Raw genomic sequence first — 55,998 nt, 5'->3', positions numbered from 1 at the left:
CCGGCAGCTGGGCACCACCGGCGAGTCGAAGCGCACCGACACCGGCGGGCTGCTCCTGCTCGTCTCCCCGCCCGGCTACGGCAAGACGACGCTCATGGAGTACGTCGCCGACCGCCTCGGCCTGATGCTGGTCAAGGTCAGCGGCCCGGCGCTGGGCCACACCGTCACCTCCCTGGACCCGGCCGACGCCCCGGACGCCACCGCCCGCCGCGAGATCGAGAAGATCAACTTCGCGCTGGCGGCCGGCAACAACACGCTCCTGTACCTGGACGACATCCAGCACACCTCGCCCGAGCTGCTGCAGAAGTTCATTCCGCTGTGCGACGCGACGCGCCGCGTCGACGGGGTGTGGGACGGCGAGCCGCGCACCTACGACCTGCGCGGCAAGCGGTTCGCGGTCTGCATGGCCGGCAACCCCTACACCGAGTCCGGCGCCCGCTTCCGCATGCCGGACATGCTCGCCAACCGGGCCGACGTCTGGAACCTCGGCGACGTGCTCACCGGCAAGGAGGACGTCTTCGCGCTCAGCTTCGTCGAGAACGCGCTCACCGCCAACCCGGCCCTCGCCCCGCTCGCCGGGCGCGACCGCGCGGACCTGGAGCTGCTGGTGCGCCTGGCCGCCGCCGACCCCACGGCCCGCGCCGACCGCCTGGCCCAGCCCCTTCCCGCCGCCGAACTCGACCGCGTCCTCGCGGTCCTGCGCCACCTGCTCGCCGCACGCGACACGGTCCTCACGGTCAACACGGCCTACATCGCCTCCGCAGCCCGCTCCGAGGCGTCCCGCACCGAGCCGCCGTTCCACCTGCAGGGCTCCTACCGCGACATGAACCGCATCGCCCAGCGCCTGCGCCCGGTCATGAACGACTCCGAGCGTGACGCCGTGATCGCCGACCACTACACGGCCGAGGCTCAGACCCTCACCAGCGGCGCCGAGGCCAACCTGCTGAAACTCGCCGAGCTGCGCGGCACCCTCACCCCCGAACAGGGCGCCCGCTGGGCCGAGGTGAAGGCCGCCCACGTCCGCGCCCGCGCCCTCGGCGGCCCCGAGGACGACCCGCTGACCCGAGCGGTGGCCGCCCTCGCCCTGCTGGCCGACCGGGTCTCGGCGGTCGAGTCCGCCATCACCCGCGCGACGCGCTCGACCGACCAAGCCCGGGAGGACTGATGCTGTACTACCTGGCCCCCTTGTCGGCCGCCTTCACGCTCGTGGCCACCGGCACCTACGCCCTGATCCGACGCGACCGCCGCCTGAGCCACCCGTACCGGGACGGGGGCGGCACGGGGGTGAGTGAGGGCCTGCCGGGACGCTCCGGCGGGGAAGGAACCATGAGCGATCGCGGCGGGGACGACGGCGCCGGCCATGGGGCGGCCGGATACCGGCCAGGCGCCCGAGGGCCGCTCCGGGAGTGAGCGCGGCACCGCCGGCGGGGGCGCCGACGGGACCGGTCGTACTCGGCCGCGTCCGTGTGACCGGCAGCTTCACCCCAGCTCTCCGTCCTCCGTCCGCCGCTCGCCGTCCTCTGTCCTCCGTCCGCCGACGGACGGCCCGGGCGACGCGTCGATCGGGGTGCCGAGCACGGCTGTTCCCGATGTGCCGCCCACCCCCGCCGACCCGGAGCCAGGGGCGGTGAGCCGGCGGTGAGCGTGCGGTGAGCCGGGGCCTTCAGGGTGGGGCCATCGCCGGTTCCGCACGGGGGACCGGCCACCGAGCAGGGAGTCGACGATGGCTGCTTCGACGAACAGGACGGCACTGGTGACGGGCGGGTCCCGGGGCATCGGCCGGGCGGTGGCGCTGAAACTGGCCGCCGAGGGCGTGCTGGTCGCGGTCCACTACGGCGCCGACGACGAGGCGGCCAAGCAGACCGTGGGGCGGATCGAGGAGAACGGCGGGCGGGCGTTCGCCGTGCGGGCCCGGTTCGGCGAGGACGGCGCGGTGGACCGGCTGTTCGAGCAGCTGGAAGCCGGACTCGAGGGGCGCGGGCTGGACATCCTGGTCAACAACGCCGGCATCTCCTCCGGGCACTCGATCGCGCAGGTGACCGCCGAGGAGTGGGAGCGGCTGCTCGCGGTCAACGTCACCGCCCCCTTCTTCGTGATCCAGCGTGCCCTGCCGCTGCTGAACGACGGCGGCCGTGTCATCAACATGGGCTCCACGGCCAGCCGTTTCGCCGTCTCCACGCAGATCGGCTACACCGTCGCCAAGGCGGCACTGCAGGCCCTGGCGCCCTCGCTGGCCAACGAGCTGGGCCGGCGCGGAATCACCGTGAACACGGTCGCCCCGGGCGCCGTGCGCACCGACCTCACCGCCGGCTACACGTCGATCCCCGAGGTGGTCGCCGGCATCGAGTCGATCACCGCGCTGGGCCGCCTCGGCGAAGTCGACGACGTGGCCGACGTCGTCGCCTTCCTGGCGGGCCGGCAGGGACGCTGGATCACCGGGCAGACCATCGACGTGTCCGGGGGCACGTACCTGGGCCCGATCGCCTGACCCACGCGGGGTCCGATCGCCTGCCCCACGCGGATGTCCCCGGCCGGCCGGTGGCGCTCGTCCAGCGGCCCGGCCGCGACCGCCCCCGCGGACCCCCGCCCGCGGGGATAATCACGCGCATGCGCTTCGGAATCCTCGGCGGGACGCAGGTGTGGAGCGACGACGGGGCGGAGGTGTCACTGGGCGGACCCGCACGGCGCGCGCTGCTCACCCTGCTGCTCGTCAGGCCCGGTGAGGTCGTCCCGGCAGACCGGCTGGCCGACGGCATCGCGGCCGCCGGCGGCACCGGGACGGAGTCGGCGCCGTCCGCGCACGCCCTGCAGTCCCAGGTTTCGCGCCTGCGTTCGGCCCTGGGGCCGGTGGCGTCGATCGAGCGGGCCGGGGCCGGCTACCGCATCGTCGTGGACCCGGACGACGTGGACGCCGGCCGCTTCGAACGCCTGGCGCGGGAGGGCCGGAACGCGCTGCGGGAGGGCGACGCGCGGCGGGCGGTCACGGTGCTGCGAGCGGCGCTCGAGCTGTGGCGGGGGCCCGCCCTCGCGGACGTGGCCGACAGCGAACCGCCCCGCGCCGTCGTCGCGGGGCTCGAGGAGCTGCGGTTGAGCGCCCTGGAGGACCGGATCGAGGGCGAGCTGCGTCTCGGCGAACAGCGTGCGGTGGTACCCGAGTTGACCGAGCTGGTCGGCCGCCATCCGCTGCGGGAACGGCTCGCCGGGCTGCTGATGCGGGCCCTGTTCGCCGGTGGCGCGCAGGCCGAGGCGCTGGTGGTGTTCGAGCGGGTACGGCGGCACCTCGCCGAGGAGCTGGGCGCCGATCCCTCGGCCGAACTGGCCGCTCTGCACGGCGAGTTGCTGAGCGCCGACCGCTCGCCGTCGGCCGTCGCCCCGCCCGCACCGCTGACCTCCTTCGTCGGCCGCTCGGACGAGGTCGCCGAGGTCCGCGAACTGCTGCGCACCGCACGTCTGGTGACGCTGACGGGGCCCGGAGGCGTCGGCAAGACCCGGCTGTCCACGGAGGTCGCCGCGGCCGAGAACGACGACGTGTGCTTCGTCGAACTCGGCGCGCTGCGCGATCCCGCCGGACTGCCGCAGACCCTGCTCGGCGCCCTCGGCCTGCGCGAGAGCGGACTGCACATGGCGGCCGGCCACCAGAGCCCGCTGGATCGGCTGACCGCGGCCCTGTCGGACCGGATGCTGCTGCTCGTGCTGGACAACTGTGAGCACCTGGTCGAGGAGACCGCCGTGCTGTCGGCACGCCTGCTGACGACGTGTCCCCGCCTGAGGGTGCTGGCGACGAGCCGGGAACCGCTGGGCGTGATCGGCGAGCACCTCCACCCCGTACGGCCCCTCGACGACGACGCGGCCGCGGAGCTGTTCGCCGACCGGGCCAGAGCCGTGCACCGCGCCTTCGTCCCGGAGCCGGGGACGGTACGGCGGATCTGCGCCGCCCTCGACAACCTGCCGCTGGCCATCGAGTTGGCGGCGGCCCGGCTGCGCACCCTGAGCCTCGACGAGCTGGCGGCACGGCTGCACGACCGGCTGGCCGTGTCCGCGCGCGGCAGCCGCACGGCCGACGAACGGCACCGGACCCTGCGCTCGGTGGTCGAGTGGAGCTGGGACCTGCTGCCGGAGCCGGAGCAGCGCGCCGCGCGGCGCTTCTCCGTGTTCGCCGCGGGGGCGCGCCCCGAAGCCGCCGCCCGGGTCTGCGGCACCGACGAGGACACACTGGAGTCCCTGGCCGGCAAGTCCCTCCTGGAACGGGCGGACGGCCGCTACCGCATGCTCGCCACGATCCGTGCCTACGGCGCCGAACGCCTCGACGCCGCTGGCGAGACGGAGGCGGTGCGGCGCGTCCACGCCGAGGTGCTGCTGGAGCGGGTGCGCACCGCAGACCCGTGGCTGCGGCGGAGCGAGCAGCTGGAGTGGCTGACGGTACTCGCGGCGGAGCAGCCCGATCTGCTGGCGGCCGTGCGGTGGGCGGTGGGGGCGGCCGGGGCGCGGGTGGATGGGGCTGGGGTGTCCGGGGCCGGGGTGGATGGGGCTGGGGTGTCCGGGGCCGGGGTGGATGGGGCCGGGGTGTCCGGGGCGTCGGTGGACGGAGCGGGGGCGTCTGTGGCCGGGGTGGATGGGGCTGGGGTGTCCGGGGCGCGGGTGGACGGAGCGGGGACGTCCGCGGCCGGGGTGGCCCTGGAGCTGCTCGCGTCGGCGGCGTCGTACCTGTGGATCCGCGGCGCGTCCGGGGCGGCGGCGCCGCAGGCCGGCGCACTGCTGGACGCCCTGGGCGGCACCCCGCCGGGCGGGCTCGGTGAGGAGTACGCGATCTGTGCGCTGCTCGCGGCGTCCGGTCCGGCTGGGCGGGAGACCTGGCGCAGACACCGGGCGGCCGCGGCACAGTCCCTCACCGAGGCTTGGTCGGGTGCCCGGCCCGGCCGCTACCCGGCCGGCCTGCTCCTGTGGATGATGCACAACGCCGGCGACGGCGACGCGCCGGGCGCGTTCGCGCTGGTATCGGCCCAGCGGAAGCGGTCAGACCCCTGGGTCGGGGCGGCCGCGCAGTACGTGTCCGCGTTCGGCCACGCGGGCGAGGGCGACACGGACGCGGCCGAACAGGCGTTCCGTACGGCGGTCGGGGAGTTCCGCGCGCTGGGCGACCGGTGGGGTGCCGTACTGGCCCTGGACGCACTGGCCGGCCTCGCGTGCGGCCGCGGCGACCGTGAGCGGGCCGTAGCGCTCACGGACGAGGCGCTCGCTCTCGCCGAGCAGCTGGGCGCCCTGGAGGACTGCGCCGACCTGCTGGTCAACCGGGGCGACCACCGAGTGGACGCCGACCCGGCGGCGGCGCGTGCCGACTACACCCGGGCCGCCGACGTCGCCCGCCGCGCCGGCAGCCCCGCCGCCCTGGCGGCGGCCCGGCGCGGCCTGGCCGACATGGCCCTGCGCGAGCGCGATCCGGACACCGCCGAGGACCTCTACCTCCAGGCCCTGGAACAGCTCGACCCGCACTGGGTGAGGGGCCTCGGCAACCGGGTCCGCACGCTGGCCGGGCTCGCCCGGATCGCCGAGGCGCGCGGCGACCGGGCCGCGGCCCGGGCCCGCTACCGGGAAGCCGCCGAGTCGGCCGCCGTGACGGGCACCGAACTGCCCGACGCGCTGCGCCTGCTGGGCCTGCCCGAGGCGCTCGCCGAGGCGGTGAGCCGCCGGTGAGTGCCCGGTGAGCGGGTGGGCGCACGGTCGTCGCCCGCTCGGGGACGCCGCGCACTGCCCGTCCTCACTCTCCGGAACGGGCTCGCGCCCCGCCCCGGTGGGTGGCGCCTACGTCCTCGCGGGCGAACCGGCCGCCGGACGGGGCGACCACCGCATGACCTTCGCCCGCTGCCGGCAGCGGATGCGCGCGTACGCGACGGGCTGCCGGAAGACGGGCGACGGCGTGGCCCGCCTGATGGTCCCCGACAGCCGTGCCCCCGCCGCGTTCCTGGACCGCTACTACGGAACAGGCCTGTTCCGAACCCCGGCGTGACCCTGTGTCAGATGTGCGGGTCGGGTCAGGGTCTGCTCAGGGACGTTCCCGACGAGCGGGGCCGGTGCGACGGCGGAGACTCGTGAGCGCCGGCCGCCCGTGCCGGTCCGACCACCGCCCTGGGGGAGCACACCGTGAACCACCCTGTTCGTCATCGCCGTTGGTCCGCTCTGGCCGCCTCCGGCGCCCTGCTGGTGACCCTGGCCGCGGGGGTGGCGGTGCCCGCCTCGGCCGCCACCCGTGGTCCCGCCGCCGCTGCCGTCACAGCGCCGCTCCCGGCGCTCGACCCGGCCGCCCTCAGGGAGGCGATCGGCGGCCTGCCGGACGAGGACGTCACCGGCGCGCTGCTGCGGATCACGGGAAGCGGGGGGCACTGGTCGGGGGCATCGGGCGTGGGGAACCTGGAGACCGGCCAGGGCGTCCCCAGCGATGCGCACATCCGGATCGGCAGCATCTCCAAGGTCTTCACGGCCACCCTCGTCCTCCAACTCGCCGCCGAGCACCGGGTCGACCTGAACGCGCCCGTCCAGCGGTACCTGCCGGGCGTCCTGCCCGCCGACCTGCCGCCCGTCGAGGTCGGCCAACTGCTCGACCACACCAGCGGACTTCCGCGCGGCGCCGACGATCCGGAGTTCGGCGACGGCAGCCCCGAGTGGTTCGCCGCCCACCGCCTGAAGAGCTTCACACCGCAGCAGGTGATCGACACGATGGCGGGCCAACCCATGGAGTTCGCCCCTGGCACGGCCCAGCAGTACAACGGCATGAACTACTACGTGGCCGGCGTGCTGATCGAGAAGATCACCGGCCACTCCTTCGCCCACGAGCTGCGGTCCCGGATCACCCGGCCCCTCGGCCTGCACGACACCTACGTCCCCGACGCCGACGACCCGCGCCTGCCGGCCCCGCACTCGCACGGCTATCTGACGGTCAGGTCCGCGGACGGCTCCACGCACCCGGTGGACGTCACCGAGCAGAGCCCCTGGCCCTGGGCCGAGGGCGGCATGATCTCCACGCCCGCCGACCTGGACCGCTTCGTGACCGCGCTCTTCCGTGGCCGTCTCCTCCCGCCGGCCCGGCAGGCCGAGCTCTTCGCCGTGCCCGACGTCCCGAACTTCCACAGCAGCCAGTGCCGCACCGAGGCGGACGCCGGCCGGGCCTGCATGTCCATGGGCCTGATGCGGGTCAAGTCCTCCAACGGCGTGGTCGTCTGGGGCAAGACGGGCTCCCGCCCCGGCTACACGAGTGGTGTGTTCGCCACCCAAGACCTCTCCCGCAAGATCGTCTACTCCGTCAACCCCACCAATCTGAACGGCACCGAGATGCGCCTCATCCAGCGGATCGCGGCCGCCTCGTTCGGCCCGGTGGTCCCGGCCGGCGGCTGACCCGCGCCACGGCGCGGGGCAATCCGTACGAGGGCCGTCCCCCGTATAGACACAGAGGGACCGAAGAGGACCGAGCCCGGCGAGTGAACCACTGGAGTCGCCATGAACTCCGCCCGTGCCGCCCAGGCCACCCTGCGGGGACTGGGAGCGTGCTGTGCCGCAGGCATCACGGTGCTGCACGTTCTCCTCGTCCCGGCACATCTCGAGGAGAAGTTCTACGTCGGCGTCCTGTTCGCCGTGAGCAGCGCCGTCATGCTCGCCGTGGCGGTGGCCCTGGTCACCGTGAAGCGTCCCCTGGCCGCGTGGCTGACCGGGGCGCTCGTCAGTCTCGGCATGGTCGTCGGCTTCCTGCTGTCGCGCACCGTCGGACTGCCCGGCGGCTACTACGAGTTCGGCTGGGAAGCGCCCTACGGCCCCCTCTCGCTGCTCGCGGAGGGAGCCTTCGTCCTCGCCTTCCTCACCTGGCTGGAAGGCAGGGCCGAGGCCGGCACGGCCCCCGAACCGCCGTACCGGGCACACCACGAACACCTGGCACGGGACGGGGGCACGCCCAAACGCGGGTGAGGGCAGAGCGCCGTGAGACGGCGGTTCCCCGTCCGGCCTCGCGGCGGGTGCCGACTCCGGCACGAGGTCGGCACCCGCAGGGAGCGCCGGGCGCCGGGCGACCCGGCGCGGGGCCGGGCCCATCCGTTCTCGCGAGGTGCATCCGGCCTCGCGCCCTCTCGGTCTCGCGGCTCCCGGGCGTCACGGCTCCCGGACCTCGCGCCCTCCCGCGGACGCGCTCGACCATCATCAGCGGCGGATGACCATTCGGCTCCGGCGGCTCGGCAGCCCGGCGCCCGGCGGCCCTGTGACCTGGCGGCCCACCGGCTCGCCGGGACGGTGTTTCGCACGCCCGGCCGCCCCCGTTCGCGGTCTAGGCTCGACCCGTGGGGCAGCCCGAACAGCGCGCCGAGGGTGCGGGACCGTTCACCACCCGGCTCACCTGGCACCTTCCCGACGGCGGTACCGCGGTCTGGGAGTCACGGCTCGCGCGCCGGCGCGGAGCGCTCGCCGTCCGTCCGCCCGGAGCGGGAACCGGGACCGGTCGGCACAGCCGTGCGGACGCCGTGGCCCTCGGCCGGCTGCGCAGACTCAACGCCGTCGCCGCGGTCGCCTTCGTCATCGGCGGCGCCCTCTTCGCGGCCGGCGCGGCCGTCGCCCAGTTCGGTTCCGGCGACGCCGTCGCGTGCGCCACGATCTACTTCACCGGCGGCCTGTTCTTCAACACCGGCGGCTACGTCTCGCTGCTCCAGACGATCAACGCGCCTCGGCACGATCCCGTGGGTGGAGACCGCCTGGTCACCCGCCCCTGGCGGTGGTGGAGCTACGAACCGATGCGGCTGGACTGGCTGAGCACGGTCGTCCTCTTCGCGGGCACACTCGTCTTCGGCGTGAACCTGCTGGACTCCTTCCTGCGGGGCCTGAGCGTCCAGCAGATCAACCGCCTGATCTGGACGCCCGACGTGATCGGCTGCGTGCTCTTCCTGGTTTCCGGGCACCTCGGGCTGGCCGAGATCTGCCACGGCCGGCCGTGCGTCCGATCGCGCAGCCTCGGCTGGTGGATCGTCGCCGTGAACCAGCTCGGCTCCGTCCTGTTCATGGTCTCGGCGCTCGCCGCCTTCACCCGCCCCGCCACCGGCAGCCCGGTCAACGCCGGCATCGCCAACTGGGGCACCCTCACCGGCGCCCTGTGTTTCTCGCTGGGCGGCATCCTCCAGCTCTACGAGCATCCCTAGCGCGGCCGCGGGCGAGGTGGATCGGGCCCCCACAGGCAAGCGCGGGCTGCGGCCCGCGGCTCGACTCGCCTGCGTCAGCCTTCGATCGGGCGACGCCCTCGTGGAGGGTTTGTGAATCGGCGCTGTGGCGCTCCTGTGTGGCTATGGTGATCGCTGGCATCGAAGGGGAGACGGGGAGCACATGACCGGGGAGAACACCACGCCGACGGGTCGGCCGGACGGGTCGCACCAGCAGCCGCGCTGGGCCTGGTGGGTCGTGGGGATCGTGATTCCGATCGTGGGGATCCTCGTGACGGTGCTGGTGAGCGGGTCCGGTTCCTCCGGCGACACCCGTGACAAGAGCGCCGAGCCGGCGCCCACGCGGTCCACCGCCGCGACGGGGTCCGGTGCTCCCGAGCAGCCGACCGAAACCGCAGGTGCCGTGCGCGCGGTGTTCGGGCCGAAGACCGTGGCGGCCGACACGACCAACCGCGGGTCCTTCGTCGACCTGGACACCGAGGAACCGACCGTCACGGGGTCGGACATCGCCGGCGCGGACGTCACCTTCGGGGCGCCGACCGGGTCCGTGGAGCTGTCCGTGCCGGGATCCGCCGAGAACCTGGCCCCGCTGCCGGCTTCGGGTGCCGCTCCGACTGCCACGCAGTGCGCCGAGAGTGTCCGGACCAACGGCACCTACACCACGGAGGTCAAGCCCGGCGACCGGTTCTGTCTGCTGACCGGCGAGGGCCGCACGGCCTACCTGCGCGTCCTCACCGCGCCGGTCCAGGGTGCGGGACGTCTGGAAATCACCGTCTGGGACACGACTGCCGCCTGACCCCGGGGTACCGCGGCAGCATGGACACCATGCCGAACGACCCCTACCAGGTCAGGCACTGGACCTCCTGGCATGGGCGCATCACACCGGCCATTCCCGCCCCGGCTTCCTGAGCGCCCTCGCCTCCGGCGCGGCCCCAGCACCGCCCGCCGACGCGAACGGCCCGTGGACGCACACCACCTCGCCCACGGCCGCGATCCGATCGTGACGTGGGTCACGGGAAGTGGGTGCGGAGTGCCGGACAGCTCATTGAGGTGAGCACTCATATGCGTACCCGGGTACGGGCCGGGGAATCGAGCGCGTTCGCCGAGCTGTTCGACAGCTACGCCCGCGCGGTCCACAACCATGCCTTCCGGCTGACCGCCGACTGGTCGGCGGCCGAGGACGTGATGGCCGCGACCTTCATGGAGGCGTGGCGGCTGCGCGACAAGGTCGACCCCGAGGGCGGCTCCCTGCGCCCCTGGCTGCTGGGCATCGCCACCAACACGGCGCGCAACCAGTACCGGAGCAACCGGCGGTACCGGGCGGCGGCGGCCGCCGCGGCGGCCGCCGAGATGGCGGTGCCCGACCACGCCGACGAGGTGGCCGACCGGATCGACGACCGGCGGCGGCTCGCGACGGCCCTGACCGCGCTCGCCGCCCTGCGCAGACCGGAGCGCGAGGTCATCACGCTCTGTCTGGGAGAGGGCCTGGACTACGAGGCCGCGGCGGAGGCGCTCGGGATACCGGTCGGAACGGTCGCCTCCCGGCTGTCCCGAGCCCGCAAGAAGCTGCGCGCGCTGGCCGAGCCGGCCCGCCCCTTCGGGGAGACGTTCCGCCCGGCGACCGGTCCGTCCGGCCCCCCAACCACAGGGGCAGAGAGAAAAGTTCGCCGGAATCGGGAAGGCGGCGGCGCCGGCCGACAGACAAGAGGCGATCGCACAAACGCGATCCGGCCCGCGCAGGAAGGAAACCGATGAACGCGAACACGTCCCGGCAGCACCCGGCCGAGGAGGACCGGAGCGCCGAGCTCCTGTCCTGGACGGCGCGTGACCTGCCGGCGGACCGTCACCAGTTCCACAGGGAGCGTCTGATGGCCCAGATCCACGACATACAGCAGGAAGAGCGGACGGCGACGGCGACGCCCGTACGGACCCGGCGCTTCCGGCTCCCGCGTCCGGCGATCGCGCTGCCCGCCATGGCCGCCGCCCTGGCGGGTGCGGTCGTCGCCGGGATCGTGATGCACGGCGGTGGGGGAGTCAGGGACGGCGGTGTCGCCACCGGACCGGCGCTGACCACGAGGATCGGCGCCGCGACCGCCAAGGGTGCGCCCCAGCTGCTCGACCGGATCTCGCTGGTGGCCGCCGACGGCTCCCAGCCGGCCGTCGAGCCCGGCCAGTACATCTACATCGAGTCCAAGACGGCTGACAGCTTCCTGAAGACCGTCGACGGGAAGACCACTCTGGCCAGTCACGCGCTGCACCAGCGCCAGGTGTGGAACTCCCCGGACGGCACCAAGGGCCGGCTGATCGACCCCGCGGTCAACGACAGTTCCGAGGGCGAGACCCTGAGCCTCCCCGACGAGCAGGGCAACACCCGGAAGGCGAACCTGAACGCTCCGTCGTACGACTACCTGGCCGGGCTCACCACCGACCCCGACGCGCTGCTGGCCAAGATCTACAAGGAGACCGAGGGGCACGGCAACTCTCCCGAGCAGGAGGCGTTCACCACCATCGGGGACCTGCTCGTCGAGAGCTACCCGCCCGCGGAGCTCTATTCGGCGCTGTTCAAGGCCGCCGCGAAGATTCCCGGTGTGGTCGTCGTTCAGGACGCGGTGGACGCGGTGGGCCGGCACGGAGTGGCGGTGGCCCGGCTCGACGAGACCAGCGGTGCGCGCGAGGAATGGATCTTCGACAAGAAGACCCACACCCTCCTCGGCGAGCGCTCCGTCCAGGTCCGCCGGAACACCGGCACGGATGCCCTGCTCAAGCCCGGCACGGTCACCTTCACCACCGCCATCCTGAACCGCGCGGTCGTCAACGGCATGAAGCAGACCCCACCCCACTCCGGCTGACGCACCCCGCATACGTTCCCGGGGTCCCGCAAAGGGGAGGAACCTTTCCTGGAACCGGCTGCCGTAGGAAAAAAACCCTCCGGCGCGGCTCCGAGTGCGCCGAGGTGCGGGGCCCCGAGGGCGGGTGAAGACTGAACGGGCAGGAGGCCGCACGCGCCCGACCGGACCGATCCGGAGACGCGGAACGCACCAGCGGCGCGAACCGATCCGCGGCCCCCTCGCCCGGGCGTGACCCGCTTCCGTCCGTCCGCGGCGCGTCCTGTTCACGCTCCACACAGAGGTCCCCGGTCATGGGCACTATCGACGAAACGGCGGTCGGGAGACTGCGCGAGGGACTACGGGGGCCGGTGATCACCCCGCAGGACCCGGACTACGACGAGGCCCGCAGCATCTACAACGCCATGATCGACCGTCGGCCCGCCGCCTTCGCGCAGTGCGTGGACGTGGCGGACGTGCGGGCGACCCTCTCCATCGCCCGTGACACCGGCGCCGAGCTCGCGGTCCGCGGCGGCGGCCACAGCGGCCCCGGTCTCTGCCTGATCGACGACGGGCTCGTACTCGACCTGTCGCCGATGCGCTGGGTCCGGGTGGATCCCGAGGCGCACACCGCCATGGTGGGCGGCGGCAGCCTGCTCGGTGACGTGGACCATGCGACGCACGCCCTGGGCCTCGCCGTGCCGGCCGGGATCATGTCGACCACGGGCGTCGGCGGTCTCACGCTGGGCGGCGGCCACGGCTACCTCAGCCGCAAGTACGGCCTGACGATCGACAGCCTGCTGTCGGCCGACGTCGTCCTCGCCGACGGCAGCTGTGTCACCGCGTCGGCGGAGACGCACCCGGATCTGTTCTGGGCGCTGCGGGGCGGCGGCGGCAACTTCGGTGTGGTGACGTCGTTCACCTTCCGGCTGCATCCGGTCGACACGGTCGGCGCCGCGATCACGGTGTGGCCGGTGGACCGCCTGCCCGAGGTGCTGAGCTGGTACCGGGAGTTCCTGCCCGCCGCGCCGGACGACGTCTACGGGTTCTTCGCCGAACTCTCCGTACCGCCCGGCCCGCCGTTCCCCGAGCCGATCCACGGCCAGAAGATGTGCGGGGTCGTGTGGTGCTGCACGGGCGACCTCGCCGGTGACCGTCTGGAGGACGTGCTCTCCGTGGTGAACGATCCGGCGCCGCCCGCCTTCCACTTCACCACCCCCATGCCCTACCCCGGGCTGCAGACCCTGTTCGACGGGCTGATCCCGAAGGGACTGCAGTGGTACTGGCGCGGCGACTTCTTCGACACGATCTCCGACGCCGCGATCGACGTGCACCACAAGTACGCGGAGAACCTTCCGACCGGCCTGTCGACCATGCACCTGTACCCGGTGGACGCGGCAGCCCAGCGGGCCGGCGCCGACGACACGGCCTGGAACTACCGGGACGCCGTCTGGTCCGGCGTGATCGGCGGCATCGACCCGGACCCCGCCAACGCGGAGGTGATCCGGCAGTGGTGCGTCGACTACTGGACCGACCTGCACCCGCACTCCATGGGCGGCTCCTACGTCAACTTCATCGGCGAACAGGAGAGCGCCGACCGGGTCCGCGCCACCTACCGGGGCAACTACGACCGCCTGGCCTCGGTCAAGCGCGCCTACGACCCTGACAACCTGTTCCGCGCCAACCAGAACATCCCGCCGGCCGCGCGATGACCCGAAGACGCGGGCCTTCGGCGAAGATGGATTGCGTGTAAGCGGCCGTACGCCCGCCGAACGCGCCCCGGTGGCCGCCGGCGGGGCGGCGGCCGAGCCGCCGTGAGGACGGAGCGCCGCGTGATTCCCCTGCACCCCGGGCTCGACGGCGGAGCGGTCTACCTGGACTACAACGCGACCACCCCCGTCGATCCCCGGGTGGTGGAGGCGATGCGCCCGTATCTGGCGGTCTGGTTCGGCAACCCCTCCAGCGCGCACGCCTTCGGCACCGAGCCCAGGGCGGCGCTGGCCCGCGCCCGCAGGCAGGTGGCCGAGCTGATCGGCGCGCGGGCCGGGGAGATCGTGTTCACCGGATCCGGCTCGGAGGCCGACAACCTCGCCGTGCGGGGCGCCGTCCTGGCCGCGAAGGCCGACCGACCGCATGTGATCACGCAGGTCACCGAACACCCGGCCGTCCTGGAGAGCTGTCGGGCGCTGGAACGGCTGCACGGCGTGGAGGTGACCTTCCTGCCGGTCGACGGGGACGGCCTCGTCGATCCCGCCGCCCTGGCCGCCGCGCTCACCGAGCACACCGTCCTGGTCTCGGTCATGGCAGCCAACAACGAGACCGGTGCCTTGCAGCCGATCGCCGAACTCGCCCGCCTCGCCCGTGCCCACGGAGCGCACTTCCACTGCGACGCGGCGCAGGCGGTGGGCAAAGTCCCGGTGAACGTGGACGAGTGGGGAGTGGACCTCCTGACCGTCGTAGGGCACAAGATGTACGCGCCCAAGGCCGTCGCCGCGCTGTACGTACGCGAGGGCGTCACCCTCGAACCCCTCGTCCACGGCGGAGGGCAGGAGCACGGACTGCGGGCCGGCACCGAGAGCGTCGCCCTCGCCGTCGCCCTGGGTGCCGCCGCCGAACTCGTCGCCCAGGAGCTGGCCGCCGACGGCCTCGACCGGGTACGGGACCTGCGCGACCGCCTCCACGCACGCCTCACCGGGGCACTGCCGGGCCGCGTCCACCTCAACGGCCCCGCCGGACCCCGCCTGCCCAGCACCCTCAACGTCGGCATCGACGACGTCCGCGCCCATGAACTCCTGGCCGCCGTACCCGAACTGGCCGCCTCCACCGGCTCGGCGTGCCACAGCGGTGACTCCACACCCTCACCGGTTCTGCGAGCCATGGGCCTGTCCGATGCCCGCGCCCTGTCGTCCCTCCGCCTCTCCCTGGGCCGTTGGACCACGAGGGAGGACGTCGACAGGGCCGCGGACCTCCTGGCCGCCGCTGCCGACGCCGGTCTCCGACGGCCTCGACGCTGACGGCCGTCAGATCCCGGTCAGCTCGCCGGCCGTCGCGCGGAGGTGCTCGATGCCGGTGTCGAGCGCCGCCTTGAGGTGGGTCGAGTCACCCGTGGACATCATGATGGCGACGCCTCCCTGGATGCCCGCCAGCAGCGCGGCGGCCGTGCGGTCCACATCGAGGGCCGGCGACACCAGGCCGTTCGCCCGGAGTGCGCGCATGCCACGGGCGAGCTGCTGCTGCCACTGGCTCATCAGCTCCGTCACGATGGCGCGCGCACCGGGACGGGCCCGCCCGACCTGCAGGAACAGCGACCCCAAGGGGCAGTGGTCGCCCTGGCGTTCGTAACGGGATCGCCCGCCTCGGCGTGCCTCGCGGTGCGCTCTACAGCTCCACCAAGGGAGCGATGGAGACCCTGACGCGGGCGTGGGCGGCGGAGTTCGGGCCGAAGGGAATCCGGGTGAACGCCATCTCTCCGGGCGTGATCCTGCCCCCGGCCCCGGAAGGCACCGCCCCCCACCCCGGCGAGATCATGATGAAGGGCACCCCGGCCGGCGAGGTCGGCACCCCGGAAGTCATCGCGCACGCGGCCGTCTGGCTGGCCGGCGACGAATCGGCCTTCGTGCACGGAACCGTGGTGGACGTGGACGGGGGCAGGACCGAGGTCGCCGTGATCGCCGCGTAGCGATGTCCGGCCTGCGCCGCACGGTGCGGCGGCACGGGAGACGGCCCGCGGCCAGTTGCCGGAGCCGCCGTCGTCCGTGGAGCTAAGCCGCCTTGGGCCGCGCCGCACGTGTGCCCGAGGCGGGCTCCTGTGCGTCCGTGTCCTCGAACGGCAAGGACTCGTCCTCCCCGAAGTCGGGGGCCTGGAAGGGGTTGGTCGCCGGAGGCGGCGATGCCGCGGCGGAACGGCGGGGTTGCCCTTCCAGCGCGGAGAACAGCGACGTCGGGTCGATGAGGGGACTCTCTTTCCTTACAGGTCCCCGAAGGGGCCTGGTGTGCCGTGACCGGGCACAGCGGTCCTACAGCTTGGTCATCTTGGCGTACGGGCTCAGGATCCGCATTTGCGCCGAGCCGAAATCCACGAGTGCCGCGATTCCGTCCTCGATGCCGATCACCCGGCCGAGGCCGTACACATCATGCGTCACCTGGTCGCCCACGGCGAAGTATTTGGGGGCCGGGGGGACGGGGGCCTTGAAGGGGCTGGTGGGCAGATGACGCTTCGGTGCAGCAGGCTTTGTCATGGCTCAGTATGAGCCTACGTGCGGCCCGCTCGCTGTGGCCGACGGCACAGATCACGGGCGGCACGGCCGGCGCGAACGGCGGATCCCGCATCCACCGCTCGGGCGAGTGGCCCCTGGCCAGGTAAAACGGGCGGGCGCCACTCCGCTGTCCGATGTCCGTGGGCACCCGTCTGTTCCCGGCGGGCGTCGATTCACCGACCGCAGGCGCAGCCGGCCGCTGCCGGTGCTTCCTCGCCGGCCGGGGTGGTGCAGCAGCCGTCGCCGGTGGCCTCGGGGTCGGCGCTCTTGCCGAGGGTGTCGGCGTCGGCCTTCACGACGTAGACCTCCCACGGCTCCTTGCCGGGGCCGTGCACCCAGACCTTGTCCTGGAGGGCGTAGCAGCAGGAGGTGTCGTTCTCCTCGAAGGTGGCCAGGCCGGCTTCCTCGAGTCGGCTGGTGGCGGCGTTGACCTGGTCGGTGGACTCGACCTCGACGCCGAGATGGTCGAGTCGGGTCTCCTCGCCGGGCTCTCCCTCGATGAGCACGAGCTTGAGCGGGGGCTCGGCGATGGCGAAGTTGGCGTAGCCCTCGCGCCGCTTGGCCGGTTCGGCGCCGAAGAGCTTCGAGTAGAAGGTGATCGACGCTTCGAGGTCGCTGACACGCAGGGCGAGCTGAGCACGGGACATGGCAGGGCTCCCATCGGCTTGCATTGATGTCTGTCGATGCAAGCTTGTGCCTTGGATCGAAGACTGTCAACATAGACGCATGTCGAAGCAAGAGCTTGTGCTGCTCGGACAGAGCGACGAGAACAGTGCGTGCTGCCCGGGGCTGGCGGCCGCGCCGCTGGACGAGGATCAGGCGGCGGAGCTGGCGAAGCTGTTCAAGGCGCTGGGCGACCCGGTACGCCTGCGCCTGCTGTCGATGATCGCCTCGCGGGCGGGCGGTGAGGTCTGCGTCTGCGACCTGACCCCGGCCTTCGACCTGTCCCAGCCGACGATCTCGCACCACCTCAAGCTGCTGCGGCAGGCCGGTCTGATCGACTGTGAGCGGCGCGGCACGTGGGTCTACTACTGGGCGCTGCCCGCCACCCTCGACCGGCTCGCCGCCTTCCTGCAGACGTCGCGGACGGCCGAGGCAACCGCGTGAGCGCCCCGCTGGGCCGCCGGGCCGTCGCCGAAGCCGTGGGGTCGGCCGCCCTGGTCGCGGTCGTCGTCGGCTCCGGCATCCAGGCCACCGAGCTGACCAGGGACGTCGGCGTGCAACTGCTGGCCAACTCACTGGCCACGGTCTTCGGCCTGGGCGTGCTCATCGCGCTCCTGGGGCCGGTCTCCGGTGCGCACTTCAATCCCGTCGTCACCCTCGCGGCCTGGCTCACCGGCCGCCGCGGCGAGGACGGACCGACCGCGCGGGACGTCGCCGCCTACATCCCGGCCCAGATCGCGGGAGCCGTCGCCGGTGCCGTCCTGGCCGACGCCATGTTCGGCAAACCGCTCGTGCGGTGGTCCACCCATGACCGCTCCGCCGGTCACCTGTGGCTGGGCGAGGTGGTCGCCACCGCCGGACTCGTCCTGCTGATCTTCGGCCTGGCCCGCACCGGCCGCGCCCGCTTCGGCCCGGTGGCCGTGGCGTCGTACATCGGCGCGGCGTACTGGTTCACGTCCTCCACCTCGTTCGCGAACCCCGCGGTCACCGTCGGCCGTGCCTTCACCGACACCTTCGCCGGCATCGCCCCGGGCTCGCTCACCCCGTTCGTCGTGGCCCAACTGGTGGGCGCCGCACTGGGGCTGGGGCTGGTGCTCGTGGTGTTCGGACGCCCGGCACCCGCACAGACCTCCGCCGCCCCCCTCCAGGGCGAACCCGAACTCGCCCCCACACTCCCCTGACCGCCTCCGCCCAGAAAGACACCGGCCATGAACACCCCCGCCGAACGTCCCTCCGTGCTCTTCGTCTGCGTCCACAACGCCGGGCGCTCCCAGATGGCCGCCGCATTCCTCACGCACCTGGCGGGCGACCGCGTACAGGTGCGTTCCGCCGGCTCGGCACCTGCCGACACGGTCAACCCCGCCGTCGTCGAAGCCATGTCGGAGGTGGACATCGACATCTCGGCCGAGGTGCCCAAGGTGCTGACGGTGGAGGCCATCCAGGCCTCCGACGTGGTCATCACGATGGGTTGCGGCGACACCTGCCCCGTCTTCCCCGGCAAGAGCTACCTCGACTGGGCGCTCCCCGACCCGGCCGGACAGGGCGTCGACGCCGTCCGCCCCATCCGCGACGAGATCGAGAAGCGCATCCGCGCCCTGCTCGACGAGATCGCCCCGGCGAGCAGGGCGTGAGCACCGCGACCGCGGCTCACCTCGCGGCCATGGGTCCGGGCACGCCGACGAGGGCCTGAGGATCTGCGAGCTCTCACGAGTACGCGCCGGCCGGTCCACCGGTGGCCGATGCCCGTGGGCGTGAGGGGCCGTGTGACCGCGCCGGGCGACCGGTGGGCCCGGACGTCGTCGAGGCGCCGCCTTCGTCCGGATATCCGGCACGACCTCGGGGTACCCGCCGCGCAGTACGGCCCACGATCGAGTCCGGTACGCGGTGACAGCAACGGAGAACCAGATGAAGGTCCGCCGATCAGCAGCCCTGCCGGCTCACGCGCCGGTTTCGGCTGGTTCGCAGCCCGTCCATGTCCTGTCCGGCCGCTACCGGTTGGGCGGGAAGATCGGATCGGGTGGCATGGCCGACGTCCACGAGGGCTTCGACACGCGCCTTCGACGGCCCGTCGCCGTCAAGGTCTTCCGGCCGGGCTCCGACCCACAGACGGAGGACCGGCTCGCTGTGGAGGCCGTCCTCCTCGCCCGCCTGCAGCACCCCGGACTCGTCACCGTCTACGACACCGGCCGCCACGACGACCGCGCCTTCCTGGTCATGCAACTGGTCAACGGCCCCACACTGCGTGGCCTCCTGGCACGCGGAGCGCTGCCCCAGCGGCGCGTGGCCGAGCTGGGCACCGCTCTCGCGCGGGCGCTCGCCCACGTTCACCGGGCCGGCATCGTGCACCGCGACGTCAAACCCTCGAACGTACTGCTCGACGCGGACGGCGACCCTCACCTGGCCGATTTCGGCATCGCACGCATGACGAACGCCACCCGTCATACGGCACCTGACGTGCTGACAGGCACCGCTGCCTATCTGGCGCCCGAGCAGGTCGAGGGAAGGCGGGTCGGGTCGGCCACGGACGTCTACGCGCTGGGCCTGGTCCTGCTGGAATGTCTGAAGGGCGAACTGGAATACCAGGGCTCCCCGCTGGAGGCGGCGATCGCCCGCCTCCACCGCCCGCCCACGATCCCGACCTGGCTCTGCCCGGCCCTGGCGGCCCTCCTGCAGGCCATGACCGACCGGGACCCTGAGGCACGCCCGGACGCCGAGCGGTGCGCGCAGGTCCTGTCCTCGCTCGACGCCGGGAGCGCCCCGTACCCGCCGCCGCTCCCGGTGCCCACCGAGTCCCGCCTTCCCGTACGAGGCGCCGCTCACCCCTGCGCCGACGAGCCCATACGGACGCAGGCGATGGCGGTCATCCGGTCCCGCTTTCCGGGCAGCCCACGGCACAACCGCCGCATGGTGGTGGGGACCACCCTGGCAGCACTCTCCGTGGCCCTGGGGACGACTCTCGGCATCACCCAGGGCGGCGGCGGAAACGGCGACGACCGCGCCGATACGACGCGGACCGCCGCCCACCCGCGCTCCGGCACGGCGAGTCCCGGAGGCAGCAGCAGTGCCGCCCCGTCGGTCGAGTCCCATCAGGACCAGCTCCCCGCCAGGACCTTCGACGCCCCCGGTCCGGCCGCCGGAACTCATCCCGAGCCCGTCTCCATGAACCCGGGCTCCTTTGGCCCGGCAGCCCCGACGCGTCGGGCGCCGGCCCGACAGCACGGATCCGGCCCCCGTGAGCCGGCTCCGCACCACCCCCAGGGCACGGACGACCGCACCCGCCACACGCCCCACGGTGCTGCGAAGCCGCCCGGAAAGATCAGCCGGCCAGCCGGTTGACGGCAGTGGCGGCGATGCCTTCCACGTAGCCGGGGTCGTCGCTGGGCTGACCGGAGAGCTCGACCATGCCGAACCGGTGACCACTGCGGATCACCGCGACACCGCCGGCGACCTTGCCGTCGCCGCTGAAGGCCGGGTACCAACTGGCCTCGCCGGTCCTGACGGTGATCGCGTGCCCCTTGCCGTAGTGCCAGTGGCCGGCCGGCTCGTCCTGGCAGCCGCGCACCATCTTGTTGAGCTGCTTCTCGTACGAGGCCGCCGACGTGTCGGTGGAACCGTCCGCGACGGACTCGGTCAGCGAGGTGCCGCCGGTGTCGAAGCTCCAGGTCACGTCGGCATAGGCGGCGGCCTTCCCCTTGGTCAGCGCCCGCATCGTCTCCTCGCCGGTGCACGCCGAGAGGGCCTGCTTCCCGGTCGTGTCCACAGTCGCGCCGACCGGGGCCAGGCCCTGCTGAAAGAAGTCCTCGCTCTGCATCAGGTTGCCGGAGCCGAGGCCGGGCGCGGCAACGGTGGCGGCAGCGGACTGCGTGCCGATGCCGACCGCGATCAGGGCGGCACCGACGAAGGCCGCCACCCCTGCGGTACGACCGCGCCGCGGGAAGTTCCGGGCGGCTGCTTGGTTGTCGAACATCTCGTCTCCTGTCTGGTCGCGACGCGGTTCGCGTCCTCGTACACCTGGGAGATGCCGGGCCCGCGGGAGATGTTGGATGCCGGTCCGCCGTGATCGATGTGATCCACCTCACCCTGCTCTGCGGGGTTCGGCCGGTCTCAGAGCTGTGTCACGGCCGCGCGAACGATCCGCGTCATCGCAGCCGTGTCCAGGCAGGTGTCAACCTCCAGGACCCCGTAGTGGGAGCCGTTGCGGAGTATGGCGATGCCCCCACACGGCTCCTTGCCCCGTGGTGCGGTCCCCGCGGTGTTCAGGTCACCGTCGTAATAACCCATCCAGCTCGCGGTGATGGTCGGAGCGACATCGGTCGTGTGCGTCGGCCCGTAGACCCAGTGGGTGGCGGGTTCCTCCTGGCACGGCACTTCCTCCAGCAGCAGGCGCTCGGCGAAGTTCTGAGCCAGAGAAGGGCTTTGGGCGGCACCGGCGACTTCGCGCGCGACCTGGTCGTCGCTGTTCAGCGCCAGCGTGGGGTCGCTGTCGTCCGTGTCCCTGGTCGTCATCAACCCGCGGAAGTGCGCGTCGGGCCCTCCCAGGGTCTCGCTGAGGGTCTTCTCTCCGGTGCACGCCGCGTTGGCGTAGTTTCCGTCCCCGACACGATCGCGCACGTGGATGGGCTTGGTGAAGCCGACCTTCCGGAACTCGGCCGCTGCCAGCAGGTGCCGGGCCGTCATGGGTCCTTCGGCGGGCTGCGGCGCGGGAGAGCCGTTGTCCGGCGAGGACGCCGCAGCGCCCGGCGTCACTGCCGGAGTAGCCGGAGCGGAGCGAGCGGGCAGGACGAACCGGCCGGTCAGCAGGCCGAGTCCGACGGCCACCGCCAGGATGACGACGATCGTCCGAGCCCGCACGGCAGCACCACCCCTACTGGTCAAGCTGAACGCCGAGGCGGTCCCGCATGAAACGACGAGCCTGATGGATGCGGTCCTTGACCGTGCCCAGGGGGGCGTCGGTGATCTCGGCGACCTGAATATAGGTCAGGTCCCCGAGGTCGCGAAGCACGAAGGACTCCACCAGGGCCGGATGCCGCTCCTCGAGCGCGGCCAGCGCCTCCACCAGGTCCAGGCGGGTCCCCGCGATGACGCTTGTCGTCCGGGGGTCGACACCCTGCGGAAGGACCGCATGACTGTCCTCCGCGCGCCGGCGCATCGAGCGATACGTGGACCTGGCGGCGTTCGAGGCGATCACTGTCACCCACCCGAGGAACGAGCCCCGCCCGCTGTACTCGTGCAGATGTGTGCTGATGGACAGCAGGGCGTCCTGCGCGGCCTCTTCGGCGTCGGCGTGGTGCGGAAGAAACCTGGAGCAGCGGCGCATGACCATGGGGCGAAGCCTCACGAGGAGGCGGTCCAAGGACGCCCGGTCACCTGCCCGGGCGGACGTCACCAGCTGTGTCAGCTCATCCTCTTCGATCACCCTGTGCCCCCGTTCGCGCCTGACCCGAATCCCACTGGGGCACACCCGAGTTGCCGGCCCCCATGCCTCGGGCAGAATGCTGCCCCGTGCGGAAACTAGGTCGTTATCTCCTCGAGGACAGACTGGGAGCCGGTTCGTTCGCCACCGTCTGGAAAGCATACGATCCCGAGCTCGACACGGATGTCGCGGTCAAGGTGCTGGCCGACAACTGGGCGTCGAACGCCGATGTACGACAACGCTTTCTGGCGGAGGCGAGGCTGCTCCGCAGGATCTCCAGCCCACGTGTCGTACGAGTTCACGACGTCGGTGTCCAGGACGACCGCCCCTACTTCGTCATGGACTACGTCCGAGGCGGCACGCTCGCCGAGAAGATCGGGCACTGCCGTACCGCGGAGGCACTCCATCTGGCGGCCGAGGCCGGATACGCCGTTCAGGTGCTCCACGACACAGGCGTCGTCCACCGCGACATCAAGCCGTCGAACCTCCTGCTGGACGCCGGCCGCACGCCCGCCGCCGTACTCGTCGCGGACCTCGGCAGCGCGAAGCAGCTGGCTGACGCGTCGGGGTTGACCGTGACCACGGGCACTCCCGCGTACATGGCGCCCGAGCAGGCCTTCCAGACCGGCGGGTTCGACGGCCGAGCCGACGTGTACGCCCTCGGTGTCGTCACGTTCGAACTGCTCACCGGACGCAAGCCGTTCGGCCCGGGCGGTCGCGCGAACCCCACGACGGAGTGGGCGTCGGCGTCATCGCTGCCGGCGATTCCCGGAGAGCTGGAGGTTCCGAACGGCATCGCCGCACTGCTTCGTGCCGCGCTGTCCGTTGAACCCGGGTCCCGACCGCAATCCGCCCAGGCATTCGCGGACGCGCTGCTGTCACAGGGGGCAGAGGAGTGGACGTCGGCCGGATCATCGGGACCTACGCGCCTTGTGGTCGGGCTCGCGGCGGTCGCCGTGTTCCTGGTGACAGCGGCGCTGACCTGGTCGGTCCGCTGAGCTCGGCTCATGACCGCCTGTGGCGGAGAAGGTGCCGCCCGTGACCATGGTGCGGATCTGGCACCCACCGCCGACCGGTCCGGGCAACAAACAAACCCCAGGCCACTGACCTGGGGTCTCTCTATCTGGAGCGGGTGACGAGAATCGAACTCGCGCTCTCAGCTTGGGAAGCTGATGTTCTACCATTAAACTACACCCGCGTAAGTCGGACGGAGCGGCTCAAAGGAGTCGATGTCCGAACGCTCGCTCACTGTACCTCATCGCAGACCCCCGGTGCTCGGACCGCGGGGTCCGGGTGCGTTCCGGGTGTGTTTCGGGCATGGGATCCCGGTGCGGGGGAACCGAGTTGGGGCGTACCGTGGAGGGGTGGGAGAGGGTCCGGGTGGGGCCGGAGTGCCGCCTGGAGAGTCGTCTCTTTGATCCCGTAATGTGGCTTTTGTCGTCAGGGCAGTAAGCCGGATGCGGCTCTTGGGGAAGGGACTTGAGGGACTTGATGGAACGCACCGTCGTTCGCTGTGCGGACGGCCACGTCTTCAGCGCCGCTTCGTTCCCGATGCAGCAGGCCGAGCGGCTCGGCCCCGGTCGGCTCGTGAGGTGTCCACGGTGTTCCCGGCTCCGCAGTGTGGTGCCGGTCGCCCTGGAGAAGCGGTAGCGATCGGCAGGCCGAGGGCGCGCGGAGCCGTCACGATTGTCACGGCTCCGCGCGCCTTGCGTATCCTCGGGACGTGCTTCTCTCAGACAAGGACATCCGGGCCGAGATCGACGCCGGGCGGGTGCTTATCGATCCCTACGACGAATCCATGGTGCAGCCGTCGAGCATCGACGTGCGTCTCGACCGTTTCTTCCGGGTGTTCGAGAATCACCGCTACCCCCACATCGACCCCTCGGTCGAGCAGGCCGATCTGACCCGTCTGGTCGAGCCCGAGGGCGACGAGCCGTTCATCCTGCACCCCGGGGAGTTCGTGCTCGCCTCGACGTACGAGGTCATCACGCTCCCCGACGATCTCGCCTCGCGCCTTGAGGGGAAGAGCTCGCTCGGGCGGCTCGGGCTCGTGACGCACTCCACCGCCGGGTTCATCGACCCCGGGTTCAGCGGTCACGTGACCCTCGAGCTGTCCAACCTCGCCACCCTGCCGATCAAGCTCTGGCCCGGCATGAAGATCGGCCAGCTGTGCATGTTCAGGCTGACTTCGCCCGCCGAGCACCCCTACGGCAGCGAGCGCTACGGCTCCCGATACCAGGGGCAGCGCGGGCCGACCGCCTCGCGGTCCTTCCTGAACTTCCATCGGACCCAGGTGTGAGGGCGACGGCACATGAGCGACGTGCGTGAGAACCTGACCTACGAGCGGTTCGGTGCCGCCGTCCGCGAGCTGGCGCAGGCCATAGCCGACGACGGGTACGAGCCCGACATCGTGCTGAGCATCGCGCGCGGGGGCGTGTTCGTCGCCGGCGGGCTCGCCTACGCCCTGGACTGCAAGAACATCCACCTCGTGAACGTCGAGTTCTACACGGGCGTCGGCACGACCCTCGAGATGCCCGTCATGCTCGCGCCCGTGCCCAACGTCATCGACTTCTCCGACAAGAAGGTGCTCATCACCGACGACGTCGCGGACACCGGCAAGACCCTCAAGCTCGTACGCGACTTCTGCCTCGACACCGTCGCCGAGGTGCGCTCCGCCGTCATCTACGAGAAGTCCCACTCCCTGGTGAAGTGCGAGTACGTGTGGAAGCGCACCGACGAGTGGATCAACTTCCCGTGGAGTGTCCTGCCTCCGGTCGTGAAGCGCGAGGGCCAGGTGCTCGACGCCTGAGACGGGCGGGTACGGAGAAGGGCCCCCGGCCGTACTGCCGGGGGCCCTTCCGTGTGCCGGGCGGTTCTAGAACGTGCCCAGCTTCACGATCGACAGCAGGGCGATCAGCTGGATCGCCGAAGCGCCCAGGGCCTTGGGCCAGGGCAGGTCGTGGGAGCGGGAGACCATGAGGGTCAGCAGGGCGCCCGCGCCTATCCAGGTGGCCCAGCCGAGCAGCTGGACGAAGCCCGCGTCGCCGCCGAAGAACATGGCGAAGACCAGGCGGGGGGCGTCCGTGAGGGACATGATCAGCATGGACAGGCCGACCGTGGGCTGCCAGGCGCCGTCGCCGCCGAGCTGGCGGGCCAGGGTGTGCGTGACCACGCCCAGGATGAAGGCGCTCAGGACCATCGCCACGGCCGTGACCAGGACGATCGGGATCGCGTTGGAGAGCGTCGCGTTGATCGCGTCCGAGCGGGCGCCGTCGAAGCCGAAGACGGCGAGCAGACCGTAGAGGAAGGTGACGATCAGGGCCGGGGCCCACATCGTGTAGTCCCGCATGCGCAGGAAGGTCCGGTCGGGGGAGAGGATGACGCCCCGCAGGAGTTCCTTCCAGTGCAGGGGCGGGCCGATCGGGCCGGAGGGGGCGGCGGAACCCGCGTGGTAGGTCGCGCCCTGGGTGTAGCCGGAGGCCTCGTCGACCGAGAACGCCTGGGTGTGGCCCGGATTGTTGGCCGCGTACGGGTCGTGGGCGCCGCCCTGGGCCTGGCCCGGGTAGCCGCCGTCGCCGAAGTACTCCGGGCCGTCGTCGCCCGGGTAGCCGTACGGCTGCCCCTGCTGCGGGTACGGCGGCTGCGGCGCCGACGGGTAGCCGTACGACGGTCCGCCGGGCTGCCCCTGGCCGCGTCCGCGCGACGGGCGTCCCGGCTGTCCCTGCCCGGGCCTGTGTCCGTACGACGGTCCCTGCGGAGCCTGCTGTCCCTGGGGGGTGCGGTTGTCCCGGCCCCCGCGTCCGATCCTGAATCCAGCCACGTCATCGAACGTACCTGGTCCCGGGGAGTGACGTGCCGGGCCCGGGTGTCCGGGCCCGGCTTTGCTGCCGACCTGTGACATCCCCTAAGGGGTCGTCAGGGGTTCGTCCCGGGGTTCTCCCCGGTTTGGGGCTCGCCGAGCGGGTTCGCTCAGTCCGCGAAGTTGGCGCCGAAGTACGGCGTGCCCGTCGTGGAGACGCCCGAGGTGCTCGGGGAGATCGAGCGGGAACCGGTCGTGACGATCTTCGTGCCACTGGAGGGCAGGTAGGTCACCGCGCCGTTGGCGGCGTTCTCCCGGGAGCCGACCAGCAGGTCGGCCTTGCCGTCGCCGGTGACGTCGTCGAGCTTGACGTCCTGGCCGAAGTAGTCGTCCTTCTCGTCGCTGCCGGGCACGCCGGCGGTGGACTGGGCGAAGAACTGCGCGCCGGAGGTGGTGTTCAGGCCGCTCGCGGTGCCGTAGAGGACGGTGACGGCGCCGGTGTTCGTCGCGCTGCCGATGTTCTCGCCGGCCACGCCGATGGCGAGGTCGAGGAAGCCGTCGCCGTTGACGTCGCCGAGGTCGAGCTCGTAGCCGAAGAAGTCGTTGCCCTCGGCGGTGCCGGGCACGTTGCCCGTGTCCTGGGTGATGCCGGTGGCGTTGGACGGGCCTCCGTCGGAGCCGTAGGTCACCCAGACCTTGCCGCCCTTGCCGGAGTCCGGGATGGCGGTGCCGTCCTCGGTGGTGGTGTTCCAGTAGGCGCCGCTGACGATGTCGCCGTAGTGGTCGTTGTTGATGTCGCCGATCGCGGTGATCACGCCGGGCTTCAGGGTCTCGGCCTCGGACATGTGCAGGCCGTTCGCCCCGCCGGGGATGTACCAGTTGCGGTTCCACCCGTAGTCGGTGTCGGTCTCGAAGCCGTCGACCACGAGGTCGGTCTGTCCGCTGTTGTTGATGTCGCCGGCGGTCAGGTTGAGCGGGCCGAGCGCGTCGGTGCCCATGATCGGCGGCTTGACCGTGTACTTGCCGCCGGGCACGCCGGAGGCGTTGATGCCGCCCTTGAGGACGTAGATGGTGGCGGCGGAGCTGCCGACGGCGAGGTCGGCCTTCCCGTCGCCGTCGAAGTCGCCGGCGGCGAGGTTCTTGCCCCAGAAGTCGTGGCCGGAGGGTGCGGGGTCGGCGACCGTGACGCCCTTGCCGGTGATGCCGGAGGCGGAGCCCCAGAGGATGGCGAGGGTGCCGCCGTCGGTGTCGCTGCCGACGTCCTCGCCGGAGGCGCTGACCGCGATGTCGTCGTAGCCGTCGCCGTTGAAGTCGGCGTAGGCGGTCTCGCCGCCGAAGTGGTCGCCGGACTCGGCGGTGCCGGGGGTGCCGGAGGTGTTCTGGCTGATCGTGGAGCGCTTGGCGGACGAGACGCCGGAGGCGGAGCCGTAGAGGACGACGAGCTGGCCGGCGGCCTTCTTGCCGCTCACGTAGGCGCCGTCGGCGGAGAAGGCGACGTCGCCGACTCCGTCGCCGTTGAAGTCGGCCTGCGGGACCTTGGTGGAGTCCGCGGCGGTGGCGGTCACGGCCGTGAACGTGAGCAGCCCGCCCGTCAGAGCGGCGGCGGTGGCCGTCGCGAGGGCGAGTCGCAGAGGCTTGTGCATGCGGGTTTCTCCTGCGGCATGCGGGGGATGCCTGGCGGGCATCCACAGTCGATGGGGTGCGGACGCTCCCTGTTCGTCGTGGGTTGTCCCACGGTTCACGGAGCGTTCGGCGATCAGGAGACCAGCGCCGGGGCGTAAGGGTTGTACGTGAGTTCGGTAAACCTTCGAGAACGCTGTGGCGGCGGGCGGACCGACAGCTAACCCACCAGGAACTCGGAGCTGGAGAAGGTCACCGCGGGCTTCGCCTCGACCAGCCCCCGCTTCGTGCCCCGGTACACGGCGACCGTGTCCTTCGTCTCGCCCCGGTACGTCCGCACCACCAGGTCCGCCCGCCCGTCCCCGTCGAAGTCGGCGGCGGTGAGGACGCGGGTCGTGCCGGTCGCGGTCGGTACGACGGTCACCGCGTCCTTCGCCGACAGGCCGGCCGTACCGGCGCGCAGCACGCGCAGCCGGGAGCCGCTGGAGACGAGTTCGTCGCGGCCGTCGCCGTCGAAGTCGGCGGTGTCGAGCATCGAGCCGGGTGAAGCGAGGGTGGCCGGCGTGGCGGGGGCCGGGAGGTCGTAGCGCAGGGACGTTTCCCCCATGGCGCCGACGGCCGCGTCCAGGGCCCCGCCCCGCCCGAAGCGGCCGAGGGCCACGTCGATGCCGGCGGGCAGCAGGGTGCCGGTGCGCGCGGGACCGGTGGGGCCGCCGAGGACGACCGCCGCCTTGCCGGCGCCTTCGCCCGCACGGACCACGAGGTCGGCGTACCCGTCCTTGTTCACGTCGGCGGACGGCCCTACGGGGACCTCGCCGGGGGAGGGCAGGGGCGCGCCGGCCGCGTGCGGGGCGCCCTGGCGGCTGAACGGGCCGCGCAGGTACGTCAGCCTGCCCGCGGACGCGTGCAGCACCAGGTCCGCCTTGCCGTCCCCGTCGTAGTCGCCGCACACGGGCTGGTCCGGCCAGTCGTTGCCGAAGCGGGCGCGGGCGGGTACGGCGAGCTGGACGGCGCGGCCGGTCGGTCCGGCCGGGGAGCCGAAGAGGATCTGCAGCGGCACCGGGGGCCGGCCCTGGCCGTCGTAGGGCGGGTCGGTCGAGACGATGAGGTCGGTGAAGCCGTCGCCGTCCAAGTCGCAGCTCTCCTCGGCGTCGAAGACGGCCGGGAGCCGGCCCTTGGTGGGTGCGGCCTGCTTCTTCGGGCTGAGCAGCTGCCGGGCGCCGGGGGTGAGTCCGTGGGGGCCGCCGTAGACGATGCCGATGCCCGCGTCGTCGGCGTGGCTGTCTTCCTTGACCAGGTCGTTGAGGACGAGGTCGCGGTGGCCGTCGCCGTTGAAGTCGTCGGGGATCCTGCTGCCCTTGCCGTGCGGGACGGGGAGGCGGGCGGGGGCGTCGGCGACGCGGGTGGGGCCGGCGTCGGGGGTGGTCGGACCGCAGGCGGCGAGGAGCAGGGTGCCGCAGAGTGCCGCCGTACGGATCCCGCCTCTTCGCACGCGCACCGTCCACTCCGTCCGCACCGTCACCGTCGCACAACAACCTGCCAATGATGCACGTGTTCGAGACGGGTGTTAAGGCCCGGACGGATGTGACGTGGGTCAGGATGGTGGCATGAGCGTAGTGAAGATCAACGTGCTGAGCGTGTCTGCCGAGCAGCGGGACGTGCTGGAGAAGCGGTTCGCCTCGCGGGCCCACGCGGTCGAGAACTCCGACGGCTTCGAGTGGTTCGAGCTGCTGCGCCCCGTGGAGGGCACCGACACCTACCTCGTCTACACGCGCTGGCGTGACGAGGAGTCGTTCCAGGCCTGGATGGAGGGGCCGATGAAGTCCGCCCACCAGGGCACCGGGGAGGGCGGGGAGCGGCCCAGGCCCGCCGCCTCCGGGTCCACGCTGTGGTCCTTCGAGGTGGTGCAGCAGGCCGGTCCGAAGGGCGCCTAGGGCGCAGGAGCGGACATACGGCGGCGCCCCCTGCCTGTGCGGGTCAGGGGGCGCCGTCGGCTTTTCAGGGGCCGGTCACTTCACCGGCTCGGGCTCCGGCTCGCTCTCGGTCTCCGTCTCGCCCGCCGGATCGACCGGCGTCCTGACGGAGTCGAGAAGCAGCTGGGCGACGTCCACGACCTGGATGGACTCCTTGGCCTTGCCGTCGTTCTTCTTGCCGTTCACGGAGTCCGTGAGCATGACCAGGCAGAACGGGCAGGCGGTGGAGACGATGTCCGGGTTGAGGGAGAGGGCCTCGTCGACGCGCTCGTTGTTGATGCGCTTGCCGATCCGCTCCTCCATCCACATCCGGGCGCCGCCGGCGCCGCAGCAGAAGCCGCGCTCCTTGTGGCGGTGCATCTCCTCGTTGCGCAGGCCCGGGACCTTGCCGATGATCTCGCGCGGGGGCGTGTAGATCTTGTTGTGGCGGCCCAGGTAGCACGGGTCGTGGTAGGTGATGATGCCCTCGACCGGCGTGACGGGGATCAGCTTGCCCTCGTCGACCAGGTGTTGGAGCAGCTGGGTGTGGTGGATGACCTCGTAGTCGCCGCCGAGCTGCGGGTACTCGTTGCCGAGCGTGTTGAGGCAGTGCGGGCAGGTGGCGACGATCTTCTTCGCCGACTTCGGCTTCCTGGTCGACTCGTCCTCGTCATCCTCGCCGAAGGCCATGTTCAGCGCGGCCACGTTCTCCATGCCGAGCTCCTGGAACAGGGGCTCGTTGCCGAGGCGGCGGGCGGAGTCACCGGTGCACTTCTCGTCGCCGCCCATGATCGCGAACTTGACGCCCGCGATGTGCAGCAGTTCGGCGAAGGCCTTCGTGGTCTTCTTGGCGCGGTCCTCCAGAGCGCCGGCGCAGCCGACCCAGTAGAGGTACTCGACCTCGGTGAGGTCCTCGATGTCCTTGCCGACGACCGGGACCTCGAAGTCGACCTCCTTGGTCCACTCCAGGCGCTGCTTCTTGGCCAGGCCCCAGGGGTTGCCCTTCTTCTCCAGGTTCTTGAGCATCGTGCCCGCCTCGGACGGGAACGCGGACTCGATCATGACCTGGTAGCGGCGCATGTCGACGATGTGGTCGACGTGCTCGATGTCGACCGGGCACTGCTCGACACAGGCGCCGCAGGTGGTGCAGGACCACAGGACGTCCGGGTCGATGACGCCGTTCTCCTCGGCGGTGCCGATCAGCGGGCGCTCGGCCTCGGCCAGTGCCGCGGCGGGCACTCCGGCCAGCTGCTCCTCGGAGGCCTTCTCCTCGCCCTCCACGGTCTTGCCGCCCCCGGCGAGCAGGTAGGGCGCCTTGGCGTGGGCGTTGTCGCGCAGCGACATGATCAGCAGCTTCGGGGAGAGCGGCTTGCCGGTGTTCCAGGCCGGGCACTGCGACTGGCAGCGGCCGCACTCGGTGCAGGTGGAGAAGTCCAGCAGGCCCTTCCAGGAGAACTGCTCGACCTGGGAGACGCCGAAGACGTCGTCGTCACCGGGGTCGGTGAAGTCGATCGGCTTGCCGCCGGAGGTCATCGGCAGCAGCGCGCCGAGCGAGGTCCCGCCGTCCGCGTTCCGCTTGAACCAGATGTTCGGGAAGGCGAGGAAGCGGTGCCAGGCGACGCCCATGTCGGTCTTCAGGGCGACCGTGATCATCCAGATGAAGGAGGTCGCGATCTTCAGGCCCGCGAAGAAGTAGGTGAGGTTCTGGAGCGTGGAGACGTCCAGGCCCTTCAGCCACGAGACCACCGGGTACGAGATGAAGAACGAGGCCTCGTAGGCGTCCACGTGGTGCTGGGCGCCCTCGAGCGCGTGCAGCATGAAGATGCAGACGCCGACGATGAGGATGACGGCCTCGACGAAGTACGCCTGGCCGAAGTTGGAGCCGGCGAAGCGGGACTTGCGGCCCGGGTTGCGCGGGTGGCTCAGCTGGCGGATGACGATCAGTGCCAGGATGCCGAGCACGGTCATCGTGCCGATGAACTCGACGAAGACGTTGTACGGGGCCCATTCGCCGATGACCGGCAGGAGCCAGTCGGCCTGGAACAGCTGGCCGATGGCGTTGACGATCGTCAGCAGCAGCGAGAAGAAGCCCACCGCCACGAACCAGTGCGCGACACCGACGATGCCCCAGCGGTTCATCCGGGTGTGGCCGAGGAACTCCCTGACCACGGTGACGGTGCGCTGCACGGGCTCGTCGGTGCGGGTGCCCGCGGGCACGTTCTGGCCGAGCCGCATGAAGTTGTAGATCTGCAGGATGGCGCGGGCGAACAGGGCCACACCAACCACGATCAGAACCAGCGACACGATGATCGCGGCGAGTTGCATTTCGGGGCTCCTCGGGCCTGCGAGGGAGATTACTAAGCGGTAACTTATGCAGTCCGTCTGAGACTACCCGCATCCTTCCTCGCACTGTAGCCACGCGCGAGGTGATCTGGGTCGCTGAGGGGAGCCTGAGTCGCACGGGCAATCGGATCGTGTTATTCATACCGATTTGCTACTTTCACGCCTAACTTAGAGCCGTGCTCTACGGGATCGCCGCGGCCTCCGCCGCCCTCCTCCTCACCGCCCTGCTGGCGGCGCTGCTCCGGGTGCCCGCCCTGCGCGCGGGCATCGTCGACCGGCGGTGGCAGCGGCCCCTGCCGGTGCTCGGAGGGGCGGCCGTCGTGGTCATCACCTGCCTGGTCGCCTGGGTGGGGCAGTGGACCCGGGTCGCCCCGCTGGGGGACGGGGTCGGGGAGCTGCTCGTGGCGGGTGCCGGGGTCGCCGCGCTGGGCCTGGTCGCCGACGTGTGGCGGCTGCGGTCGCGGGTACTGGTCGCCGGCACGGTGGTGGCGGCGGCCTGCGTGGTGCCGTACGACGAGACGGGCGTCGGGGGCGGGATCCTCGCCGTCGGGTGGATCGTCTTCGCCTCCCTCGCCTTCCGGGGGCTCGACCACGCCGACGGGCTGGCCGGAACGGTCGGGGTCGTCACCGCGTTCGGGGCGGGAGTCTGTGCCGCCGCCGAGGTGATGGACGGGCTCGCCGTGCTGCTCAGCGTGTTCGCCGCCGCCCTGACCGGTTTCCTGATGCACAACTGGCATCCGGCGCGGGTCGGTATGGGGGCCTGCGGGTCGCTGTTCACCGGGTTCCTGCTCTCCTCCGCCGCCGTCTTCACGCGCGCGGGGTACGGGCTCGGGCCGAGCGCGGGCGTGCTGTTCTCCCTCGGTGCCGTGGCCCTCGCCGACTTCGTGCTCGTGGTCCTCGCGCGTATGGTGGCCCGCCGGCCGCTGCTGAGGCGGGGCCCGGACCATCTCGCGCACCGGCTGCGGCGGCTCGGGCTCACTCCGCCGGGAGCCGTCGTGCTGCTGGGTGCGGCTTCCTTCTCCGCGGTACTCGTGGGGGTGCTCGTGCACACCGGGTGGAGTGGCGACGGGGCCGTGCTGTGGGTGGTCGGCGGGGTGGTCTTCGCCGTCCTCGTACTCCTTCGCATCCCTGTCCAGTCGCCCCGACGGGATACATCGACGCAGGTCAGCGGCCAGTTGCGTATAAGGAACGGATAAGACTTGAGTCCGTACGACTCAGGTCTGTTGACCCATCGAATCTCCTCATGCACACTTGAGCCTGTTCCACTCAAGTCAGCTGGAGGAATCAACCATGGCACGTGCGGTCGGCATCGACCTGGGCACGACTAACTCCGTCGTCAGCGTTCTGGAGGGCGGCGAGCCCACCGTCATCACCAACGCCGAGGGTGCCAGGACCACGCCGTCCGTCGTCGCCTTCGCCAAGAACGGTGAGGTGCTCGTCGGCGAGGTCGCCAAGCGCCAGGCGGTCACGAACGTGGACCGGACCATCCGCTCGGTGAAGCGCCACATGGGCACCGACTGGAAGATCCAGCTGGACGGCAAGGACTTCAACCCGCAGCAGATCTCCGCGTTCATCCTGCAGAAGCTGAAGCGGGACGCCGAGTCCTACCTGGGCGAGAAGGTGACCGACGCGGTCATCACCGTCCCGGCCTACTTCAACGACTCCGAGCGCCAGGCGACGAAGGAGGCCGGCGAGATCGCCGGTCTGAACGTCCTGCGCATCGTGAACGAGCCGACCGCCGCCGCGCTGGCCTACGGCCTCGACAAGGACGAGCAGATCATCCTCGTCTTCGACCTCGGTGGCGGCACCTTCGACGTGTCCCTGCTGGAGATCGGCGACGGCGTCGTCGAGGTGAAGGCCACCAACGGTGACAACCACCTCGGTGGTGACGACTGGGACCAGCGGGTCGTGGACTACCTGGTCAAGCAGTTCCAGTCCGGTCACGGCGTGGACCTGTCCAAGGACAAGATGGCCCTGCAGCGCCTCCGTGAGGCCGCCGAGAAGGCCAAGATCGAGCTGTCCTCCTCCACCGAGACCTCGATCAACCTGCCCTACATCACGGCGTCCGCCGAGGGCCCGCTGCACCTGGACGAGAAGCTCACCCGGGCCCAGTTCCAGCAGCTGACGGCCGACCTGCTGGAGCGCTGCAAGACGCCGTTCCACAACGTCATCAAGGACGCCGGGATCTCCCTCGGCGAGATCGACCACGTCGTCCTCGTCGGTGGCTCCACCCGTATGCCCGCCGTCGCCGAGCTCGTCAAGGAGCTGACCGGCGGCAAGGAGGCCAACAAGGGTGTGAACCCGGACGAGGTCGTCGCCATCGGCGCCTCGCTCCAGGCCGGTGTCCTCAAGGGCGAGGTCAAGGACGTCCTGCTCCTCGACGTCACCCCGCTGTCCCTCGGCATCGAGACCAAGGGCGGCATCATGACCAAGCTCATCGAGCGCAACACCACGATCCCGACGAAGCGCTCCGAGATCTTCACGACGGCCGAGGACAACCAGCCGTCCGTGCAGATCCAGGTCTACCAGGGCGAGCGCGAGATCGCGGCCTACAACAAGAAGCTCGGCATGTTCGAGCTGACCGGTCTGCCGCCGGCGCCGCGTGGCGTCCCGCAGATCGAGGTCTCCTTCGACATCGACGCCAACGGCATCATGCACGTCACGGCCAAGGACCTCGGCACGGGCAAGGAGCAGAAGATGACCGTCACCGGCGGCTCCTCGCTGCCGAAGGACGAGGTCGACCGGATGCGCCAGGAGGCCGAGCAGTACGCGGAGGAGGACCACCGCCGCCGCGAGGCCGCCGAGACCCGCAACCAGGGCGAGCAGCTCGTCTACCAGACCGAGAAGTTCCTCAAGGACAACGAGGACAAGGTCCCGGGCGAGATCAAGACCGAGGTCGAGGGCGCGATCGGCGAGCTGAAGGAAGCCCTCAAGGGCGAGGACACCGCCGAGATCCGCACCGCCACCGAGAAGGTCGCGGCCGTCTCGCAGAAGCTCGGCCAGGCCATGTACGCCGACGCCCAGGGCGCCCAGGCGGCGGCCGGCGGTGCCGAGGCTCCCAAGACCGATGACGATGTCGTCGACGCCGAGATCGTGGACGACGAGCGCAAGGACGGTGCCGCGTGACGGAGGAGACCCCGGGCTTCGAGGAGAAGCCCGACGTCCCCTCCGGCGCGACCCCCGACGACGCCGAGTCGAAGGCCGCCCCTCGTGAGGGGGCGGCCCCGGCCGGGGACGTAGCAGCAGACGCGGGCCTGGTGGCCCAGCTGGACCAGGTGCGCACGGCGCTCGGCGAGCGCACGGCGGACCTCCAGCGCCTCCAGGCCGAGTACCAGAACTACCGCCGACGGGTCGAGCGGGACCGGGTCGCGGTCCGGGAGATCGCCATCGCGAACCTCCTGACCGAGCTTCTGCCCGTGCTCGACGACATCGGCCGCGCGCGGGAACACGGCGAACTGGTCGGCGGCTTCAAGTCGGTGGCCGAGTCGCTGGAGACCGTCGCGGCCAAGATGGGCCTGCAGCAGTTCGGCAAGGAGGGCGAGCCCTTCGACCCGACGATCCACGAGGCCCTGATGCACAGCTACGCACCGGACGTCACCGAGACGACCTGCGTGGCCATCCTGCAGCCGGGATACCGCATCGGCGAGCGCGCCATCCGCCCCGCGCGGGTGGCCGTCGCCGAGCCGCAGCCGGGCGCGCAGACCGTCAAGGCCGACGAAGCCGAGGAGAGCGCGGCGGCCGACGACAAGGAGAACGGTGGCCCGGAGGAGGGCTGACGTAATCACTGAAGACAGGAAGGAGGGACGTCGGGGATGAGCACCAAGGACTTCATCGAGAAGGACTACTACAAGGTCCTCGGCGTCCCCAAGGACGCCACCGACGCCGAGATCAAGAAGGCGTACCGGAAGCTCGCCCGCGAGTTCCACCCGGATGCCAACAAGGGCAACGCCAGGGCCGAGGAGCGCTTCAAGGAGATCTCCGAGGCGAACGACATCCTCGGCGACGCCAAGAAGCGCAAGGAGTACGACGAGGCACGCGCCCTGTTCGGCAACGGCGGCTTCCGCCCCGGGCCGGGCGCCGGCGGCGGCTCCTTCAACTTCGACCTGGGCGACCTCTTCGGGGGCAACGCCCAGAGCGGGGGCGGCTTCGGTGGCGGAATAGGTGACGTCTTCGGGGGCCTGTTCAACCGGGGCGGGACCACGGGCACCCGTACCCAGCCCCGGCGCGGCCAGGACATCGAGTCCGAGGTCACGCTCAGCTTCACGGAGGCCATCGAGGGCGCCACGGTGCCCCTCAGGATGTCCTCCCAGTCGCCCTGCAAGGCCTGCTCCGGCACCGGCGACAAGAACGGCACACCGCGCGTGTGCCCGACCTGCGTCGGCACCGGGCAGGTGGCGCGGGGCTCGGGCGGCGGCTTCTCGCTCACCGACCCGTGCCCCGACTGCAAGGGCCGCGGTCTGATCGCCGAGCACCCCTGCCTGGAGTGCAAGGGCAGCGGCCGTGCCAAGTCGTCGCGCACCATGCAGGTCCGCATCCCGGCCGGGGTCACGGACGGGCAGCGGATCCGGCTGCGCGGCAAGGGCGCGCCCGGTGAGCGGGGCGGCCCGGCGGGCGATCTGTACGTCGTCGTGCACGTCGGCGCGCACCCGGTGTTCGGCCGCAAGGACGACAACCTCACGGTGACCGTGCCGGTGACGTTCGCCGAGGCGGCCCTCGGCGGCGAGGTCCGGGTCCCGACCCTGGGCGGTCCCGCCGTCACCCTGAAACTGCCGGCGGGCACCCCCAACGGCCGCACCATGCGGGCGCGGGGCAAGGGCGCGGTCCGCAAGGACGGTTCCCGGGGCGATCTGCTGATCACCGTCGAGGTGAGTGTCCCCAAGGACGTGTCGGGGAAGGCTCGTGACGCACTGGAGGCGTATCGCGAGGCGACCGCGGACGAGGATCCGCGGGCGGAGCTGTTCGAGGCCGCGAAGGGAGATTGAGAGCCCCATGGACACACCCGGCCGCCGGCGCAACCCGTACGAACTGACCGAGGAGACCCCGGTCTACGTCATCTCGGTGGCGGCCCAGCTCTCCGGACTCCACCCGCAGACGCTGCGCCAGTACGACCGTCTGGGGCTGGTCTCCCCCGACCGCACGGCCGGGCGGGGCCGCCGCTACTCGGCCCGCGACATCGAACTGCTCCGCCAGGTGCAGCAGTTGTCCCAGGACGAGGGCATCAACCTGGCCGGCATCAAGCGCATCATCGAACTGGAGAACCAGGTCGCCGCCCTGCAGTCCCGCGTCGCGGAGATGCAGGCGGCCCTGGACGGCGCGGCGGCCGCGATGCGGCAGCGTGAGGCCGCCGTCCACGCCTCCTACCGTCGCGACCTGGTCCCGTACCAGGAGGTCCAGCAGACCAGCGCGCTGGTGGTGTGGCGGCCGAAGAAGGCCAAGGACTAGGCGGAGACGCGGTGAAGGGGCCCGGAGGACGAACCTCCGGGCCCCTTTCCCATGCGCTGGACCGGAGCCCCCACAGTGAAGCTGATGCTGGCCGAGATCGTTCGGTCTTCTGCTCGAGTCGGCGCCGCGGCGCGCCGCCGGTCGCGGCCCGCGAGCGGTGGGGTTGGTTGCAGGGATCTTTGCCCTCGCGTGAACTCCGCTTGAATGGAGGGCCCGTAAAGAGTGTTTGGAGGCGATTCCGCTCCTTCTTCACATGCTCGGCGGAGCGTGCTGTTGCGCACTCGTTAAGTAGTTCCGCTTGACGCAGGGTGTCGGCCCGGCGTTGGCTTTTCAGACACCTGGGTCGTAAAGCAGCACCCACGTCCGGAACGCACCTGAAGTGAGCCCTCGAATGCGTCGTATCGCCATGTCCGTGGCCGCGTCCACGATGACCCTTTCGCTCGCCGGCTGCGGCGTGCTGGACGCCACGGGGGACGGTGCCAGCGCGAGCCCGACGAAGGGCGACGACGTCACCGTGGGGCTGCTGCTGCCGGAGAAGGCGAACACCCGCTACGACAAGTTCGACTACCCCATCATCAGGGACCAGGTCACCTCGCTCACCCACAAGAAGGGCAAGGTCCGGTACGCCAACGCGGATGCGGACTCCGCCCGGCAGGCCGGACAGATGCAGCAGATGATCGACGACAAGGTCGACATCATCCTGCTCGACGCCGTCGACTCGCACGCCATCGCCGGCGAGGTGAAGAAGGCCAAGGACGCGGGTATCCCGGTCATCGCCTACGACCGGCTGGCCGAGGGCCCGATCGACGCGTACATCTCCTTCGACAACGAACTGGTCGGCGAGGTGCAGGCCCGTACGCTGCTGGAGGCGCTGGGCTCGGGCGTCGACACCTCCGACAAGGTCGTCATGGTGAACGGCTCGCTCACCGACCCGAACGCCAAGCAGTTCAAGCAGGGCGCGATGTCCGAGCTGAACGGCAAGGTGACGATCGCGGACACCTTCGACACCAAGGACTGGAAGCCGGAGAACGCCGAGACCGAGATGGCCGAGGCGATCAGCAAGATCGGCAAGAACAACATCGCCGGGGTCTATGCCGCCAACGACGGCATGGCGGGCGGCGTCATCAAGGCCCTGAAGGCCGCCGGCGTCACCACCCTGCCCCCGATCACCGGCCAGGACGCCGAACTGGACGCGGTCCAGCGCATCCTCCTCGGCGAGCAGTACATGAGCGTCTACAAGTCCTACCCGGACGAGGCCGAGGCGGCCGCCCAGATGGCCGTCACCAAGGTGCAGGGCAAGGACATCCAGTTCGACGCCCTCACCCAGGACCGGGTCGACAGCCCCACCGACAAGGCCATCCCGTCCAAGCTGGTCCAGGTGAGCGCCCTGACCAAGAGCAAGATCAAGGACACCGTCGTCGCGGACGGCATCTACACGGTCGGGGACATCTGCACCGCCAAGTACAAGGCGGCCTGCGCGGCGGCCGGCCTGAAGTAGCCGCGACCGGCCGACCACCGCGCCGTGCACGTCACCAGCGGCGGTCGGCCAGCACCGGTACGGCCTCCCGCGCCCGGCCCACCTCCCCGAGCCGGAGGTCGACGGCCGTGAAGTCGGGGCCGTCCCCGAGCCGGGCCAGGACCTCGCCCCACGGGGACACCGCCAGGCTGCCGCCGACACCGGTGGGCGCCGCACCGGCCGGGGCCTCACCGGGTTCGGCCTGGCCGACGGCCACGACGAAGCACGTGGAGTCCAGCGCGCGGGCGCGCGCCAGCAGGGTCCACTGGTCCCGCTTGCCGGGTCCCGCGCCCCACGAGGCGGGGACGACCGTGACCTGGGCGCCCCGGAGGGCGAGTTCGGTGAACAGGCCGGGGAACCGGATGTCGTAGCAGGTCGCCACGCCGATCCGGACCCCGTCCACGTCCACCGTCAGCGGCCGGTCGCCGGGCTCGACCGTGTGCGACTCGCGGTGGCCGAAGGCGTCGTAGAGATGGATCTTGTCGTAGTGGTCCAGGCGCCCGTCGGAGGCCGCGACCAGCACGGTGTTGCGGACCCGCGCGCCGTCCCCGGGCGTGAACATCCCCGCCACCACCGTCACGCCCGCCTCCGCCGCGAGCTGCCGCACGCGGGACGCCCACGGGCCGTCCAGCGGCTCGGCGACCGGACGCGACGGCACGCCGAAGCGGCACATCGTGGCTTCCGGGAGCACCAGCAGCCGCGCCCCGGCCGCCGCGGCCCGGTCGACCTCCTTCTCCACGAGGACCAGGTTGGCCTCCGGGTCCGCCGTGGCGGCGAGCTGGCCGAGCGCGACGCGCAGCACGGGCGGGGTCACGGCAGGGCCCGCAGCACGGCGGTCAGCCGCTCCAGGCCGGCCACCAGGTGCTCGTGCCGGGCCGCCGAGTAGGCGAGGCGCAGGTGGTCGGCGTAACGGCCCTGCTGCAACGGGTCGTAGAAGGTGCCGACCGAGTAGACGATCCCGGCCTCCTTCGAACGCTCGGCGAGCAGTTCCGCCGCCGGGACACCGCCCCTGACCCGGGCCCAGACGAAGAAGCCGCCCGCCGGGTCGTCGAACTCCAGCTGGTCGCCCGCCTCGCGCAGGGCCCGCACGGTGAGTTCGGCGCGCTCCTGGTAGATCTCCCGGCCGCGCGCCAGGAGCTGCTCGTACCAGCCGTCGCGGGCCAGCAGGGTCCGGGCGATGGCCTGGGAGAGCGTCGAGCTCTGGAAATCCAGGCGGCGGCGCAGGTTGACGACGTGCGGGGCGAGCCACTCGGGGGCGACCAGCCAGCCCAGGCGCAGCCCGGGACCGAGCGTCTTGGCGAAGGTCCGGGCGACGACGACCCGGTCGCTGTCCAGCGGAAAGTCGGGTTCGTCGCGCCCGTCCGGCGCGAAGTGCCGGTACGGGTTGTCGGACAGGACGAAGAAGCCGTACCGCTCGGCGAGTTCGACCAGCCTGAGCCGCCGCTCGTACGGCAGCAGCCCACCGGCCGGGTTGTGGAAGTCCGGCACGGTGTAGACGGCCTTGGGGCGCAGCCCGGCGCGCAGCCGCTCCGCCAGGACGTCGACGTCGATGCCGTGCGGGCCGACCGGGACGGGGTGGATGTCGGCGCCGGTGTTCTCGACGATGCGGATGGTGTCGGGGAAGACCGGGTCGTCGACCACGATCACGTCGCCCGGTTCGGCGACGGCGTGCAGGGCGAGGGCGGTGCCGTGCAGGCCGCCGTTGGTGATGAGGACGCGCGCCGGGTCCAGGCCCTCCCGGGCGGCGATGAGTTCGCGCAGGCCGGGGTCGCCCGCGTTGGGGCCGTAGGCGAGGGCCGGGCCGCCCGTGTCGGGGCCGGCCAGCAGCTCCTGGGTGACCTCGCGGATCTCGGCCAGGGGGAGCGCTTCGACGGCGGGGGCGCCGCTGACCAGGTTGACGAAGTCGAGGCCGGGTTTGCGGGCCGGTACGGCGTAGGGGGAGGAGACGGAGAGGGCGGCTGTGCGGGCGGCGATGAGGGTGCCGGGGGGCGGGGTGGGGGTGAGGGTGGTGGTCATGCCGGGGTCCTTTTCTTGAGTGCGGGTGCGGGGGCCTGCGGGGCCTTGGTCGTCGGGGGGTGCGCCTCGGCTTCGCCTTCGGCGGGGATCTCGTTCCCACCCGCACCACCTGTGCGACTTTCGTCGTCGGGCGCGCGTGGCCCCTGTGGGGCGGACTCGCCGTCGGCGGGTACGGGGGGCCGGGGGGTGAGGTGAGTGCGGGCGGTGGGAGGGATGGAGGAGGCGACTTCGCTGTGGGTGGGGGAGGCGGGGTCGGTGCGAGTGCGGATGCGGGGTGGGGGTGGGGGTGGGAACGTGGTGGTGCCTGACGAGGTCAGGGGTAGGCGTTCGGTGGGGGTCAGGCCGAAGCCGGGGCCCGGTAGCGGGGGTGCGTGATGGTGGACTCGGTCGACCGCGTAGGCGGGCTCGGTGAGGTCCGGGGGGAACCATTCGTCCTGGCGGCCCGACTCCACCGCGACCAGGGCGTCGGCCCATGCGGCGAGCAGCCGCCCCGCCGCCCACAGCGGGCCCACCTCGGCGACTTGGACGCCGAGTTGGCAGCGCAGGCCGAGAGCACGGGCGTGGGCCAGCATGCGCAGGGAGCGCAGGGGACCGCCGCACTTGGAGACGCGGACGTTGACGTGGGTGGCCGCTCCGTGTGCGTGGGCGGCGTCGAGGTCGGCCGGCGTCACGGCGGACTCGTCCAGCATCACCGCACAGCCGGTCTCGTGCCGGATGCGGCGCAGTGTCGTCCAGTCGCGGGGGCGGGTGGGCTCCTCCAGCCAGGTCACGTGGTCCGCCAGGAGGCGGGCGGCGCGCAGGGCGGTCGCCGGGCTCCAGGCGCCGTTCGCGTCCACGGAGAGGGTGGTGCGGTCAGGGTCCACGAATTTCCACACCCTGTGCACCAGTTCGCGCGTCGCCTGTGCATCGGGCAGGCCCTTCACCTTGACGTGAGTCAGGTGCGCGAGGGCCTGCGGCGGAAGTGCGCCGAGCAGTTCCTCGGGGGCACGGCTCGAGTCGAGGACGAGCGCGGACGGTCGGACCTGCGGTGCGGCACGCAGAACGCCGGGGGCGGCGGCGAGGGCCAGTGCCTCGGCCGCGTCCCGGCCGTGGGCGCGGCACCAGGCGTCCAGCAGGGCCGTCTCCAGGGCGGCCGCGGCGGCGGGAGCCGGCCGGCCGGAGCCGCCCAGGGCACCGGGCAGGTCGAGGGCGGCGAGGGCGAGCACGCCCTCCTCGAACGAGCCGGACAACACCTCCTGCCCCTCGGGGAGTTCGGCGTGCAGCAGGGCGTGCGTCGCCGATTCGAGCGTCTCGCCGGTGACGTACGGCCGGGGTGCGCCCTCGCCCCAGCCGGCGGCGCCCTCGAAGGTGCAGCGGACCAGGACCGAACGGGAGGCGCCGCGGGCGTGCGCGGCGTGTGCGAAGGGGCGGGACATGGGGACGCGGGCGGTGTACACGTCGAGGACGGGCCGTGCGGTCACGAGGCCGCCCCGGTCGCCGTGGCGGCCAGCCAGTCCCAGTAGGCGTGGCGGGAGGCCGAGAACTCGACGTAGTGGCCCGAGCCGGGCAGGTCGACGGCCGTGGCCCGCGGGGTGAGGCCGGACAGGACGGTCCAGGAGGTGTCGAGGTCGATGATCGCGTCGTGTTCGGGGCGCACGAAGTGCACGGGGCCCGCCGTCCGCTCGCCCCAGGTGCCGCCGCGCATGTAGACGTCCTCCAGCCGCACCATGACCGAGCGGGTGGACGCGGTCACCTGACGGATCATCAGGACGTCGTTGGCCATGAAGTCCAGGTAGGCCGTGACGTCCGTGTAGTCCGCGTCGGCCAGGGACAGCGGTGTGGTGGCCAGCCCGCCGCCCGAGCGCAGCGCGGCCAGTGCCTCGCCGGCGCCGTGGCGCGCCCGCTGCTGGCCGAGCGCCGGGGCGCAGAACACCAGTCCGGTGTCGCCGGGCACATGTCCCGCGGTCACCAGGGCGGCCAGGACGCTGCCGCCGAAGCTCTGCCCGACGACGGTCAGCGGGACGCGGGGGGTGAGGGCGCGGGCCGCGGCGAGCGCCCGGCCGTGGTCGTCGAGGACCTGCTCGGCCGAGGGCAGATGGCCGCGCGGGCCGCCGCTGACCCCGCTGCCGCGCCGGTCGGGCACGTGCACGGCGATGCCGCGGGCGGCGAGTTCGGGGCCGGTCTCGAACAGCCAGTCGGCGTGGCTCTGGATGCCGTGCACGTAGAACACGGCGGCGCGGACGGGCCGGGCGGGCGTCCAGGTGTGCAGGGCGAGGGCGGTGCCGTCGGCGGCGGTGAGCGTGGACGTCGTACGGCTGAAGTCGGTCGCTGTGGTCATCGGACGGCACCGGTCCCCTCGGCGAGCGGGCCCCGCTCGGTGCTCGCCCTGAGCAGGCGCCGTTCCCGCAGGACGTCCAGCAGTTCCGTGTTCCGCTGCAGCCAGTGGTGCTTGACCTGGTTCGAGGAGGTGCCGCGGGCGCGCAGCCGCTCCTCGGCGCGGGCGAACGCGCCCCACTCGGCCGCGGTGACCTCGATCCGGCCGAGCCGCCGGGAGGTGCGCTTTTCGCCGTACTCGACGTTGATGCGGCGCAGCGCGGTGTCCGTGTCGCGGGCCAGCGACTCCAGACCGGCGGGGCCGAGGTCGGCGGCGCCCTCGACGACGACGTGGTAGCGGGGCGGGGCTCCCCACACCGGTACGACGGTGAACAGGGGCCGGCCGCCGAGGCCTTCGGGAAGCGACTGCACGACGGCCTGGTGGACCTGCGTCTCGGTGAGCTTCTCGCCGGTGAAGGAGGCGCGGAAGCCGGCCCGTCCGGTGAACTCCAGGCGCGGGGTGGCGCCGTAGCGGCCGGCCACCCGGTAGACGTCCCCGACGTCGTACCGCAGCAGCCCGTTGGCCTGGCTCATCACCAGCCGGTACTCCCGGCCCTCGACCAGCTCGTCGAAGAGCAGGGTCGGGGTGTCCGGCGCCAGCGACTCGGCGCCTTCGGTGTCCTCCACGGGGACGAACTCGTACAGGCCCTGGTTGACGGCCAGCGGACCGGCGGAGGGGTGGCCGTCGACGGGCAGGGTGACGATGCCCTCGGTGCCGGTCGTGCTGAACGGCAGCCGGGGCACGCCGGGCAGCACCTCCTCCAGCCAGTCCCGGTAGAGGGCGGCGGAGGCGGAGTTCCAGGCGACGGCGAGCGCGATGCCCGGCCACAGGTCGGTGAGGGCGGCGGTGCCGCCGGTCGCCTCGAGCACGCGGGCCAGACGGTCGGCGGTCTCCCGGTCGGGGCTGAGCGCGGGGTGCCGGGCGCCGGCCAGGGTGCCCTCGCGTACGTCCGTCACCAGCCGTTCGCCGGAGGCGGCCAGCGTCTGCGCCAGGCTGATGATCTTCGACGGGTTGAGGGCCACCACGGCCCGCACGTCGGCGCCCGCGAGCAGGCGCAGCTTGCGGTACAGCGCCGCGTCCCAGTTCTCCTCGGGGTCGCCTAGCAGCCACGGCTCGTCGTACCACGGCGGCAGCCAGTCCCGGGAGCCGACCGCGGCCGGGCGGCTGGAGATGCTGTAGACGGGCCTGCCGCCGTCGGGGCCCGGGCGCCCCGGGGTGCGCTCCCAGGACAGGTCGAGGACCTGCGGGATGTGCGCGGCGGACGCGGTGCGCCCGGCGCGCGCGTCGGCGGCCGCGAGCGTCTCGAAGTACAGGCCCCACTGCGCGTACAGGGCGGGTCCGCGGTAGTGGTCGCGCCAGTGCCGGGTGGTGGGGATGTGCTTGGGCGTTCCGCTGGAACCGGACGTCTTCAGGTACGCGTAGGGATGGCTGCGGGTGAGGACCGCGGACCGGCCCTCGCGTGCGCGGCGGACGTAGGGCTCGACGTCCTCGTACTGCTGGATCGGCACGGCCCGCCGCCACTGGTCGACGGTGCGGACGCGGGCCAGGGAGTGGGCACGGCCGAACTCGGTGTCCGCGCATTCGTCGAGAAGGTCCTCGAATACCGCCCGGACGCTGTCCCGCGGATTCTCGTAGATATTCCGCTGTATTTGCAGAGAATGCTGGGTGCGTATACCGAACGCGTGGCACGAGCAAGGGGTGGGCGCGGCCTCGCGCGGCGACGGTAGAACATTGGCCAGGTGCACTGCGGGTGTGGCAATGGCTGCCATGTCTGTCCTCTGATCGGGAGTCGCGGGTGCGGGTGCAGGGTTGAATTGTGAGTCTTACCTGCAGGTCAACCGCCATGTGGCGCAACGGTGCGCGGGCGCACGGAAGTGCGCGGGGAGATGGCGGGATCAGTGCGAAACGCGACAGGGGGAACAGGGGCAGCTGCGGAGACAATCCGCTGACTTTACCCCCGGTCGGTCAGTTTGCTGTCGCATGCACATGATTATTTGCGGTTCGGCGGCGGCCCGTCAAGAAATTTCAGAAGGAAATCGACGGTCATTGTTGCGTGCCGATGAAATTCCTTCGGTTTCCGGCTTCGAACGCCGGGAAACCAGGTGCCGGTCGCCCAGGACGCCGGCCAGCGCGAGCACGGTGACGGCCGCTCCGGCGGCCAGCAGCGTGCGCGGGCCGAGGCCCATCAGGCTGCCTGCCAGGGCGGTGCCCGCCGAGGACACGGCCATCTTCAGGGCGCCCATGGAGACGTACACCTGGGCGCGGGCGGCGGGCGGCGCGTACACCGAGCGCACCGCCAGCGTCGCGGTGAACAGCAGGGCACTGGCGGCCCCGGCGGCGGCGAACGTCACCACGGCCACGGTGTAGCCCGGCGTCGAAGCACAGCAGGCCACGGCGCCCGCGCTCACCGCGACCAGCACGGTGGCCGTCCGCTCCGGCTCGCCGCCGAGCGGCACGAGACCGGCCACGACCGACCCGGCGAGGTAGCCGAAGCCGTAGACGGCGGCGAGGGCGGCGCCCGCGTCGGCGCTGCCGCTGAGCTGCCGGCCGAGGGTGGTCGCGACCACCGTGATACCGCCGGCGACCAGCGCGGTGAGCGCCATCGCCAGCATCACGCGGCGCAGTTGGCCGACGGTCGCGATGACCCGGAGGGTCTGCCGCACCCGCGGTGGGCCGGCCGGTCCCTTCGCGGGCGGCCGTGCGGTGGGCAGGGTCAGGACGGTGAGCGCGGCCAGGGCCGCCGCCACGCCCAGGCACAGCACGGCGGCGCGCGGGCCGAGTGCCGCGCCGGCGGCGCCCACGGCGGCCGGGCCGAGGGTGTTGCCGATGCCGTAGGTCGCCGAGTCCCAGCCCTCGGCCCGCCGCTGGGCGCGGTCCGCGAGGCCGTCCAGGGCGGCCAGGCGGCTGCTCAGACCGCCGGTGACCAGCGGCCCGCACAGTCCGGCGACGGTGACGAGCCCGGCCACCACCGGCGCCGGGACACGGCCGAGCAGCAGCGCGGCCGCGGAGAGGCCGGCGCCGAACACGAGGAAGGAGAGGGCCAGGACCCGGCGTCCGTCCCGGGCCCGGTCGAGCACTCCGGCCAGCCAGGGCCCGGCGACGTAGGGGGCGGTCAGCAGCGCGGCGAGCAGGCCGCCCAGGGCCGCGCCGCCGGAGCCGCCCGCGCGGACGGTCAGAGTGAACAGGCCGACGGCCGCACCGCCGCTCGCGGTGCGCACCAGGGAGGCGGTCAGCAGGTAGCGGATCAGGGTGCCGGTGGTGTGGGGGGTGCGAGTCGTCGAGGGGTGGGGATTGCCGGACGGAGCGGTGCCGGAGGTGCCGGACGGGGCGGTGTGGGGGGTGCCGGGCATCTCAGCGCACGCCCCGCCCCGGGTCCGCCGCGACCGCCCGCTCCGCCACGGCCGTCAGCGGGAACCCGAGCCGCTTCTCGATGTCCCGCCGGACGGCCGCGCACTCCTCGTCGGCGCGGTCCGCGTCGTCGCCGACCACCCGGATCATGCCGAAGGTGTCGAAGTTGCCGTTCATGCCCGGCAGCCGGGCGCCTGGCTCGGCCCGGCTGAAGCCGGAGTGCAGACGTGGCCGGAACTCCTCGAACCAGTCCTTCGACAGGTCGGCCGGTACGACCGTGTCGTGCGCGGCGGCCAGGAAGGTGTGGCTGGCCGCCCGCAGCCGGGGCAGCGGACCGGAGGGCGCGGGCACGCCGAGGAACAGGTCGACCAGGATCTCGAAGACGTTGTGGCCGGTGGCCATGCGCACCGAGTCGGGCAGTGACCCGCCGGAGATCCGCGGGTTGGCCTCGACCAGCCGGAACCCGGTGGCCGTCCGCATGACCTCGACGTGGAAGATCCCGAGGTCGAGCCCGAGGACCCGGCAGACCTGTGCCGCGTACGCCCCCAGCTCGGCCTCCTCCACGTCCGGGAGCCCCGAGGGCACGGTGCAGCCCAGTTCCAGGACCGGGTTGTCCCGGCCCATCTTGCGGCCCACCGCGACCAGCGGGGTGTACCGCTCGCCGTCGGCGGCGACCTCCACGGAGTACAGCTCGCCGACCGCCAGTTCCTCGACGATGTGGCGCTCGTCCAGTTCGGCGGCCAGACCCGGCTCCATCGACCGCAACTCCACAGCGGCGTCCGCGAAGTGGGCGCGCAGGCCGTCCGCGTCCTCGACGATGCCGGTGACGGCCTTGCCGACCCCGGAGACCGGCTTGACCACCACGGGATAGCCGATGCCGGCCGCGGCCCGAAGCGCCTCGGGGAGCGTGGTCACCACCGCGAAGCCCAGGCTCGGTACGCCCGTGTCCCGGAGGATCTCCCGGCAGCGCCCCTTGTCCCGGGCCGCCGCCGCCCCCTCGTACGGCGTGCCGCGCGCGCCCAGCCGCTCGGCGAGCCGGGACGCGGACAGCACGCACAGCGACAGCGTGGTCAGCACGGCGTCCACGTCGCCCGGCCGGACGCCGTGCTCGCGCAGCAGCCCGAGCAGCGGCTCCACGTCCTGCAGGTCGGGGGAGTGGATGGTGCGGTCCGCCAGCTCCTCGGCGCGAGCCCGCTCGGCGGGCGGGGTGACGAAGTCGTACAACGGTGAACGCAGCAGGGTCACTTCGTGCCCCTGCCGCTTGGCGTACGCGATGGACTGCACGCCCAGCGCGGTGATCTCGACGAATACGAGGTGGGCCACCTCAGTTCCCCTTTCGCGCCCGTCGCGCGGGCGCAGCGTGGACACGCGGGCGGTGTGGGCCGGGGCCGGCGTGCCGGTGGACGGGGCGGGGTCAGGACGCGCCGCGGGACAGCCAGTGCTCGGGGCGTACCCGGACGAGGACCGACCGCGCGGTGGCGTCGGGGCTCGCGTCGACGAACGCGTCGCCCGCCTCCGGTCCCAGGTACCGGTGGGCCAGCGCCCGGCGTTCCGCCTCGGTGGCCGGCGCGCGGAACTCCACGACGGGTCCCTCGACGGTGACGTAGGTACGCGGTGGCTCGGTGTCCTGCACACACAGCGACAGCCGCCGGTGCCGTTCGACCAGGCGGGCCTTGCGGCTGCCCAGCGCGGTGATCAGGGTGATGTCGCCGCCGGGCGTGTAGGCGTACCACATCGGCACCGACAGCGGCGCCCGTCCGTCCTCGCCCGCGACGGCGACGACGGCCACCCGCACCTCGGCCAGGAACGCCTCGCGCTCCGCCGGGGCCATGGGCCGCAGTCGCACGGCACGCTCCGTCTTCCCCCGCTCGCTCATGATGCCCCAGCCTGCGCGGCGCGCGGTCGGGGGTCCAATAGAGGTTTTCTCGCAGCCGATCAGCCTTCTTTATGGCGGCTCGAGCGGCGGCACGGCGACGGCTCGAACGGTGGCCCGACACCGGCTCGGGGACGGGCCGGCGGGTGCCTCGCCGGCCGGTCTGTGTACGGGCCATGAAGTCTGCCCGGTCCGCCCGGGACGGCCGCGCCCGGCTGCCTAGGATGCCGGCATGGAGCTGCGGCGACTCAGGTACTTCGTGGTGCTGGCCAGGCACCTGCACTTCGGCCGGGCCGCCGCGGAGCTGAACATCGCGCAGCCCGGGCTCAGCCAGCAGATCAAGGTGCTCGAGCAGGAGCTGAAGGTGTCCCTGCTGGACCGCACCCCGCAGGGCGTCACGCTCACCGCGGCAGGCCGGGCGCTGCTGGCGGGCGCCGAGCCGTTGCTGCTCGCGGCCGGTGAACTCGCCGACCGGGTGCGGGCGGTGGCCGACGGCACACGCGGCCGACTGCGCCTCGCCTACTCGCGCTCGGGCGCCGACGACCGCGTCACCGAGCTGGTCCGCCGCTTCCGCGAGGACCACCAGGACGTCCAGGTGTCGGTGACCACCGGCATGTCCTCGTGGTGCCTGCGGCTGCTGCGCGAGGGCGACCTGGACGCCGCCTTCGTCCGCGGGATGATCGGCGAACCGGGCATCACGGCCACCGTGGTCGCCGAGGAGGAAGTGGCCGTGATCCTGCCGCCGGGCCACCCGCTCGCCGTCCGCGACGGCCTGACCCGTCACGATCTGCGCGGCCTGCCGGTCGTCCTGTGGCCGAGGGAGGCGGGTCCCGTGCTGTACGAAGAACTCCTCGCCGACGTCTGGCCGGACGGGCCCCCGCAACTGGCCGCCGAGGAGCCGGACTTCGAACAGGTCGTCGCCTCGGTCGCCGACGGTACCGGCGTCTCGGTGATGGACCTGGGCCGGGCCCGCAAGCTCTGCCCGCCCGAGGTCGCCATCCGCCGCTTCACCGGCGAACCGCCCCGCTACGCCGTCTCCTTCGCCCACCGCGCGGACGACACGAATCCGGTGCTCGCCCGCTTCGCCGCGTATGTGACGTCGTCGTAGCCGGTGCGTCCGTCGTGACGGGACGCCGGAGGGGCACGTGACGCGGCGATCACCGGTGGATGGCGTCCGGCCCGCCGCGTCACGTGCCCTGGGCGGCCCTCCCGGCATCGCGCCACCCCCGTGGGCGCGATGCGGCGGCCGCGGCCGTGCGGGGGGTGCCCGGCCGGGGCCGCTCTCCGGCTGCCGTGGCACCCGGGGGGAAGCGGGACCAACGATGCCCCTGTGGCGTTCCGGCCACCACCATCATCTTGTTGCAATGCGACGGGCGGAGGCCGGATGATACCGGGGCACAACGGTGCTTTAGGACCCCCTCGGTGGGCGGAGCCGTGTTGCGGACCCGGTCCGGGCCGCGCATAGTTGCGCTGCGGAAGTGGCAGTAAACCGGGGGTGGAATGGGCGATGGCCGGGCACGGGGCGGAGGAGCATCCTCACGGTGCCGACCGACTGTGCGCGGCCGGGGATCGGGTGTATTCCCGGGCCGTACGTCGGGGGCGGGTGCCGCGCACGGACGCGGAGCCGGTGCCCTGCCTGCTTGAGCTGGCCCTGCTGCACCCCGACCCCGACGACATGGACTGGCTGGTCCCGACGTCCCCGCAGGAGGTCATGACCCGGCTGCTGCGCGGGGTCTACGACGAGGTCAGGGAGAGCCAGCGGCGGGTGGGCTCGGCGGTGGCCGCCTTCGAGTGGTACGCGGGGCTCGGCCGGCAGCTGCAGGCGCTGTCGGCACCGGGCGAGGGCACGGCCATCCGCGTGCTGGACGGACTCTCCCGCATCCAGGCCGCGATGGACGAGGCGACCTCGGCGTGCACCAGTGAGGTGCTCACCGTGCAGCCCGGCGGCATCCGGCGCGAGGCCGAGCTGACCGAGGGCCTGCACCGGGCGCTGGCGCTGCGTGGCCGGGGCGTGCGCATGCGCGACCTGTACACGCACGTGGCCCGGCACGGGCAGGGGCTGCTCAACTACCTGGAGCTGATGGGGGACGCGGTCGAGGCCCGCACCCTGGACGAGGTCATCGACCGGCTGATCCTCTTCGACCGCACGGTTGCCTTCATCCCCGCCAACGCCGAGCGCACGGTGGCCCTGGAGCTGCGCCATCCGGCCCTGGTCGAGTACCTGGTGACCGTCTTCGAACGGCTGTGGCGGCTCGCGCTGCCGCTGACGGCTCCGCTCCCCGACACCGGCATCGAGGGCATCTCGCACCGCGAGCGGTCCATCGCCGCGCTGCTCGCGGAGGGCCACCAGGACGCGGTCATCGCCGAGCGGCTCGGCATAAGCGTCCGCACCTGCCGGGCCCACATCGCCCGTCTGTCGGACACCCTCGGTGCGGCGAGCCGTACCCAACTGGGCGTTCGCATCGCCCAGGTGGGCCTGGACGGTCCCCCGCACACCGGCCCCCCGGCCGTGCCCCCCGGGCTCAGGGTGCCTGATCAAGAATCCCCGAGCGTGCGATGAGATAGCCGAGCTGGGCGCGGCTCTCGCTGCCGAGGGTGGCGGCGAGCCGGGCGATGTGGACGCGGGCGGTGCGCACGTTCATGCCGAGGCGTTCGGCGACGGCGGCGTCGGTGTGGCCCTCCACGAGGAGCGCGGCGATGGCGCGCTGGCGCGGGGTGACGCCGTTCAGGGACGGGCGCTCGACGGCCTGCGGGTGCATCGGGGTGGCCAGGCGCCAGAGCCGGTCGAAGGCCGTCACGAAGAACCGGAGGAGGGCCGGGTGGCGCACTTCCAGGGCGAGCCGGCCGTCGTCGCCTGCAGGGATGAACGCCACCGTGCGGTCGACCACGATGAGCCGGTCCGGCAGTTCGTCGAGTCCGCGGACGGCGACGTCGCCCCGCAGCCGCTCGAAGTTGCCGTACACGGCGGGCAGATGACGCAGGGTGTGCTGGTAGAGGGCGCGCAGCCGGGCGCCGCGGTCGAGCAGCGCCTGGTCGCGCCCGAAGGCGGCCGCTCCGGCGGCCTCGCCGCGCGGGCCGGTGAGCCCGGCGTGCGACTGGATGCAGAGCACCTCCTCGGTGGCGGCGGCCATGGCGTCGCCGATGGCGCCGTTGATGCGTTCGGTGCCGCTGAGGATGCGCAGGGTGGGTGTGTCGGCGGGCGTGCCGGGCGGTGTCCCGACGTGGGTCAGCGAGTCGAACAGCGTCACCAGCCGGTCCTCGCGCCGGCGTTCCTCGGCGATGCGCGCGCGGGAGCCGCGCAGCAGGTGGGTCAGCAGGGCGGCCGGGGCGACGGGTTCGAGCCGGTCCAGGTCGTCGACGGCCGGGTGCAGCAGCCCGAGGTCGGTCAGACAGGGGGCGTCGGCCGCGTCCGCCGCCCGTACGTGGCCGTCCCTGAGGGCCCGTGCGTACAGCTCGGTGCCCGTGTCGCACAGCTCCTCGATCGCGTGCCCGCGGTGGCTCATTGGGCCGCCTCGTCCAGCTCCAGGATCCCGGACCGCGCTATCAGGAAGCCGAGTTGGGCCCTGCTCTCGCTGCCGAGGGTGGTGGCGAGCCGGGCGATGTGGTCCCGGGCGGTGCGCACGTTCATGCCGAGGCGTTCGGCGATCGCGGTGTCGGTGTGCCCCTCGACCAGCAGCCGGGCGATGGCGCGCTGCCGGGGCGTGACGCCGTTCAGGGTGGGGCGTCGGACCGGTTCCGGGAACATGGGGGTGGCCAGCCGCCACAGCCGGTCGAAGGTGGTGACGAAGTACGCGACCAGCGCGGGATGACGGACCTCCAGGGCGAGGGTGCCGTCGTCGTCGGCCGGGAGGAAGGCCACCTCGCGGTCCATGACGATGAGCCGGTCGGTCAGCTCGTCCAGGCAGCGGGCCTCGGTGTCCCCGCGGAGCCGTTCGTTGTAGGCGTGGACGGCCGGCAGATGCACCACGGTGTGCTGGAAGAGGGTGCGCAGCCGGCCGCCGCGGTCCAGCAGGGCCTGGTCGCGGCCGAAGGCGACGTCGTGGGCGGCCTCGCCGCGCGGCCCGGCGAGACCGGCGTGCGGCTGGACGCAGAGGACCTCACGGTGGGCCTGTGCCATGGCCTCGGTGATGGCCTGGTTGATCCGCCGGGTGCCGCTGTGCAGGCGCAGCAGCGGAGTGTCGGCGCCGGTGCCGGCGGCCTGCGGTCCGGCCTTCCTGATCAGCGGCTCGAGCTGTTCCACCAGCCGGTCCTCGCGGCGCTGCTCGCCCGCGACCCGGGCCCGGGAGGCGCGCAGCAGCCGGTTCAGGGCGGCGGCGGGCGGGACGGGTTCGAGGCGGCCGGGGTCGTCCGGGGCGGGGTGCAGCAGCCCGAAGCCGGTGAGACAGGGGGCCTCGGCGGTGTCCTCGGCGCGCAGCCGGCCCGAGCGCAGGGCCCGCTCGTACAGCCGCACGCCTGCGGCGCACAGCTCCTCGGCCGCGTGGTCCCGGTGCGGTGCCGTGCTCACTCCGCCGCCTCCTCCTGCTTCAGGATCCCCGACTCGCCGATCAGATAGCCGAGTTGGGCGCGGCTCTCGCTGCCGAGGGTGGCGGCGAGCTTGGCGATGTGGAGGCGGGCGGTGCGCACGTTCATGCCGAGGCGTTCGGCGATGGCGGAGTCCGTGTGGCCCTCCACGAGGAGTGCGGCGATGGCCCGCTGCCGGGGCGTGACGCCGTCCAGGGACGGCTTGTTGGCGGCCCGCGGGTACAGCGGGGTGGCGAGGTGCCAGAGGCGGTCGAAGACGGTGACGAGATAGTCGACCAGGGCGGGCAGCCGGACCTCCAGGGCGAGGGTGCGGTCCTTGTTCGCGGGGAGGAAGGCGACCGCGCGGTCGAACACGAGGAGCCGCTCGGTGACCTCGTTCAGGGTGCGGGCCTCGACGTCGCCGCGCAGCCGTTCGTAGCGGGCGTGGACGGTGGGGGCGTGGCGCAGCGTGTGCTGGTAGAGGGTGCGGATACGGCCGCCGCGGTCCAGCAGGGCCTGGTCGCGTTCGAGGGCGAGGGCGAACAGGCCGGGGGGTGTACGGGTGTGGGTGGGGTGGGCCTGTATCGCCAGGAGTTCCCCGGAGGCGTCCGCCATGACGCGGGAGATGGCCTCGTTGATCCGGTCCCGTCCGCTGTGCATCCGGATCGTCGCGGGGCTTTCGGCGGGCCCGAGGGGTTGGGCCTGCGTCCGCAGCAGCGGCTCGAAGGCCCTGGCCAGGCGTGACTCGCGCCGGCGTTCCTCGGCGACCCGCTCCTCCGAGCTGCGCAGCAGCTCGTGCAGGGCGACGGCGGCGGGCACCGGCTCCAGCCGGCTCGGGTCGTCGACGGTCGGCTGGAGCAGACCGAACCGCAGCAGACAGGGGGCCGTCTCGGCCTGTGCGCCGGTGACGTGGCCTTCGGCCAGGGCCAGCGCGTACAGCTCCGATCCTGCCGGACACAGCTCTTCCATGCCGTGGTCCGGGTGCGGCGCCGGGGTCACTGCCGGGCTCCCTCCTGCTCGGGAATGCGGGGTGGGGCGTGCTCTGCGCGGGGTGCGGCTCGGGCCGTCCGGTGCCGTCGGGCGGCCGCGCTCAGTGGCGGTCGGTGTGCCCGGGTGCCGACACGTCCTGCTCCAGGAGTCCCGACTGGGCGATCAGGAAGCCGAGTTGGGCCCGGCTGCCGCTGCCGAGGGCCTGGGCGAGCTTGGCGATGTGCGCGCGGCACGTGCGCACGTTCATGCCGAGGCGGCGGGCGATCGCCTCGTCGACGTGGCCCTCGACCAGCAGCTTGGCGATGGAGTGCTGGACGCCGGTGATGCCGTCGCGGGCGGGCTCGTAGGGCACCTCATCGCGCAGGGGGGTGGCGCGGCGCCAGAGGTGCTCGAACACCTTGATCAGGTACTTGACGAGGCCGGGGTGGCGCAGTTCGAGGGCGACCTGCTGGTCGTCGTGCGCCGGGACGAACGCGACGGTCGCGTCGCAGATGATGAGCCGGCCTATCAGCTCCTCCAGCGTGCGGATCTCGACCTTGCCGCGGGACATGACGTCCACGTACGCCATGGTGCCCAGGCTGTGCCGGACGGTGTGCTGGTAGAGCGTGCGCATGCTCACACCGCGCTCCATGAGCGGGCGGTCCCGTTCGAGGGCCTGCTTCAGGATCTGCTCGCTGCGTCCGCCGCCCGGCTGTACGGTCAGGACCTCGTGCCGGCATTCGGCGGTGGCGACGTTGAGCGCCGCGTTGATCCGGTCGGAGCCTTCTAGCACGGTGATGGCGTGGGTGGGGGCGGGGGCCAGCGCGCTGAGCGCCATGAATGGCTCGAAGGATTCGGTCAGTTCGATGGAGAACCGCCGACGGTCCAGGATCTCCCGTTCCAGCGGGTGCAGCCGCTGGGCGAGCGCGACGGCCGGGGGAACCGGGCGCAACCAGTTCTCGTCGTCAGGATCCGGGTGCAGCAGAGCGAACTCCAGGAGGCAGGGGGCGTCCTCGATCTCCGCCCGTGCGATGCGGCCGGTGCTCAACGCACTCGCATAGAGCTGTGTCCCCTCCTCACAGAGATCGGTTATCGCGTGTGGATGTGTCCCTTTTGGGTTGTTATTAGGCAAATCTCCACCCCCCAGGGTCCTGAACATGCAGGAACATGATGCATCGACCCTGTGGCATTGACGTGCCTGAATGAGCCATCGTCTTCGTGGCACGGGGGAAGGAAACTCGTTGAGTGAGGACGAAGCCGACTATGTACAAGAGAATGCTTCGATCGGCGCTTGCCGTTGCCTTCTCTGCGGCCGTGGTCTTCGGTGCTGGGGCGGGGACGGCGCAGGCGGTCGGCGTGGCCAAGCTGGACACCGGCTGGGGCGCCAGTGAGCCGACGGGAGTCGTCGCCACGCCGGCGGACACCGGTTGGGGGCAGAGCACACCCCTCGTCGCGACGGGGACGGCGGCATGACCACCCCACCCGACGACCGGTCGTTCCGACGTGAAATGGCCACCGCCTACCGCTCGGGCTGGCACTTCATCGACCTGGTCACCGCCATCCCCCACACCGGTGACTCGCTGATGGTGACGGTGTTCGGCGAGCCGGTGGTCGTCACCCGGGACGACGACGAGGACGTACGGGCGTACCGATGCCTGCGCAAGCCCCGCGGGGCGCCGCAGCCGGTGCGGTGTGCCGTCCGGTACGGCATGATCTTTGTGAATCTGGACCAACGCGACCACCGGCTGGCAGAACCGGAGGTCTCGGACGTGAGGACCATTTCGGCCACCCCCCGCAGTGCCTGACGCGATTCCCCCGTCGTAAAAAGATCGCTCAGGTACTTCCCCCCGCAGCGGGGGGGGGGGGGGGGGGGGGGGGGGGGGGGGGGGGGGGGGGGGGGGGGGGGGGGGGGGGTGGGGGGGGGGGTG

The 55,998-nt window shown here is 72.2% G+C and carries 52 protein-coding genes, 1 tRNA gene and 2 pseudogenes (1 of these 55 cut by a window edge); 32 read left to right on the top strand and 23 right to left on the bottom strand.

What is annotated here, in order from left to right:
* From AC07CM_RS05160 to AC07CM_RS05100, 13 genes are all read left to right on the top strand, one after another.
* Positions 1–1,165 carry the 3' end of a DNA repair ATPase gene (locus AC07CM_RS05160; RefSeq protein ID WP_478874972.1) on the top strand. Its footprint begins 3,803 nt before the window's first position, so only the last 1,165 of its 4,968 coding nucleotides appear in the window; its start codon lies off the left edge, out of view; it ends in the stop codon at positions 1,163–1,165.
* The gene (locus tag AC07CM_RS05155) at positions 1,165–1,410 is read left to right on the top strand and encodes a hypothetical protein (RefSeq protein WP_478874971.1); all 246 of its coding nucleotides are present in this window, start codon (positions 1,165–1,167) and stop codon (positions 1,408–1,410) included. Before AC07CM_RS05160 ends, AC07CM_RS05155 begins: the two co-directional genes overlap by 1 nt.
* A 313-nt stretch (positions 1,411–1,723) precedes the next feature.
* Positions 1,724–2,488 (top strand): SDR family NAD(P)-dependent oxidoreductase, encoded by a 765-nt coding sequence (locus tag AC07CM_RS05150; protein WP_478874970.1) that lies wholly within the window; start codon positions 1,724–1,726, stop codon positions 2,486–2,488.
* A gap of 119 nt (positions 2,489–2,607) precedes the next feature.
* Positions 2,608–5,691 (top strand): AfsR/SARP family transcriptional regulator, encoded by a 3,084-nt coding sequence (locus AC07CM_RS05145; RefSeq protein ID WP_478874969.1) that lies wholly within the window; start codon positions 2,608–2,610, stop codon positions 5,689–5,691.
* 7 nt (positions 5,692–5,698) lie between these two features.
* Positions 5,699–6,004 (top strand): hypothetical protein, encoded by a 306-nt coding sequence (locus AC07CM_RS05140; protein ID WP_478874968.1) that lies wholly within the window; start codon positions 5,699–5,701, stop codon positions 6,002–6,004.
* Positions 6,005–6,138: 134 nt separating this feature from the next.
* Positions 6,139–7,386, top strand: a complete 1,248-nt coding sequence (locus tag AC07CM_RS05135) for a serine hydrolase domain-containing protein (RefSeq protein ID WP_478874967.1) — start codon at positions 6,139–6,141, stop codon at positions 7,384–7,386.
* Between the two features lie 102 nt (positions 7,387–7,488).
* A complete protein-coding gene (locus tag AC07CM_RS05130) occupies positions 7,489–7,950 on the top strand; it encodes a hypothetical protein (RefSeq protein WP_478874966.1) in 462 nt (153 codons plus the stop codon).
* Between the two features lie 365 nt (positions 7,951–8,315).
* On the top strand, positions 8,316–9,164 hold the full coding sequence (locus AC07CM_RS05125) for a hypothetical protein (protein ID WP_478874965.1): 849 nt from the start codon (positions 8,316–8,318) through the stop codon (positions 9,162–9,164).
* Positions 9,165–9,345: 181 nt separating this feature from the next.
* Positions 9,346–9,978: a hypothetical protein gene (locus AC07CM_RS05120; protein ID WP_478874964.1), complete on the top strand. Its 633-nt coding sequence runs from the start codon at positions 9,346–9,348 to the stop codon at positions 9,976–9,978.
* A 266-nt stretch (positions 9,979–10,244) separates the two neighbouring features.
* Entirely contained in the window at positions 10,245–10,937 is a 693-nt protein-coding gene (locus AC07CM_RS05115; RefSeq protein WP_478874963.1) for an RNA polymerase sigma factor, read from the top strand.
* Positions 10,934–12,031 carry a CU044_5270 family protein gene (locus AC07CM_RS05110; protein WP_478874962.1) on the top strand — a complete coding sequence of 366 codons (1,098 nt, stop codon included), beginning with the start codon at positions 10,934–10,936 and terminating at the stop codon, positions 12,029–12,031. The genes AC07CM_RS05115 and AC07CM_RS05110 overlap by 4 nt, the downstream gene beginning before the upstream one ends.
* A 290-nt stretch (positions 12,032–12,321) precedes the next feature.
* The gene (locus AC07CM_RS05105) at positions 12,322–13,719 is read left to right on the top strand and encodes an FAD-binding oxidoreductase (protein ID WP_478874961.1); all 1,398 of its coding nucleotides are present in this window, start codon (positions 12,322–12,324) and stop codon (positions 13,717–13,719) included.
* Positions 13,720–13,839: 120 nt separating this feature from the next.
* Complete coding sequence (locus AC07CM_RS05100) at positions 13,840–15,021, top strand: cysteine desulfurase family protein (protein WP_478874960.1); 1,182 nt, start codon at positions 13,840–13,842, stop codon at positions 15,019–15,021.
* Positions 15,022–15,027: 6 nt separating this feature from the next.
* Here the strand turns inward: AC07CM_RS05100 and AC07CM_RS05095 are convergent.
* Positions 15,028–15,351: pseudogene (locus AC07CM_RS05095) on the bottom strand (TetR family transcriptional regulator C-terminal domain-containing protein); the annotation flags it as partial.
* A gap of 2 nt (positions 15,352–15,353) precedes the next feature.
* Between AC07CM_RS05095 and AC07CM_RS05090 the strand changes: the two are divergent.
* Positions 15,354–15,686, top strand: a pseudogene (locus AC07CM_RS05090) (SDR family NAD(P)-dependent oxidoreductase); the annotation flags it as partial.
* A gap of 337 nt (positions 15,687–16,023) precedes the next feature.
* Here AC07CM_RS05090 and AC07CM_RS05085 read toward each other — a convergent pair.
* Both AC07CM_RS05085 and AC07CM_RS05080 read right to left on the bottom strand, forming a co-directional pair.
* Positions 16,024–16,245: a hypothetical protein gene (locus AC07CM_RS05085; RefSeq protein WP_478874959.1), complete on the bottom strand. Its 222-nt coding sequence runs from the start codon at positions 16,243–16,245 to the stop codon at positions 16,024–16,026.
* Between the two features lie 191 nt (positions 16,246–16,436).
* Positions 16,437–16,910 carry an ArsI/CadI family heavy metal resistance metalloenzyme gene (locus AC07CM_RS05080; RefSeq protein WP_478874958.1) on the bottom strand — a complete coding sequence of 158 codons (474 nt, stop codon included), beginning with the start codon at positions 16,908–16,910 and terminating at the stop codon, positions 16,437–16,439.
* A gap of 79 nt (positions 16,911–16,989) precedes the next feature.
* Between AC07CM_RS05080 and AC07CM_RS05075 the strand changes: the two genes are divergently transcribed.
* The 4 genes from AC07CM_RS05075 to AC07CM_RS05060 all read left to right on the top strand — a co-directional run bounded on the left by AC07CM_RS05075 (position 16,990) and on the right by AC07CM_RS05060 (position 20,262).
* Positions 16,990–17,370, top strand: coding sequence for an ArsR/SmtB family transcription factor (locus tag AC07CM_RS05075; RefSeq protein ID WP_478874957.1), 381 nt, complete (start codon positions 16,990–16,992; stop codon positions 17,368–17,370).
* Positions 17,367–18,107: an aquaporin gene (locus tag AC07CM_RS05070; protein ID WP_478874956.1), complete on the top strand. Its 741-nt coding sequence runs from the start codon at positions 17,367–17,369 to the stop codon at positions 18,105–18,107. The genes AC07CM_RS05075 and AC07CM_RS05070 overlap by 4 nt, the downstream gene beginning before the upstream one ends.
* A gap of 27 nt (positions 18,108–18,134) precedes the next feature.
* Positions 18,135–18,557: an arsenate reductase ArsC gene (locus tag AC07CM_RS05065; protein ID WP_478874955.1), complete on the top strand. Its 423-nt coding sequence runs from the start codon at positions 18,135–18,137 to the stop codon at positions 18,555–18,557.
* Positions 18,558–18,948: 391 nt separating this feature from the next.
* A complete protein-coding gene (locus tag AC07CM_RS05060) occupies positions 18,949–20,262 on the top strand; it encodes a protein kinase domain-containing protein (RefSeq protein WP_478874954.1) in 1,314 nt (437 codons plus the stop codon).
* Here the strand turns inward: AC07CM_RS05060 and AC07CM_RS05055 are convergent.
* The 3 genes from AC07CM_RS05055 to AC07CM_RS05045 all read right to left on the bottom strand — a co-directional run bounded on the left by AC07CM_RS05055 (position 20,243) and on the right by AC07CM_RS05045 (position 22,312).
* Positions 20,243–20,893 (bottom strand): hypothetical protein, encoded by a 651-nt coding sequence (locus AC07CM_RS05055; protein WP_478874953.1) that lies wholly within the window; start codon positions 20,891–20,893, stop codon positions 20,243–20,245. The two genes, AC07CM_RS05060 and AC07CM_RS05055, sit on opposite strands and share 20 nt — an antisense overlap.
* A gap of 137 nt (positions 20,894–21,030) precedes the next feature.
* The gene (locus AC07CM_RS05050; protein WP_478874952.1) at positions 21,031–21,777 is read right to left on the bottom strand and encodes a hypothetical protein; all 747 of its coding nucleotides are present in this window, start codon (positions 21,775–21,777) and stop codon (positions 21,031–21,033) included.
* 13 nt (positions 21,778–21,790) lie between these two features.
* The gene (locus tag AC07CM_RS05045) at positions 21,791–22,312 is read right to left on the bottom strand and encodes an RNA polymerase sigma factor (RefSeq protein WP_478875321.1); all 522 of its coding nucleotides are present in this window, start codon (positions 22,310–22,312) and stop codon (positions 21,791–21,793) included.
* 116 nt (positions 22,313–22,428) lie between these two features.
* Here AC07CM_RS05045 and AC07CM_RS05040 point away from each other — a divergent pair, with 116 nt between their 5' ends.
* Positions 22,429–23,337, top strand: a complete 909-nt coding sequence (locus tag AC07CM_RS05040; RefSeq protein ID WP_478874951.1) for a serine/threonine-protein kinase — start codon at positions 22,429–22,431, stop codon at positions 23,335–23,337.
* 126 nt (positions 23,338–23,463) lie between these two features.
* On the opposite strand, the gene AC07CM_RS05035 is transcribed toward AC07CM_RS05040, so the two are convergent.
* A tRNA-Gly gene (locus tag AC07CM_RS05035) sits at positions 23,464–23,537 on the bottom strand.
* Between the two features lie 525 nt (positions 23,538–24,062).
* Here AC07CM_RS05035 and dcd point away from each other — a divergent pair.
* Positions 24,063–24,638, top strand: a complete 576-nt coding sequence (gene dcd / locus AC07CM_RS05030; protein ID WP_478874950.1) for a dCTP deaminase — start codon at positions 24,063–24,065, stop codon at positions 24,636–24,638.
* A gap of 12 nt (positions 24,639–24,650) precedes the next feature.
* Positions 24,651–25,148 carry a phosphoribosyltransferase gene (locus AC07CM_RS05025; protein ID WP_478874949.1) on the top strand — a complete coding sequence of 166 codons (498 nt, stop codon included), beginning with the start codon at positions 24,651–24,653 and terminating at the stop codon, positions 25,146–25,148.
* Between the two features lie 66 nt (positions 25,149–25,214).
* Here AC07CM_RS05025 and AC07CM_RS05020 read toward each other — a convergent pair whose 3' ends face one another.
* From AC07CM_RS05020 to AC07CM_RS05010, 3 genes are all read right to left on the bottom strand, one after another.
* Positions 25,215–26,240 (bottom strand): Yip1 family protein, encoded by a 1,026-nt coding sequence (locus AC07CM_RS05020; protein WP_478874948.1) that lies wholly within the window; start codon positions 26,238–26,240, stop codon positions 25,215–25,217.
* Between the two features lie 68 nt (positions 26,241–26,308).
* Complete coding sequence (locus tag AC07CM_RS05015; RefSeq protein ID WP_478874947.1) at positions 26,309–27,781, bottom strand: VCBS repeat-containing protein; 1,473 nt, start codon at positions 27,779–27,781, stop codon at positions 26,309–26,311.
* A gap of 197 nt (positions 27,782–27,978) precedes the next feature.
* On the bottom strand, positions 27,979–29,256 hold the full coding sequence (locus tag AC07CM_RS05010) for an FG-GAP repeat domain-containing protein (protein WP_478874946.1): 1,278 nt from the start codon (positions 29,254–29,256) through the stop codon (positions 27,979–27,981).
* A 109-nt stretch (positions 29,257–29,365) separates the two neighbouring features.
* Here AC07CM_RS05010 and AC07CM_RS05005 point away from each other — a divergent pair, with 109 nt between their 5' ends.
* Positions 29,366–29,692: an antibiotic biosynthesis monooxygenase family protein gene (locus tag AC07CM_RS05005; protein WP_478874945.1), complete on the top strand. Its 327-nt coding sequence runs from the start codon at positions 29,366–29,368 to the stop codon at positions 29,690–29,692.
* 75 nt (positions 29,693–29,767) lie between these two features.
* Here the strand turns inward: AC07CM_RS05005 and AC07CM_RS05000 are convergent, their stop codons facing one another.
* Positions 29,768–32,035, bottom strand: coding sequence for a (Fe-S)-binding protein (locus tag AC07CM_RS05000; protein WP_478874944.1), 2,268 nt, complete (start codon positions 32,033–32,035; stop codon positions 29,768–29,770).
* A 194-nt stretch (positions 32,036–32,229) separates the two neighbouring features.
* Between AC07CM_RS05000 and AC07CM_RS04995 the strand changes: the two genes are divergently transcribed.
* From AC07CM_RS04995 to AC07CM_RS04970, 6 genes are all read left to right on the top strand, one after another.
* On the top strand, positions 32,230–33,249 hold the full coding sequence (locus AC07CM_RS04995; RefSeq protein ID WP_478874943.1) for an MraY family glycosyltransferase: 1,020 nt from the start codon (positions 32,230–32,232) through the stop codon (positions 33,247–33,249).
* A gap of 94 nt (positions 33,250–33,343) precedes the next feature.
* On the top strand, positions 33,344–35,179 hold the full coding sequence (gene dnaK / locus AC07CM_RS04990; RefSeq protein ID WP_478874942.1) for a molecular chaperone DnaK: 1,836 nt from the start codon (positions 33,344–33,346) through the stop codon (positions 35,177–35,179).
* Entirely contained in the window at positions 35,176–35,829 is a 654-nt protein-coding gene (gene grpE / locus AC07CM_RS04985) for a nucleotide exchange factor GrpE (RefSeq protein WP_478874941.1), read from the top strand. The genes dnaK and grpE overlap by 4 nt, the downstream gene beginning before the upstream one ends.
* 36 nt (positions 35,830–35,865) lie before the next feature.
* Complete coding sequence (dnaJ, locus tag AC07CM_RS04980) at positions 35,866–37,035, top strand: molecular chaperone DnaJ (RefSeq protein WP_478874940.1); 1,170 nt, start codon at positions 35,866–35,868, stop codon at positions 37,033–37,035.
* Between the two features lie 7 nt (positions 37,036–37,042).
* A complete protein-coding gene (locus AC07CM_RS04975) occupies positions 37,043–37,495 on the top strand; it encodes a heat shock protein transcriptional repressor HspR (protein WP_478874939.1) in 453 nt (150 codons plus the stop codon).
* A gap of 391 nt (positions 37,496–37,886) precedes the next feature.
* Positions 37,887–38,993 carry a sugar ABC transporter substrate-binding protein gene (locus AC07CM_RS04970; RefSeq protein ID WP_478874938.1) on the top strand — a complete coding sequence of 369 codons (1,107 nt, stop codon included), beginning with the start codon at positions 37,887–37,889 and terminating at the stop codon, positions 38,991–38,993.
* A 31-nt stretch (positions 38,994–39,024) separates the two neighbouring features.
* Here AC07CM_RS04970 and AC07CM_RS04965 read toward each other — a convergent pair whose 3' ends face one another.
* From AC07CM_RS04965 to AC07CM_RS04930, 8 genes are all read right to left on the bottom strand, one after another.
* On the bottom strand, positions 39,025–39,810 hold the full coding sequence (locus AC07CM_RS04965; protein ID WP_478875320.1) for a carbon-nitrogen hydrolase family protein: 786 nt from the start codon (positions 39,808–39,810) through the stop codon (positions 39,025–39,027).
* Positions 39,811–39,821: 11 nt separating this feature from the next.
* A complete protein-coding gene (locus AC07CM_RS04960; RefSeq protein ID WP_478874937.1) occupies positions 39,822–41,027 on the bottom strand; it encodes an aminotransferase-like domain-containing protein in 1,206 nt (401 codons plus the stop codon).
* Positions 41,024–42,487 (bottom strand): enolase C-terminal domain-like protein, encoded by a 1,464-nt coding sequence (locus AC07CM_RS04955; RefSeq protein ID WP_478874936.1) that lies wholly within the window; start codon positions 42,485–42,487, stop codon positions 41,024–41,026. Before AC07CM_RS04955 ends, AC07CM_RS04960 begins: the two co-directional genes overlap by 4 nt.
* Positions 42,484–43,344 carry an alpha/beta hydrolase gene (locus tag AC07CM_RS04950; protein WP_478874935.1) on the bottom strand — a complete coding sequence of 287 codons (861 nt, stop codon included), beginning with the start codon at positions 43,342–43,344 and terminating at the stop codon, positions 42,484–42,486. Before AC07CM_RS04950 ends, AC07CM_RS04955 begins: the two co-directional genes overlap by 4 nt.
* Positions 43,341–45,149, bottom strand: a complete 1,809-nt coding sequence (locus AC07CM_RS04945) for a GH3 auxin-responsive promoter family protein (RefSeq protein WP_478874934.1) — start codon at positions 45,147–45,149, stop codon at positions 43,341–43,343. The genes AC07CM_RS04950 and AC07CM_RS04945 overlap by 4 nt, the downstream gene beginning before the upstream one ends.
* A gap of 246 nt (positions 45,150–45,395) precedes the next feature.
* The gene (locus AC07CM_RS04940; protein WP_478874933.1) at positions 45,396–46,730 is read right to left on the bottom strand and encodes an MFS transporter; all 1,335 of its coding nucleotides are present in this window, start codon (positions 46,728–46,730) and stop codon (positions 45,396–45,398) included.
* Between the two features lies 1 nt (position 46,731).
* The gene (locus tag AC07CM_RS04935; RefSeq protein WP_478874932.1) at positions 46,732–48,051 is read right to left on the bottom strand and encodes an ATP-grasp domain-containing protein; all 1,320 of its coding nucleotides are present in this window, start codon (positions 48,049–48,051) and stop codon (positions 46,732–46,734) included.
* 91 nt (positions 48,052–48,142) lie between these two features.
* Entirely contained in the window at positions 48,143–48,604 is a 462-nt protein-coding gene (locus tag AC07CM_RS04930; protein ID WP_478874931.1) for a pyridoxamine 5'-phosphate oxidase family protein, read from the bottom strand.
* A gap of 229 nt (positions 48,605–48,833) precedes the next feature.
* Here AC07CM_RS04930 and AC07CM_RS04925 point away from each other — a divergent pair, with 229 nt between their 5' ends.
* On the top strand, positions 48,834–49,709 hold the full coding sequence (locus AC07CM_RS04925) for a LysR family transcriptional regulator (RefSeq protein WP_478874930.1): 876 nt from the start codon (positions 48,834–48,836) through the stop codon (positions 49,707–49,709).
* 399 nt (positions 49,710–50,108) lie between these two features.
* A complete protein-coding gene (locus AC07CM_RS04920; protein ID WP_478874929.1) occupies positions 50,109–51,161 on the top strand; it encodes a helix-turn-helix transcriptional regulator in 1,053 nt (350 codons plus the stop codon).
* Here the strand turns inward: AC07CM_RS04920 and AC07CM_RS04915 are convergent.
* The 4 genes from AC07CM_RS04915 to AC07CM_RS04900 form a co-directional block, all read right to left on the bottom strand.
* Entirely contained in the window at positions 51,124–52,104 is a 981-nt protein-coding gene (locus AC07CM_RS04915) for a helix-turn-helix transcriptional regulator (RefSeq protein WP_478874928.1), read from the bottom strand. The genes AC07CM_RS04920 and AC07CM_RS04915 overlap by 38 nt on opposite strands.
* Positions 52,101–53,105, bottom strand: coding sequence for a helix-turn-helix transcriptional regulator (locus AC07CM_RS04910; protein WP_478874927.1), 1,005 nt, complete (start codon positions 53,103–53,105; stop codon positions 52,101–52,103). Before AC07CM_RS04910 ends, AC07CM_RS04915 begins: the two co-directional genes overlap by 4 nt.
* Positions 53,102–54,100 (bottom strand): helix-turn-helix transcriptional regulator, encoded by a 999-nt coding sequence (locus AC07CM_RS04905; protein WP_478874926.1) that lies wholly within the window; start codon positions 54,098–54,100, stop codon positions 53,102–53,104. The genes AC07CM_RS04910 and AC07CM_RS04905 overlap by 4 nt, the downstream gene beginning before the upstream one ends.
* 91 nt (positions 54,101–54,191) lie before the next feature.
* Positions 54,192–55,229 (bottom strand): helix-turn-helix transcriptional regulator, encoded by a 1,038-nt coding sequence (locus tag AC07CM_RS04900; protein ID WP_478874925.1) that lies wholly within the window; start codon positions 55,227–55,229, stop codon positions 54,192–54,194.
* A 155-nt stretch (positions 55,230–55,384) separates the two neighbouring features.
* Here AC07CM_RS04900 and AC07CM_RS04895 point away from each other — a divergent pair, with 155 nt between their 5' ends.
* A complete protein-coding gene (locus AC07CM_RS04895; RefSeq protein ID WP_478874924.1) occupies positions 55,385–55,543 on the top strand; it encodes a hypothetical protein in 159 nt (52 codons plus the stop codon).
* On the top strand, positions 55,540–55,875 hold the full coding sequence (locus AC07CM_RS04890; protein WP_478874923.1) for a hypothetical protein: 336 nt from the start codon (positions 55,540–55,542) through the stop codon (positions 55,873–55,875). The genes AC07CM_RS04895 and AC07CM_RS04890 overlap by 4 nt, the downstream gene beginning before the upstream one ends.
* Positions 55,876–55,998 lie beyond the last annotated feature (123 nt).

This window comes from Streptomyces sp. NPDC044061, assembly GCF_056434305.1.
Note: the sequence above shows the minus strand (reverse complement) of the source record. Positions and strands in the feature narration are given on the sequence as shown.

Excerpts from the sequence above, each read along its gene's own strand:
- AC07CM_RS05155 (WP_478874971.1), top strand. The coding sequence starts at position 1,165 with ATGCTGTACTACCTGGCCCCCTTGTCGGCCGCCTTCACGCTCGTGGCC.
- AC07CM_RS05150 (WP_478874970.1), top strand. The coding sequence starts at position 1,724 with ATGGCTGCTTCGACGAACAGGACGGCACTGGTGACGGGCGGGTCCCGG.
- AC07CM_RS05145 (WP_478874969.1), top strand. The coding sequence starts at position 2,608 with ATGCGCTTCGGAATCCTCGGCGGGACGCAGGTGTGGAGCGACGACGGG.
- AC07CM_RS05130 (WP_478874966.1), top strand. The coding sequence starts at position 7,489 with ATGAACTCCGCCCGTGCCGCCCAGGCCACCCTGCGGGGACTGGGAGCG.
- AC07CM_RS05120 (WP_478874964.1), top strand. The coding sequence starts at position 9,346 with ATGACCGGGGAGAACACCACGCCGACGGGTCGGCCGGACGGGTCGCAC.
- AC07CM_RS05115 (WP_478874963.1), top strand. The coding sequence starts at position 10,245 with ATGCGTACCCGGGTACGGGCCGGGGAATCGAGCGCGTTCGCCGAGCTG.
- AC07CM_RS05110 (WP_478874962.1), top strand. The coding sequence starts at position 10,934 with ATGAACGCGAACACGTCCCGGCAGCACCCGGCCGAGGAGGACCGGAGC.
- AC07CM_RS05105 (WP_478874961.1), top strand. The coding sequence starts at position 12,322 with ATGGGCACTATCGACGAAACGGCGGTCGGGAGACTGCGCGAGGGACTA.
- AC07CM_RS05085 (WP_478874959.1), bottom strand. The coding sequence starts at position 16,245 with ATGACAAAGCCTGCTGCACCGAAGCGTCATCTGCCCACCAGCCCCTTC.
- AC07CM_RS05080 (WP_478874958.1), bottom strand. The coding sequence starts at position 16,910 with ATGTCCCGTGCTCAGCTCGCCCTGCGTGTCAGCGACCTCGAAGCGTCG.
- AC07CM_RS05075 (WP_478874957.1), top strand. The coding sequence starts at position 16,990 with ATGTCGAAGCAAGAGCTTGTGCTGCTCGGACAGAGCGACGAGAACAGT.
- AC07CM_RS05065 (WP_478874955.1), top strand. The coding sequence starts at position 18,135 with ATGAACACCCCCGCCGAACGTCCCTCCGTGCTCTTCGTCTGCGTCCAC.
- AC07CM_RS05060 (WP_478874954.1), top strand. The coding sequence starts at position 18,949 with ATGGCCGACGTCCACGAGGGCTTCGACACGCGCCTTCGACGGCCCGTC.
- AC07CM_RS05055 (WP_478874953.1), bottom strand. The coding sequence starts at position 20,893 with ATGTTCGACAACCAAGCAGCCGCCCGGAACTTCCCGCGGCGCGGTCGT.
- AC07CM_RS05025 (WP_478874949.1), top strand. The coding sequence starts at position 24,651 with ATGAGCGACGTGCGTGAGAACCTGACCTACGAGCGGTTCGGTGCCGCC.
- AC07CM_RS05020 (WP_478874948.1), bottom strand. The coding sequence starts at position 26,240 with ATGTCACAGGTCGGCAGCAAAGCCGGGCCCGGACACCCGGGCCCGGCA.
- AC07CM_RS05015 (WP_478874947.1), bottom strand. The coding sequence starts at position 27,781 with ATGCACAAGCCTCTGCGACTCGCCCTCGCGACGGCCACCGCCGCCGCT.
- AC07CM_RS05005 (WP_478874945.1), top strand. The coding sequence starts at position 29,366 with ATGAGCGTAGTGAAGATCAACGTGCTGAGCGTGTCTGCCGAGCAGCGG.
- AC07CM_RS05000 (WP_478874944.1), bottom strand. The coding sequence starts at position 32,035 with ATGCAACTCGCCGCGATCATCGTGTCGCTGGTTCTGATCGTGGTTGGT.
- dnaK (WP_478874942.1), top strand. The coding sequence starts at position 33,344 with ATGGCACGTGCGGTCGGCATCGACCTGGGCACGACTAACTCCGTCGTC.
- dnaJ (WP_478874940.1), top strand. The coding sequence starts at position 35,866 with ATGAGCACCAAGGACTTCATCGAGAAGGACTACTACAAGGTCCTCGGC.
- AC07CM_RS04975 (WP_478874939.1), top strand. The coding sequence starts at position 37,043 with ATGGACACACCCGGCCGCCGGCGCAACCCGTACGAACTGACCGAGGAG.
- AC07CM_RS04970 (WP_478874938.1), top strand. The coding sequence starts at position 37,887 with ATGCGTCGTATCGCCATGTCCGTGGCCGCGTCCACGATGACCCTTTCG.
- AC07CM_RS04960 (WP_478874937.1), bottom strand. The coding sequence starts at position 41,027 with ATGACCACCACCCTCACCCCCACCCCGCCCCCCGGCACCCTCATCGCC.
- AC07CM_RS04950 (WP_478874935.1), bottom strand. The coding sequence starts at position 43,344 with ATGACCACAGCGACCGACTTCAGCCGTACGACGTCCACGCTCACCGCC.
- AC07CM_RS04945 (WP_478874934.1), bottom strand. The coding sequence starts at position 45,149 with ATGGCAGCCATTGCCACACCCGCAGTGCACCTGGCCAATGTTCTACCG.
- AC07CM_RS04940 (WP_478874933.1), bottom strand. The coding sequence starts at position 46,730 with ATGCCCGGCACCCCCCACACCGCCCCGTCCGGCACCTCCGGCACCGCT.
- AC07CM_RS04930 (WP_478874931.1), bottom strand. The coding sequence starts at position 48,604 with ATGAGCGAGCGGGGGAAGACGGAGCGTGCCGTGCGACTGCGGCCCATG.
- AC07CM_RS04925 (WP_478874930.1), top strand. The coding sequence starts at position 48,834 with ATGGAGCTGCGGCGACTCAGGTACTTCGTGGTGCTGGCCAGGCACCTG.
- AC07CM_RS04920 (WP_478874929.1), top strand. The coding sequence starts at position 50,109 with ATGGCCGGGCACGGGGCGGAGGAGCATCCTCACGGTGCCGACCGACTG.
- AC07CM_RS04915 (WP_478874928.1), bottom strand. The coding sequence starts at position 52,104 with ATGAGCCACCGCGGGCACGCGATCGAGGAGCTGTGCGACACGGGCACC.
- AC07CM_RS04900 (WP_478874925.1), bottom strand. The coding sequence starts at position 55,229 with ATGTTCAGGACCCTGGGGGGTGGAGATTTGCCTAATAACAACCCAAAA.
- AC07CM_RS04890 (WP_478874923.1), top strand. The coding sequence starts at position 55,540 with ATGACCACCCCACCCGACGACCGGTCGTTCCGACGTGAAATGGCCACC.